This is a genomic window from Clostridium puniceum (assembly GCF_002006345.1).
Taxonomy (GTDB): domain Bacteria; phylum Bacillota; class Clostridia; order Clostridiales; family Clostridiaceae; genus Clostridium; species Clostridium puniceum.
In genome coordinates, this window is sequence record NZ_LZZM01000201.1 from 1 (window position 1) to 57,671 (window position 57,671).

The following is a 57,671-nucleotide window of genomic DNA, read 5'->3' on the forward strand; positions in this document are numbered from 1 at the left end:
ACAACTATTTGGTACAAATAGTTAGTTTTGCACACACCTGTGCGGATAACGGGATAAGTTTAGATTCAGTTATTTCCAAATTAGGACTAGTAGCTTAAATTTTTCCTATTTAGTGCACAAGTCTAGTTATTTATATTAAATCTTTATATTCTTCAAATTCTCTTATTGGATCTAATTCTGCATCTTTTTTCATATATTCTAAAAATAAGTCATCTAATTTTATACTTTTCTCCAAATCTGCAATTGCTTTTAGATTTTCCTCTGCGTTTACATAGAAGCAAGCTCTATTATAATATAAAAATCCTTGTTCTTCATTTTCCTTTATTCCTTGGCTAATTACTTTAATAGCCTTTTCAAAGTCACCCTTTTCCCTATATATAACTGCTAAATTCAAAAAACTATATGGATATTTAGGATTTTCTATAATTGATTGATTGTAATATTCCTTGCTTTCCTCTAGTCTATTCAATTTATTTAATATTACCCCTTTATTAAAAAGTATCTTATAATGTTTAGGTGAAATTTCTAATGCTTTATCTATATACTTTAAAGCCTCCTCATTCTTATTTAATTCTTCTAAAATACAAGCTAAATTAGCATTTGCCCACAAATCCTTAGAATTTATTTCAATTACTATTTTATAGTTATAAATGGCTTCATCTTTGTTTCCTTGTTCATCGTATATATTAGCTAGAAAAAAATATGCTTTATCATAATTGGGATTTTTTTCTATAGCTTTTTTATAAAATTCCTTAGCTTTTTCTAACTCATCCTTTTGCTCATATAATATAGCTAACCCATAATAAGCTATTGCTTCTTCTTCATCTAATTTTAAAATTTCATCATATTTTTTCTCAGCTTCACTATATAATCCAATTTCATCGTATATTAAAGCCATATCGATCAAAAGGTCTATATCCTCTTTTCCTAGATTAAGTGAATATGCTTTTTTATAGAATTTAAGAGCTTTTAATAAATTATTTTCTGTTCTCGAATTTCTTGCCATATTTAGATAATTATTATATAAATAATTTTTATTTTCCATTTCATATTTTCATCCATTCATTTTATTTGTATGTTATTAAAATATATCTCTTAATTTAAATTTTAACTACTCAATATTATATATTATAAATCATATCCTTAAAATAAAAAACTTCACCAAAATATTTATTAGTGAAGTTTTAAGTTAATCATTAAGATTTAATATTGATTTATCTTAATTTTTTTAATATGATAATTTAAAAGTCATTTGAGTGTTGCATATCTAAAATTAGAAAATATTATCCTAGAAATACATCTATAATCATTTCAGTTTTGTAATGTCCATAATACCATGTTTTTAAACTTGAATTGACATCTTCTTCATCTAATAGCTTAGCCCATGAATATAAGATGTTTTTTCTTCCCCCCTTACTCCTTTGGCCCTAATTGCATTTTTTGATTAAACACCGGCAATATCCACAACATAACTATCATTTAACTTAACCACATAATTTTCTAAAGAAAAATATATTATAAAAATAGACCCTAAAGCATTATTCATTAAATTTAATACTAATGCTTATAAATAGCTTATTTTTATACCCGATGTTATTTATGTGCTCCTATATCTGTTCTACAATAAGCGCCTTCAAAAGTAACATGTTTAATATTTTCATATGCCTCTTCTCTAGCATCTTCTACAGTTTTTCCAACACCAATAACTGATAATACCCTACCACCATTTGTCTTTAAAACTCCATCTTCTGCTTTAGCTCCAGCTAAAAATACCTTATCTCTTACTTTTTTGTCTATTGTTATTTCATATCCTTTAGTAAAATCTCCTGGATATCCTCCTGAAGCTAAAACAACATTTATACAAACACCATCATTCCACTCAATAGTAGTCTTATTTAATTCTTCTCTTAATGAGGCTTCAATTACTTCAACTAAATCACTTTTCATTAAATAAAGAACTGATTGTGTTTCAGGATCTCCCATTCTAACATTGTATTCTAAAAGATATGTTCCTTTTTTAGTAATCATAATTCCAAAAAATATAATTCCTTTATAATCAAAACCTTCTTCACGAATACCGGTTAAAGTCTTATCCATAATATTATATTCAAAATCTTTCATTACTTCATCTGTTACATAAGGATTTGGAGCTAAAACTCCCATTCCACCTGTATTGGGCCCTTTACCACCATCAAATATCTGCTTATGATCTTTTCCTGATATAAATGGAATTATTGTCTTTCCATCTGTAATAGAAAGGATTGAAGCTTCAATACCTTCAAGGAATTCTTCAATTACTATTTTTTGCCCAGCTCCATTAAAAATATCGTCTACCATATATGATTTTACAGCCTCTTGTGCCTCTTCTTTAGTTTCACAAATAGCAACACCTTTTCCTGCTGCTAGTCCATCAGCCTTAACAACTGTTGGATATGGACAGTTTTCTAAATATTGAAGCGCTTCATCTACATTAGTAAAGGTTTCATATTCAGCAGTTTTAACTCCATATTTTTTCATAAATTCTTTAGAGAAGCTCTTACTGCCTTCAAGTTGTGCAGCGTTTTCAGCTGGTCCAAATATCTTTAGCCCCTCTTTTTTAAACTCATTAACAATTCCTTTTGTTAATGGATCTTCTGGTCCAACTACTGTTAAATCAATTATTTCTTTTTGTGCAAATTTAATTAATTCATCAATATCAGTTATATTAATATTTTCACATTTATTTTCAATTGCAGTTCCACCATTACCCGGTGCAACAAATATTTTTTCTACATTTGGACTTTTAGCCAATTTCCAAGCTAAAGCGTGTTCTCTACCACCTGAACCAATTAAAAGAAGTTTCATTATAATATACCTCCAAATCAAATTTCAATCGTTACTGCTAAATTTTCAATGCTCAATTATTAATTAAAATTATTACATTCTAGTAATTAAGTTTCAATGCTCAATTTTCAAATTTCAATTATGAATTTTATCCTTACAGTATTGATAGAATACATTTAAAAGTTCTGCAAGAATTAATTTCTTTATTGAAAATGACCATTGAGCATTAATTATCAATATTAGTGTTTAAAATGTCTATATCCTGTAAATATCATTGCAATTCCATGTTCATTACAAGCATCTATTGATTGTTGATCATTCATTGAACCACCTGGCTGTATTATTGCTTTAATACCATATTTAGCCGCTTCATCAACTATATCTCTGAATGGGAAAAATGCATCAGATGCAAGTATTGTAGCTCCTGTGCCTCTCTTTAAAGCATCTTCTGTTGGCCAGATTCTATTAACTTGACCACCACCAATGCCAAGAGCCATTCCATTATTAGCAACAACTATAGCATTTGATTTAACATATTTAACTACCTTCATACCAAATAATAAATCTTTCATTTCTTCGTCAGTTGGTTTAACTTCGGTTACAACTTTAATTGTTTGAATTAACTTGCTATCTTCATCTTGAACAAGCATTGCTCCATCAACTGTAACCATATATTTATCAGCTTTTGGAGTATTATTGAATTTAAGAACTCTTAAGTTCTTTTTAGCCTTTAATACTTCTAAAGCATCTTCATCATATTCTGGTGCTGCAATTACTTCTAAGAAAATTTTAACCATTTCTTCTGCCGTTTTCTTATCTACTTTTCTATTAAAACCAATAATTCCGCCAAATATTGAAGTTGGATCTACTTCATATGCTTTCATATAAGCTTCATAAGGATCTTTTCCAACTGCAACACCACATGGAGTATTATGTTTTAATGCACAACATGCGGGCTCGTCAAATTCATTAGCACATTTCCAAGCTATATCAACATCTTTAAAGTTATTATAAGATAATTCCTTACCATTTAAAACTTCAAAAGTATTCATTGCTCCATCAAGCATTGTCGAAGAATAAACTGCAGCACTTTGATGTGAATTTTCACCATATCTTAAACCTTGCATTTTCTTGTATGAAACTGAAAGATATTCTGGATACTCCCTCTCATCATCAGCTAACAAGAAGTTTGAAATAGCACCATCATAAGCACTCATAAGGTTAAATACTTTACCTGCTAATTTCTTCTTAGTTTTTAAAGAAGCTTCACCATTTGCCTCAACTTCTTCCACAACAACTTTATAGTCATTTTTATCAGAAATTACTACAACATCTTGAAAATTCTTAGCTGCTGCTCTAAGCATTGTCGGTCCGCCAATATCTATAAATTCAACTTTTTCTTCAAATTCTAAATCTTCTTTAACTTTTTCAAAAAATGGATAAAGGTTTACCACAACATAATCAATTGTATGAATATCTCTTCCTTTTAATGTGTTCATATGTTCTTCATTATCTCTTATTGCAAGTATTCCAGCATGAACTAATGGATGAAGTGTTTTAACTCTTCCATCTAACATTTCTGGAAAATTAGTAACTTCGTTAATCTCAATTATATCTAACCCATTTTCTTTTAAATATTTATAAGTTCCTCCTGTAGATACAATTTCAACATCTTTAGATACTAAAAATCTAGCAAAATCTAAAATTCCCTCTTTATCAAATACACTTATCAAAGCTCTTTTTTTCACGAAAAAACCCCCTGCTAATCAGTTAACAGTTAACAGCTGATAGTTGGCAGCTGAGACTAACCTTCTTTAATACCGTTTCCTTTAATCTATTCTCTAACTGATAACTAAACTGTTACTGGTACTGGTTTGTTTTTTATTTTTAAGAAATTTCTCAGAATTTCATTATTAACTATAACCGTCTGTTCCCTTTAGGATATTTAAAAGCATTATCCGTTAATAGTTTTGGCTTTAGTTTATTACCTTAGCCTTTCCATCTACAATAGTAACTCTCCCATCACTAATAAGCTTAATTGCTTCAGGCAATATAAAATGTTCTTTTTCTAATATTCTCCTTTGAAGCGTTTCCGCATCATCTTCAAAATAAACTGGAACAACTTCTTGAAGAAGGATTGCCCCTCCATCAACTTCTGAATTCACAAAATGCACTGTACATCCCGAAAATTTAACTCCGCTTTTAATTACAGCTTCATGAACCTTAAGTCCGTACATTCCAGATCCACAAAATGAAGGAATTAAAGATGGATGAATATTGATAATTTTATTATCAAATTCATTTAATATTTCTCCATCTAAAATTGCTAAAAATCCTGCAAGAACTATTAAATCAACCTTCCCCTTTGTTAATTCTAAGATCTTGTTTGAAGATTTTTCTCCATACTCTTTTCTACTTACAACAAAAGTATCTATATTATGTTTTTTCGCTCTCTCTAGAGCATAAATATTTTCTCTGCTGCCGATAACCATTTCTATTTTGACATCAATATATTTATTTTCTACTGCATCTATTACAGATTGAAGATCTGTTCCTCCACCTGAAACTAAGACTGCTATTTTAAACAAATACCCTCACCTCCAGATGTTACATATCCTATTTCATAAGCTTTTTCTCCCATTTCTACTAAAGCTTTTATAATAGGTGATACATCTGCTTCATTAACAGCAAGCACAAATCCTACTCCCATATTAAAGGTATTATACATATGGTCCTTATCTACACCTTTTTCAATAATTCTTTCAAATATAGCTGGCAATGGATATGAATCTTTATTAATTACTGCTGTGAAATCCCCACCATTAAACATTCTTGGAACATTTTCAATGAATCCGCCACCAGTAACGTGAGCCATTCCCTTGATTTCATAATTTTCCAGTAATTTAAGTACAGGTTTTACATAAATTTTAGTCGGAGTAATTAATGTCTTCCATACTTCTTCACCATTAAATTCTTCATTTAAATCTGGAAATATTTTTCTAATTAATGAATAACCATTAGAATGAATTCCCGAAGAAGCAATCCCTATTAATTTATCTCCTTCTTTAATGTTACTTCCATTTATGATCTTATCTTTATCAGCAATACCTACTGCAAATCCTGCCATATCATATTCTCCATCAGAATAAAATCCTGGCATTTCAGCAGTTTCTCCACCAATTAAAGCACAGTTAGAATCCACACATCCATCTGATATACCTTTAACTAAATCTGATGCAACTTCCGCTTCAAGTTTTCCACAAGCTATATAATCTAAGAAAAATAGTGGTTTTGCTCCATGACATAAAATATCATTTACACACATAGCTACACAGTCTATTCCAACCGTATCATACTTTTTATTCTTAAATGCAATTTCAAGCTTAGTTCCTACTCCATCAGTACCTGAAACCAAAACTGGTTTTTCATATCCTGCTGGTAATTCAACCATTCCTGCAAAACTTCCAAGTCCATTTAATACATATTGACTCATAGTTCTAGCTGCATATTCCTTTATTAATTTAACTGATCTATATCCTTCTTCTATATTAACTCCAGCTTCTTTGTAAGTAATCATCTATTAATCCTACCTTTCAAGATTTTCTACTGGTGCTGCTACTGGATAAACTCCATTAAAGCATCCCATACAAAATTCTTCTCTATTATCACAACTCTTATAAACTCCGTCTTCACTTAAGTATCCTAAGTAATCTGCACCAATCATATCTCTGATTTCTTCTACACTATTGTTAGCAGCAACAAGCTCACTTCTGTAAGGAGTATCTATACCAAAGTAACATGGATACTTAACTCCTGGTGATGCAATTAAGAAGTTAACTTCTTTTACTCCAGCACGTCTAAGTGATTCAATTAAATGCTTTGAAGTAGTTCCTCTTACTATTGAATCATCTATAAGTATAACTTTTTTACCTTCTAAGTTTACCTTTAATGGATTTAATTTTACTGCTACCGCTCTTTCCCTTATTTCTTGAGATGGTGAAATGAAAGTTCTTCCAACATATCTATTTTTAATAAATCCAGTATCATAAGGAATTCCAGATGCTTTGGCATATCCTATAGCTGCTGGTATTCCTGAGTCTGGAACTGCAATAACTAAATCCGCATCTAATGGATGTTCCTTATATAATTGTTCCCCTGCTTTTACTCTTGTTGTATGAACTTCAAGTCCATCAATTCTTGAATCTGGTCTAGCAAAATATATATATTCAAAAGCACAAGTTTGACATTTAGTGTTTTCAGAATATCTATATGAATGTATTCCTTCATCATCTATTATAACTATTTCCCCCGGCTCTATATCTCTTACAAGCTCAGCACCTATTGCATCTAAAGCACAACTTTCTGAAGTCAGTATATAACCTTCTTCAATTTTTCCAAGACAAAGTGGTCTAATTCCATGTGGATCTCTAGCCCCAATTAATTTATCCTTTGACATAATAGTCAATGCAAATGAACCTCTAACAGCTGACATAGCATCAACTACAGCCTTTGCAAGACCTTTTTTGGCACTTCTTGCTATAAGGCAAGCAATTACTTCCGAATCTGTTGTAGTATGAAAAATTTGTCCTCCATCTTCAAGCAACTCTTTTATGACATCCGCATTTACTAACGTTCCATTGTGAGCCATAGCTATTGGTCCCATTTTTGAAGTCGCTAATATAGGTTGGGCATTTTCAATCCCCTTTCCTCCAGCTGTTGAATATCTAACATGGCCTATAGCTATATGCCCTTTTAGTTTATTTAGATCCTCTTGCTTAAATGCTTCTGTAATAAGACCTAACCCTTTATGAATATCTATTTTTTCACCGTCTGCAACTGCTATTCCAGCACTTTCCTGTCCTCTATGTTGAAGAGCATAAAGTCCATAATAAGTCATTGATGCAACATCTATTGGATTATTAGCATAAACGCCAAAAACTCCACACTCATCCTTAAATTTATCATTACCTGGATCCATTATTAATTCAAAATTTGGATTACTCATTTACACAATCCTCTCATCATTTTTAATTCAAATTGAAAATTGACATTTAACAATTAAGGATAAGTATTATAACATCTTTCAACATTAAAAAAATACCCTTAATCGTCCAGTGTCAATTATACCTTGTAAATTATTTGGAGATTCTCTTTAAGATTTCAACGTAAGCATCTTTAACATTACCTAAATCTCTTCTAAATCTATCCTTATCTAATTTTTCTCCTGTAGTTGCATCCCAGAATCTGCAAGTATCTGGTGAAATTTCATCAGCCAACACTACAGTTCCATCAGGTAATCTACCAAATTCAATCTTAAAGTCAATTAAGTTAATATTTTGTTCTTTAAATACGGCTTTTAATACATCATTAATTTTTGCTGTCATTACATAAATTTCTTTTAGTTCTTCAAAAGTTGTTGCTCCTATTCCAACTGCATGATAATCATTTATTAATGGATCTCCTAATGAATCGTCTTTGTAGGATAATTCAAACACAGTAGTTTTAAGCGCAAATCCTTCTTCAAGACCTAATCTCTTAGCCATGCTACCTGCTGCAACATTCCTTACGATTACTTCTAGTGGTACTATTTCAACCTTCTTACATAATTGCTCTCTGTCATTTAATTTTTCTATAAAGTGAGTTCTAACTCCTTCTTTTTCTAATAATTCAAATATAAGTGAAGTTATAGCGTTGTTCATAACACCTTTATCTTCAATTTGACCTTTCTTTTCTCCATTAAATGCTGTTGCATCATCTTTGTAATATACAATTACTTCATCAGCCTTATCTGTTTCATAAATCTTCTTTGCTTTTCCTTCATATAACATTTCTAATTTTTCCATTATAGTTCTACCCCTTCCGCATTTTCCTCAATAAATTTTTTCTTCATATTTATTCTAAATTCTTTTAATTTATTTTTTAGTTCACTATTATTAACTGATAACATTTGAACTGCTAACATTCCTGCATTGTAGCTGTTATTAATTCCAACAGTTGCAACTGGAATTGATTTTGGCATTTGTACTATTGAATATAATGCATCAACACCTTCAAGTGCAGCCTTAACTGGAACTCCTATTACTGGAAGTATTGTCTTTGATGCTATAACTCCAGGTAAATGTGCTGCTAAACCTGCCCCTGCTATTATAACTTGGCATCCTTGTGCTTCAATTTCTTCTAACGTTTCTTCTAATTTTTCTGGTACTCTGTGAGCTGAAAGAACAAACGCCTTATATTCAATTCCAAATTCTTTTAAAGCATTTGCAGCCCCTCTCATTATCTCTGTATCAGATTTACTTCCAAAAAATATTGCTACTTGCATTTTAAGCCTCCTGTTTTTCACTATTTTTGCCAAACCCGTATTATTACTATAAATATTCATATATTTTAATGGTTTTATATTTTTCTATATACCTAGTTATCTATTTTTATAGATAACTAGATATATAGTTTTTTTATTTATATTTACATATTTTATTGATATATAGTTTTATATTTAAATATTTACTACTTAAAATATTTAACCCCTGCTTTAAAGATCTTTTGATCAAATTCTCCAGGAATATTTCTATATAAGTCTGTTCCAATTCTTTCACTATGAGCCATCTTACCTAATATTCTTCCATCAGGACTTGTTATACCTTCAACTCCATACATTGAACCATTTGGATTAAATGGCATATTTAATGATATATTTCCATCAAAGTCAACATATTGTGTTGCCACTTGACCATTATTAATTAATTCTTTAATTAAGCTTTCTGGAGCAACAAATCTTCCTTCTCCATGAGAAATTGCAACTGAATGTATATCGCCTAAATTAACTTCACTAAACCAAGGTGATTTATTTGAAACTACCTTTGTATTTATTATTGAAGACATATGTCTATTAATATTATTGTAAGTTAATGTTGCCATATCTTCTTTTACGTCTACTATTTCTCCATAGGGTACTAAGCCTAACTTTATTAACGCTTGGAAGCCGTTACAAATGCCAATAGCTAATCCATCTCTATTCTTAAGTAATTCCATTACAGCATTACTTATTTTTTTATTTCTAAGAGCATTAGCTATAAATTTACCTGAACCATCAGGTTCATCTCCTGCTGAGAAGCCTCCTGGAATCATAAGAATCTGAGCTTTGCTTATTTCACTTGCAAGTCTTTCTATAGAATCATTAAGTGCTTCCTTAGTAATATTTCTAAATATTACTTGAGTTACTTCTGCTCCTTCTTTTTCGAAAGCTCTAGCACAATCATATTCACAGTTGTTTCCTGGGAATACTGGAATTACAACTCTTGGTTTAGCGACTTTAGTCTTAGAAGATAGTACTGATTTATTATCATATAAAATTGTTTCTACTTTTTCTTCAACATCTTTAGTCTTAATCTTAAACACTGATTTTAATTTTTCTTCATATGTTTTTTCTAAAGCTTCTATATTTAAATCTAAATCATATTGTTTTGATAATATCGCTGAATTAACAATTGTTTTACCAACTATTTTATACATACAATCTTTTAATTCTTCTTCTACCTTAACATCTTTTTTAACTTCTAAGATTATAGTTCCATAATTAAATGCAAACAATTCATCTTTTGTTAAGTTTTCAATTTCAACACCAATTCTATTTCCAAGTGCCATCTTTGTAAGAGCTTCTGAAACTCCGCCAAACTTAATTGCTGATGCAGAAATCACCTTTCCATCTTGTATTAATGTATGAAGAACTTCTAAATTTTTCTTAAGTTTATCTATATTTATAGTTCCATCTTCTTTCTTTTCAGTTTGAAGTAAAACTAAATTTGATCCTGCTTCTTTAAATTCTGGTGATATTATATGTCTAGCCTTTTCAACACCTACTGCAAAAGATACAAGTGTTGGAGGTACATCTAAATCTCCAAAGCTTCCTGACATAGAATCCTTACCGCCTATTGCAGGAATTCCAAATGATATTTGAGCTTCATAAGCACCAAGTAATGCTGCAAATGGTTTTCCCCAGCGTGTAGCGTCTGTTCCTAATTTCTCAAAATATTCTTGGAAGGTTAATCTAGCTTTTCTATAATCTCCACCCATTGCTGCAAGCTTTGTAATACTTTCAATTACTGAATAGTATGCCATGTGATATGGACTCCAAGTGCCAAGCTCAGGATTAAATCCAAATGTCATTAAAGTGGCATCTGTACTTTCTCCATCAAGTACTGGAATTTTAGCTGCCATACCTTCTGCTGGCGTCTTTGCATACTTACCTCCAAACGGCATAAGAACAGTTCCATGACCAATAGTTGCATCAAATCTTTCAGATAAACCTTGTTTAGAAGATACATTTAATTTTTTTAAATTATTTATCCATTCTTCTTTAACATCAATATCTGCTACTAAATATTGATAGTCACTAGGTGCTTTAACTATAACATTAGCCTTTTGAGTAGCTCCATTTGTATCTAAGAAAGTTCTCTTTAAATCAACAATATTCTTACCTCTCCAGAATAATCTTAATCTATCTGTATCTGTAACATTTGCAACTAATGTAGCTTCTAAATTTTCTGCATTTGAAAGTTTAATAAATTCTTCTGCATTTTCTTTAGTTACAACAACTGCCATTCTTTCTTGAGATTCTGAAACTGCAAGTTCTGTTCCATCTAAACCTTCATATTTCTTTGTAACCTTATCTAAATCTATATCCAACCCTCTGCAAAGTTCTCCAATTGCAACTGAAACTCCACCAGCACCAAAATCATTACATCTCTTAATCATTTTTGCTACTTTTGAATTTCTAAACAATCTTTGAAGCTTTCTTTCAGTAGGCGCATTTCCTTTTTGAACTTCTGCTCCACATTCATTTATTGAATCTACAGTATGTTCCTTAGATGAACCTGTAGCTCCACCAACACCATCTCTACCTGTTCTTCCACCAAGTAATACTATTACATCACCAAGCTTAGGCTCTTCTCTTACTACATTTTCTTTTGGTGCCGCTGCAATAACTGCTCCTATTTCCATTCTCTTAGCTGCATAATTAGGATGATATATTTCTTCAACTTGACCTGTTGCAAGACCAATTTGATTTCCATATGAGCTGTATCCATGAGCTGCGCCTAAAACAATCTTTCTCTGAGGAAGCTTACCTTCTAAAGTATCTTCAACTGATACTGTTGGATCCGCTGCTCCTGTAACTCTCATTGCTTGATATACATAAGTTCTTCCCGATAAAGGATCTCTTATTGCTCCACCAAGACAAGTTGCTGCTCCACCAAAAGGTTCGATTTCTGTTGGATGATTATGTGTTTCATTTTTAAACATTACTAAATAATCTTCCATACCCTTTTCAGTTTCAATTTTTACATTAATTGAACATGCATTAATTTCTTCTGAAATATCTAAATCTTCAAGTTCACCTCTTTTTCTAAGCTCTTTCATCGCAATTACTGCCATATCCATAAGAGTTTTACTCTTTTCTTTTTCTCCATAAACATATTCTCTTGACTTTATGTATCCTTCATAACTTGCTTTTATAGGAGTTGTATATTTATTATCTTCAATTTGTACATCTTCTAATATTGTTGAGAATGTTGTGTGTCTACAGTGATCCGACCAATAAGTATCTATAACTTTGATTTCAGCTATACTTGGATCTCTTTCTTCTTCTTTAAAATATCCTTGAATCATAGCAAGATCATCAATGCTCATAGCTAACCCTTGCTCACTATGGAATTCTTTTAATTCCTCTAAACTTTTATTGGTAAATCCATTTAAGATTTTAACATCTTTAGGAATGCTTGAAAGTGATGATAAATCTTTGCTATTTATATCTACTTCTCTTGAATCGACTGGATTAATATAATATTTCTTAATTTTTTCAACATCGCTTTGTGAAAGTCTTCCACTTAATATGACTATTTTGAAACATTTAATTTCTGCCTTATCTTCTGCTGTTAGAAGAGCCAAACACTCAGAAGCTGAATCTGCTCTCTGATCATATTGTCCTGGTAAAAATTCTACGCCAAATGCTACTTCCTCTTCATTCATTGGTAATTCTGTTTCATAAACTACGTCTACTGTTGCTTCTGAAAAAATTGTATGTAAAGCCTTTTTATAATATTCTTCTGAAATATCTGCAATAACATATTTATTAATAAGTCTTACATCTTCTAAATTTGTTATTCCCAAGTTATCTCTAAAGTCATTTAATAAACTTTGAGCTTCTACATTAAACCCTTTTTTCTTTTCAACGAATACGCTTCTAATATCTAACATCTTAATTCCTCCAAAAAATATTATAAGATTTAGCTTCAGCACATTCAAAACATAACAAATCAGTATGCTAATCTATTTCACATCATACTTCGTCGGTAAGTTTACCTAATAAGCCCGTTATTAGGTAAATACACCTCTTTGTCTGATGGAAAATATAATCACATCTTTGACTTGTTATTTTCTTTCAGGTGCCTAATCACTGCTTCTTTGCAATGGCGAATGTTTTTTAATAACATTCTATTAACTTTCGTATCGATATTTTAAGATTATCATTTAACACGTACGATGTCAACTTATATTGTGTTATTTTTTCTTTAAATTTGCTTTTTGCCGAATTATAATAAGTTTTTCCTTTTTTATAGTTCGTATTTTTAAATTGTAAAAAATTAAGATATCTAGTATAAGCAAATTTGAACTTATATAGATATCTTAGTTTTTATTTATTAAAGAAATAATATATCTAATCCTAATATATTACTTAAAGCTTCTAGTACTTCTTTCTTCGTTACTGCTTTATGAAAAACAATTCTAGAAAAGAGGATTATTATAGCAAAATTTACATAATAGTTGGATAATCTAACTTATAATTTTTTTAGTTCTATTTCTCCCTTATATAAAACATAATCTATTGTAAATAAAAAAGACCAGCTAAGCAAAGTCAAGTGAAATATTAAAAAATATTTTTATATATGTTCTAAAAAATTTTGTTCATTAAGATTTAATTTCTATATTAGAGTGATTGGATAAGACAACCAACTAAATTATGAACTTTCTTAATTAGAACTTATATATTAAAAATTTGCATAGCAAACAAATCGTACTGGTAAGCATTTATTTGAACTAAATAAAACTGCGTAAATGCAATTTAAAAAAAGCCTTTTAACAAGGCTTAGTTAAGTGCGTCTATTTTTAGAAATTTTACAGCTAACGAAATATTACATTCAGAAAATATTTCATATAAGCTAAAAAAGGAGCTATCGTCAACGGATTTTAATCCGCTAATGCGACAGCTCCTTGTAGTTTACTATCTGTCAAAGTTTCTGTTGTTTCTTTGTTGTTTTCTAGCTCTTCTACAATCTGGACATCTAACTGGATCGTTATCAAATCCTTTTTCTTTGTAGAATTCTTGTTCTCCAACTGTGAAAATAAATTCCTTTCCACAATCTTTGCATACTAAAGTTCTATCTTCCATTATATAATCCTCCCTTTTTTCCCAAAGATATAATCTGATACTTGACTCTATCTCTGAGACAGAGGTGAAAGTGTACAGTATTGATTAAATCTTGAATTATGTTACTTTTTTAGAATATCATATTTTCATTTACAATTCAACACAATTTATTACAATTAAGTAACATAGCTTGCAATTTTCCAAATATTAAATATAGTCAAAAATCTCTTAATTAAAATTAATTCTCAAAAATTAACCCATCTTGAAGTTTCCCTTTGTTCATAGAAACTATTCTATCTGATACACCTTTAGCAAAATCCATATCATGCGTTATAATCATCATACTCATGCCTTTTGAACTTAAGCTCTTTATTAAATTTGCAACTTCTCCAGTAAGCCCTGGATCTAAAGCCGAAGTTGGTTCATCAAAGCACATAATTTTAGGTTCTAACACTAATGCTCTTCCAATAGCAACTCTTTGCTTTTGTCCACCTGATAATTCAAAAGGGTAATTATCTTTTTTTTCTAATAAATTTAAGAAACCAAGAGTCTCTTCCGCTTTTTTTATTGATTTCTCTTTACTCCATCCTAATACTCTTTGAGGTGATTCAATTAAATTTTCTAAAACGGACATATGTGGGAACAAGTTAAAATTTTGAAATACTAATCCTATGTCTTTTCTTATTTCCTTAAGTTCTTTCTTATCTGCATACTTTCCATCTTTGCACAGAGTTTTTCCGTTTATTTCTATATTGCCTTCATCACAATGTTCTAATGCATTTACACATCTTAGTAATGTAGTTTTTCCGCCGCCTGAGTGCCCTACGACAACTAGTATTTCACCTTCTGCTATTTCAAGATTAACACCTTTTAAAACTTCTGTATTTCCAAATTTCTTTTTTATATTAGTAATTTTAAGCATATAAGTTCCTCCATATTACTTATAATAGTCATATTTTTCTTCAATTTTCTTTAACACTTTACTGAAGATTGCTATTACAATTAAATACACAACTCCAACTATTAGAAGTGGCACTAAAGAAACTTGCCTATTAGTAGCCATTTGCCCTATTTTTAACAGTTCATCTATTCCTACTACATAAACTAAGGAAGTATCCTTTACTAGTGTTGTTACTTCATTTGCAACCGGTGGGATAACTGTTTTTAATGCTTGTGGAAGTATAATTCTAAAAAATATGTCTTTTGAACTTAAGCCTAAAACTTGAGCTCCTTCAACTTGTCCATTATCTATAGACATTATTCCAGCTCTAAATATTTCTCCAAAATAAGCTCCATAATTTAAAGTAAATGCCAAAATTGCAGCTGGAAATCTATCAAAGGTTACTCCAACTATAGGAAGCCCAAAAAATATTACTATGATTTGTAATAATAAAGGTGTCCCTCTCATTATAAAAACATATACTCCGCTTATTTCTCTCAATATTAGAGATTTAGATGTTCTCATTACAGCAACTATTATTCCAAGCGGAATTGATAATATTAATGTTAGTGTAAATATTTCTAATGTGACTTTAAGCCCCTCTAATACTTGAGGCATCATTTGTATATAACCCAAGACCATATCCTCCTCTTTGTTGCTCATAATTAAATTCTATTATTTAAGGACTATATCCTCTTGGAACCATTTCTTAGATATTTCTGCTGCTGCCTTATCAGCTACCACTTCATCCAAAGCTTTATTAAAAGCTTCAACGAATTTAGTATCACCTTTTCTAATTCCAACACCATATTGTTCACTACCAAAATCTTCTGATAAAATTTTATACTTTTCTTGTCCTCTAGCCTTCATATAGTATCTAGCTAAAATTTCATCTACTACAATTGCATCTAATCTTTTTGCTTCTAAATCCATCAATGCAGCATTGTTATCTTTAAATGTAACAAGCTTACCACCATCAAAGCTCTTTAAGAGCTTTGCATCTGCTTCTACAGCTTCTACTGCTGTAGATTGATCTTGAGCTCCAACTTTTTTCCCTGCTAAATCAGCTTTAGCATTTATCTTAGAATCTGCAAGTGTTACTATAACTTGTTTATTATTTAAATATGGCTTTGAAAATTCAACCTTTTCTTTTCTTTCATCACTAATTGAATATCCATTCCAAATCAAATCTATATTCCCATTCTTAAGTTCTGTTTCTTTCATTGTCCAGTCAATTGACTGAAATTTTACTTTTTTATTGAGTTTTTTAGCTACTAATTCTGCAAGTTCTATATCAAATCCAACAACTTTTCCACTTTCATCTTTAAATCCCATTGGAACAAAAGTGTCATCAAAACCTACTACTAATTCCTCTTTATCTAATGTGCTCGCTGATACTTTAGATTCTTCTTTTTTGCTTTCACTATTTCCAGAACAAGCAACTAAACCTGTCCCTAATATAGCTATAATGGTTAATATAGTTAATTTTTTTATTAAAACATTTATCTTCATAAAATTTCTCCTCCTAGATTAGTTTCCTTATTCATCACTTTATCATACTAAAGTAAAATATTCAAGTGTTTTTTATTTTTAATTATTTACGCTTAAAATTCAATTTTTTACTTTTTTTATAAGCCCCTTTAATCACTTATAACATAATGTATGTTGTAAAAATAATATTCACTAATAATATACAACCGCAACTAATAAGTTTCACTAAATAATTAAAATTGCAACATATATACTTTTTTTAAATTTACTCTTTTTATTACAAGTCTGAGTAGTTAAAAAATGCTAGTCCAACTGTTAGTCATATTAAATTAATAAAACATTCTAATTTAATATATGGTAACATTGGGCTAGCGTTCTAAATTTTATCTAGTTGAAGATACCCTATCCAAGGCTCTTTGTAAATTATCCATATGAGTTGTAAATTCATCAACTGTATCTGTAACTTGTACCTTATCAATTGGATTTTCGTAAGTGTCAACTCTATCTTTAGCATCCTTGACGTTATCTTTTATCTCATCTAATTTATCTGATATATCATCTAATTTTTCCTTAACATCTTCACTTTTACCTTGAAAATCAGCATTATTTAAAGCATCTGTTAATTCATTAGCCTTTTCATTTAATTCTCTCATAGTTCTTTGTGTGTCGCTATCAACCTCATCAATTTTATCTGAAAGCTCTTTTGGTGTAGTTCTTAATTTATCCATTACTTCTGTCATTTTTTCTGAATCAAATACTTCATTTACTTTATCTCCTGATGGTTTTTCATCAGTATTTTCTTTTGTCTCAATTCTATAATCATCTTTTAAATTACATCCGATCAAAGAAAAAGCGAGAATTATGCATAGCATTAAACTCAATATTTTTTTCTTTTTCATTTTTTCACCCCGATTTATATTTTTATACTGCTTAGTATATATTAATATTTTTTTATGATTATTTCAACTATTAACTCATAAAATATATAATCGGTGAATAATATGAAAATGATGCTTTATAATTTGTATAGCATTCTTTTTTTATACTTTATTGTTGCAACTTCACTTATATCTCTTATTATAATATAATTTGATATACCACCATATATGCCTATTATAGGCATTCCTTGAATAACTTTAGTTAACATCATGCTTTCTGATAAATTCTTTGATGTTTCCTTTATCAAATAATTTACGTCTACTTCATTCTTAAAACCATTATCAATATTATATCCAATTCTATCAATTTCATTAGAATATATAATCTTTTTTTGTGTTTTATTTACACTTGCACAAATTATATTCAAAACAAAAGCTTTTTCTTCTTCTGAATCATATTTAAATCCATAGTTTAAGCAAATTTCATATACGGTCTTTAAAATTATCCCTATAAAAACTGGAATATCAGGAAGTCCTATTCCCAAAACTCCTAAAGCTGTTCCTTCTGTTGTTGTAATTCCCTTATTTATCCAAATACCCTTTTTAGCGATTTTATCAATTCTGTTTAAATTTTTATTATTTATTTGTTTAGATAAAATGTATTCATTTATATCAGCTTCATTTCTTAGTTTTTCTAAATTATAACTCTTTTCTATTATTTTAGTTCCCTTTTCAAATACATAGTAAAACCCCTTTTCAAAAGCTTTTTCAAATGCTTCTATCATTTTATCAGGAACCTTTTCTTCTAACTTTTCTCTTATTGGTGTAAGCTTATTCTTTATATATTCATTTTCTTTTTTATAAAAAAACTTTTCTTCTCTCTTTAATAACTTTTCTTTTTGATTTTTTATAATCTTTTTTTCTCTAATAGCTTTATAATCTATGTTCATTAATATCCTGCCTCCATTCCTTAGAATTTAAATATGACTATACTACTTAATCTTTTAATCATTGTATCTCACTATATATATTAATTCCAAAGAATGAATATTTCAAACATTACTTTCTAAACACTTTGAACTAAGATTTACCTCTAATAAAACTTTCAAACAAAACTTTTACCAAAGAAACAACTAAAAATATATTAAAAAATGAGGTTATCATTAGCGAAGTTTTAAAATTTGATGAGTTTAGATTAAAGAGAACAGAATAAATATTAATATAACTTGTAATACTAAATCCTATAGCTAATATGAAAAATCTTCTATCCTTTAAATATATAAATGCTAAAATAGATAATGCTACAGCAGGAAATAAATATCTCTCATGCATTCCAACTGAAAAAGTAAATACTCCTGCAATTTGAAGTAATGCTATAGCTGAGACAAAATTTCTATTATTATTTTTGATATAAACAGCCCATGATATTAATGTTGTAACTACAATGAAAATCATTCCCCAAGTATGATAATTAAATACAACTAAAATATCTGTATTCTTTGTATAATTCGCCCCTATTAAACCAAAAAAGTTAAATGCATTAACAGAAGCATATGGATATTCTGATATAGTATTTGAATACAGTTTAAAAATCCATAATGGACTTTGTCCATTTAAAGAAAATGGAAGTATAATAATCACTGCCGTAAAAAGTGCTGAAACCGCTGCTTTTATAAAAATTTTCAGATCTCTTTTCCTTACCAACTCAAAGAAAAGTATAGGAAGAAATATAATTCCCTGTGGTTTCATAAGTATTGATGCTGCAAACACGGCAGATGAAATAACAATTTTCTTTTCAGATAATAGAAATGCTGCGATAACAATCATTAATGTAAATATTGAATCTACTTGTCCCCAAAAAGTAGAATCTATAAAAATAGCTGGATTGAAAATATAAAAAGCAGATAATAAAATGCCTATCTCTGAACTAAAATATTTTTTTCCCAGTTTATATATGAAATAAGCTGTAACCACATCAGCTATTATTGATGGTATTTTAAGCATTAATACAAAATATGTTTTAAAATATGATATACTTGCAATCTTGCCAATTAAAGCTAAAACATATATATATAATGGTGGATAATCTGCCGATCTAGCATTTGAATAAAATTGTAAGGGTCCATTTGCTGCTGTTTCAGCCCAATTCTTAAATAAATTAACATCATTATGCCCATCCATAAGTGTTGATACTGCTATTCTTAAAAGAAGTCCTATTGCTAATAATGTAAAAATCACTATTTTTTCATCTGAAATATTAATCTTTATATTTTTGCGTCTAAATACATAATATATCCCAATACATAAAATTAAAAATATTACTGAATATATAGTGAGCGCAGAAGCATATTTATTATTTGAGTTTTCTCTTTTCATATTTCTATTTTGTCCTAATGGTTTGTTTTTATTTGAATGAGGCTGTCTATTTACATTTGTTTCATCCATACTTCCATTTTTATTCGATTGGATATTTTCATTTGGTTTATTAGTTCCATTAAAAGCTGCACTGCTTTCATTACCACCTGTTTGTTCTTTATTTGAAGATGGCATATTTTCAGGTTTATTCTGACCACTTTGCATATTGTTTAGATCATTATTAAACTTATTCCCTTCTATCGTAAATTTATTGTTTTGTATGGTAGTATTATTACCCTTATAATTTGTTACTGCATAAATACATAAAAATATTGATATCAACAATATAAAAATTAAACTTATTCTCAATTTATATTTTTTCAAATAAACTTTTCCCATATCTTAATCTCCTTTATCCAAGTTCAACATATTAATATACTGTAATTTTAAGAAAATAGGTAAAATATTATATTGAATAAATCAAATATAATATTTTACCTATTTAATATAATTATTTTAAAGTACTAGCTACATCTTTTAAATCATATAACTGTTCAGAATTATTTCCATCTCTAAATCCACCAGAATTTTGATTTTGACTATTATTTTTGTTTTGATTTTGTGTATTTCTTGCATCTTCTTCACCATTATTGGGATTAGAAATATTTTTATCATTGTTTATTGATTGATTATTTTCTTCATTATTAGATGTAGTATTTTTATATTCACTTTCTGGAACTGCAGTACCATTTTCAGCAATCCAATTCATAATTTCATTATTTCCTTCTGGACCTCTGCCACCTGATAACACATACCTAACTTCTCCATTTTTAACTAGTTCCTTAAATTTATCTAGAGTAATTATCTTGTCAGAACCTGAAAATCCTCCTAGAGCCATAACAGCTTCACCTGTTTGTATTATTATATTATCAGCACTTTGTGAAGAAAAAACTACAAGTAAATATTTTTCATTTGTTTTATTACTCTTTAAGAAATTAATTAACTTTGAACTCTCTAAATTATTTTCTCTTCCAAAAGACATTCCAACAGGAGTTTTTGTTTCATTTGAAAGAAGTTCTAATCCAGCACAAGGTATAGTACTATTTACACTACGAGTTATTGCTGCACTTGCACCAATAAATGGTGTTACTAAAATCCCTACTGTAGCAATTCCAACCAATACTTTCTTGAAATTCATATTTTTATTGTTGTTTATGTCACTATTATTTTTTTCTTTAATTAAAGTTAACAAATTTAATATTGCTAATATAGCTGAAGCTACAAAACACAGTATTAATGATAATAAAATTATATTTCTAATTACAGTTGGTAGATTGCTTGTGAAATATGATAGCATCATCATATGAGTTAACCCTGTTACAACGAAAGCTATTGGTAAAAGCCATCCTTTCCATCTGCCTTCCTTATATAATTCCCACATTGTTGTAATCCCAATTCCAGCTAAAGCTGCAGCTGGAGGTGCCATCATTGTTAAGTAGTATGGATGGAATAATCCTGTTGTAAAACTAAAGTATATAAATTCAGGAACTAACCAAGTAATCCATAATACTAGTGATATTTTTCTCTTATTATCTAATTTAAACCTTAATTTTTCTTTTATTGCAACTGCTATAACTCCTAACAATGCAAGTGGTAAAAACCAAACTATTTGATCTGATAAACTACTTTTAGCAAATAATCTTGTAATACCTGCTTTTACTTCAGCTCCAAAAGAACCTTGAACACCACCTTTACCTCCTGATCCACCACTTGCTGGTTGCATATTTCGATCTCCTTGGCTATTTCCATTGGGTAATTGCATATTTCCGCCATCTTGGTTGTTTCCATCTGGTGGAGTTCCCGGCATACCTTGATTATTTTCTGCTTGCATATTTCCTTGCATTCCTTGACTGTGTCCATTTCCCTGACTATTGCCACTCGGTATCATTTCTGGTGCTTCCTGTCCATTGGCATTTGATGCTCCATCTGGCATTCCATCTTGATTATTTTCGCTTTGACTGTCATTAGGTACTTGCTGATTATTATTTAGCTTTTCTTCTCCATTCCTTTTAGAATTCTGAGATTGCATATTTCCATCTTCTCTGTTTGGACCTCCTCCAAAACCTCCATTTGAGTCATTACTAAGACCAAGCCTCTTTAACCCATTATGACCAATTATAAGTTCTATTTCACTATTATTTGTACTGCTGCCCACATAAGGTCTATTTTTGGCTGGTACTAAATCTACTATTACAGCCCATGACAAAGATACTGAAAAAAGAACAATTGTACCAATAACAAGCTGGCCTATTTTCTTCTTAAATGATATATTGTGTGCCAAAAGATATGTTATATATAAAGCAGGTCCAATCATATATGCTTCTAACATTTTTATATTAAACCCAATACCTACAAATAATAAACTTATATAAAGGTACTTAGCTTTTCCTTTTTCAGCTGCTTTAGTAAGAGTTACACAAGCAAAAAGTAATGTTGCAACAAGTAAATTATCTATAGTATTATTTCTGCTTGCAGCTACAAAAACTGGAGTTACTGAAAGACATAATGCTGATATAAAACCAGCTACAGTTCCAAAGGATTTTTTAACAAGATAGTATAGAAGATAAACAGAAATCACTCCTGCTATTGCTTGTGGCAGAAGAATACTCCATCCACTAAAACCAAATATTTTAGCAAATATAGCCTGTATCCAAAACCCCATTGGTGGTTTATCAACAGTTACAAATCCTGCAGAATCAAATGATACAAAAAAGAAATTTTTAAGATTCATTGTCATGCTTTTTACACCTGCAGCATAATATCCATTTCCATATCCATTTATACCTATATTTGAAAAATTTAGCATTGATGATAATATTAAAATCAGCGATAATCCTAAGGTCTCTTTTGTAAATTTAAGTTTTTTCATTTTTGCCTCCCAATAGAAAGTTATTTTATCAATTTAATATGGCTAACCAATTCATCTTTTTTATCAGCCATATTATAATTCGTTGTGCTCGCAATTATATATATAGGTCTTCCTTTAATTTCATCACAAATTCTTCCTATATATTCACCCATTATGCCGATACAACCTAAAGTTATACCAAACATAATCAAATTAATTGATATAATGGTTTCTAAATTTATTAATTGAGCTTTATTAAGAATATATTTTACAATATCAAAACTTATTAAAATCATCCCTATAAAAAATGATATACCTCCAAGATATTCAGCAATAACAAGCGGTTTATATGAAAAAGAGGTTATTCCATCAAAAGCTAGCCTTATCATCTTTTTCAAAGAATATTTAGTTTCTCCAGCAAGCCTCTCCTGTCTTTCGAATTCTACATAAGTTTGTTTATAACCAACCCAACTTACAAGGCCCCTTACATATCTATTTCTTTCAGGGAGTGCAATCATCGCATCACATACCTTTCGATCTATAAGTCTAAAATCTCCAGTATCTACAGGAATATCAATAATGGTTATACTTTTTAATATTCTATAAAACATCTTTGCTGTAAATTTTTTAAAGAAAGTCTCTCCTTCTCTCTTTATCCTTTTTCCGTAAACAACTTCATAGCCTTCCTTCCATTTTTCAATCATCTTTAAAATTATTTCTGGAGGATCTTGAAGATCAGCATCTATTACAACCACTGCCCCACCAAGTGCTAAATCCATTCCTGCTGTTATAGCCGCTTGATGACCAAAATTTCTTGAAAAGTTAATAAGCTTTATATTTTTATCCTTTTTACATATTAATTCAACTTTATCTCTTGTTTTATCTTTACTTCCATCATTTACAAATATAATTTCATAATTTTCTTTAGTATAGTCCATAACTTTTTTTAACCTTCTATAGCTTTCATCTATAACAAGTTCTTCATTATATAAAGGTACTACTATAGAATAATTTACTTTATCAAACATTCACTTCACCTCAACTTTTATATATTTTTTTAATTCCAAATTATTTTAGTCCACTCATTTGAATATATATTTTTATTTTAACTATGAATTATCACAGTTTTATCACAATATAATCACAATTTATTTACATTTAAATTGAAATTATTTTCTCACTTTGATTTAAATTGCATTTAGTTTATAATTAATAAGATATATTTTAAATTTAAAGCAAAGATTCAATTATTGTTTAATTGTACTTTGATAAGTGAAACATATATTAAACAAGAATAAAGATATATATTAAAAAAATATTTATCTTAATTTTTTAATCAAAAGCATATTAGGGAGTGATTACATGGATTTTATTAAAGTTGCAGCAGCTTGTCCTAAAACTAAAGTTGCTGATATAAACTATAATGTTGAAAATATTTTAGTATGTATAAATGATGCTGCTAAAAAAGGAAATAAGTTTATAGTTTTTCCTGAACTTTGCGTTACATCTTATACTTGTGGCGATTTATTTTTACATGAATATTTAATTAATAAATCTTTAGATGGAATTAGTGAAATACTAAATTCTACCAAAGATAACGATATTTTAATTGCAGTTGGTGCTCCACTTCTTTCTGGCAGTGTTTTATATAATTGTGCTTATCTCTTATTTAAAGGAAGTATACTTGGAATAGTTCCAAAATCATATCTTCCAAATTATAGTGAATTTTATGAAAAGAGATGGTTTAGTGAAGGACTTTCTATAGAAAATGAAAAAATAGATTTACCATTCCAAAAGGATGTACCATTTGGCACCAACTTAATTTTTTCATCTAACCTTGGAAATTTTGGAATTGAACTTTGTGAAGACTTATGGGTAACAATTCCACCAAGTTCTTATTTAGCTCTTATGGGTGCTCATTTAATTGGAAATCTTTCTGCTTCAAATGAGCTTGTAAGTAAAATGGATTATAGAAAAAGTCTTATTTCAAATCAAAGTGCTAGAACAATGTGCAGTTATATATATTCATCTGCTGGTGTTCATGAATCTACAACAGATGTCTTATTTAGTGGTCATCTTTTAATAAGCGAAAATGGTTCACTATTAAAAGAGAATGACAGATTTCAAAGAGATAACGAAGTGATTTCTTCTATTGTTGATGTATTCAAACTTAAAGCTGAAAGAATGAAAAATCTTAGTTTTAGAGATTCAGCTAAATTTATAAATAAGAAACCTGTTATAATAAATTTCGAATTTACTAATACTTCTATTGAATGTTTTGACAGATTTGTGGATAAACATCCCTTTGTTCCTTCATTTGAAAAGGAAAGAGAAATAAGATGTAAAGAAATATTTAATATACAATCCGCCAGCTTAGCTAAGAGATTGGAACATACTAACTCTCAAAAAGCTGTAATTGGAATTTCTGGCGGTTTGGATTCAACTCTTGCGTTACTTGTGATAGTTAAAACCTTCGAATTACTTGGTTTAGATAAAAAGAATATTATTACTATAACTATGCCTGGCTTCGGTACAACAGATAGAACGTATAACAATGCAATTGACTTATGCAGAGAACTCGGCACAGACCTTAGAGAGATAAATATAGTTAAAGCCTCTCTTCAACATTTTGAAGATATTGGGCACGATAAAAATATTCATGATGTTACTTATGAAAATGTTCAAGCAAGGGAAAGAACTCAAATATTAATGGATATTGCAAATAAAGAAGGAGGGCTTTTAATAGGAACTGGTGACTTATCAGAGCTTGCCCTTGGCTGGTGTACATATAATGGTGATCATATGTCTATGTATTCTGTAAATCCTTCTATTCCAAAAACTCTTGTTAGATATTTAGTAAAATATGTAGCTCAAAATGAATCTACAGAAATTGTATGCAATACTCTTATGGACATATTAGATACCCCTGTTAGTCCTGAGTTATTACCTAAAGATGAAAATGGTGAAATAACTCAAAAAACAGAAGATATAGTAGGTCCTTATGAGCTTCACGATTTCTTCTTATATAATTTTATAAAGCATGGCTCTACAAAGGAAAGAATATTTTTCTTAGCTAAAACTGCTTTCAAAGATGATTATTCTTCAGAAGAAATAGAAAAATGGCTAGATAAATTTATGTTTAGATTCTTTACTCAGCAATTTAAAAGAAGTGCTCTTCCTGATGGTCCTAAGGTTGGAAGTATTTCCTTAAGCCCTAGAGGTGACTGGCGTATGCCATCAGATGCTCAGCCTTGGAAATAAAAAATAAAGCTGAATTGTGGAATTTTCTTTCAAGTAGTGCTACAATAAGTGTTATTAAATAAACAATGGCAATAGGCATAATAAACAAGCCAAAGCCTATATAGATATGGAGGAATAGAAAATGGGGAAAAAAGCTGATATCGACTGGAGTAAATTAGGATTTGATTATATAAAAACGGATCTTCGTTATATTTCAGTTTGGAAAGATGGAAAATGGGATGAAGGAAAGCTTACTAAAGATAATATGATTTCTATAAGTGAAGCTTCTACTGTTATTCATTATGGTCAAAGTTGTTTTGAAGGGCTAAAAGCATATACAACAAAAGAAGGTAAAATTCAATTATTTAGACCTGATTTAAATGCTATACGTATGAATGAAAGTTGTGACAAACTTCTTATGCCACATGTTCCTGTAGAAAAATTTATTGATGCAGTTAAACAAGTTGTAAAAGCAAATGAAAAGTATGTTCCACCATATGGAAGTGGTGCAACTTTATATATTAGACCATATTTAATGGGTGTTGGACACAATATTGGTGTTAAACCAGCTCCAGAATATATTTTTGGTGTATTCTGTATACCAGTTGGTCCTTATTTCAAGGATGGAGTATCTCCTTGTAATTACATAGTTTTAGATGAATATGATAGAGCAGCTCCTCATGGTACTGGTGGTAACAAAGTTGGTGGAAATTATGCAGCTTCTCTTGAAGCCCATGCTGTAGCTGTCAAAAAAGGATTTGCTGATTGTATCTACTTAGATCCAGCAACTCATACCAAAATTGAAGAAATAGGCGCTGCAAACTTCTTTGGAATAACTAAGAATGATGAGTTTATTACACCTGCATCTCCATCTATTTTACCAAGTATAACTAAGCGTTCTCTTCTTTATATCGCAGAACATTATTTAAAAATGCCTGTTTATGAAAGAGAAGTACCTATTGATGAAATGGATCAATTTAAGGAAGCTGGTGCTTGTGGCACAGCTGCAGTAATTACTCCTATTGGAGGAATTCAATACAAAGATAAATTACATGTGTTCCATAGTGAAACTGAAGTAGGTCCTATAACTCAAAGATTATATGATTTACTTTTAGGAATTCAACTTGGTGATGTTGAAGCTCCTGAAGGCTGGATATATGAAATAGAATAATAATAAATAATTAAAGGCAGTAAATTTATTTACTGCCTTTAATTGTTTATCCCCCTTTATATTACCTGCAAAATTCCATTTGTTTTATTAATGGTATTATTTTAAACACTGTATAAAAATCAAAATACCTTATCTAAATTTTCTTTTGCTTCAAATTCTGCACCGCTATGTTTTGCGTGTTCTAATTATCTTAACTTGTTTTTATTTTAAGAGATAAATATAGACTGCATAAGTCATTGATTTGTAAACACAGGTTTATTTAAAATTTTCTATTTATTAAGAGAATTGATAAATAAATACTATTTAAAAATCAAACAGCACACTGGTAATTATAGTGATTTTCTTATTTTCAATGTTTATTGGTGTTTTTTGGGATATTACCTACCAAAAAGCAGCAGAGATTGATCCGATTGAATTGCTTAGATATGAATAAAAGTAATTTATGGAAAATTAACATTATATTTTATGAATTTTTATAATAATTATACGAATATATAAATAACATATTAAATACAATAAATCATAAGCAGTTGCTTTTATAATAAAGGAGGAGTATGTATGTCTGATAATAGAATAATCTCTAGAAGTAAATATGTTGTAAATGGAGTAACTCGTATTACTGTTGAAAATAGTATAACTAAAAGACCTTATGCCAAAACGGATGTTTCTTCTGATAAAAGGCATAATAATTCTAATTCCTTTAATGACAATTTACATTCAAAAGCTAAAAAGAAAGATGATAATGATAATTCTCTCAGTTTTTCAAATGAATTAGACAATATGTTAAGATTAAAAAGTGAAGAAAATTCTAGATTAGTCCAAGCAAGATTTAATCACAACATTTTAATTGAACCTAAGCCTATTAATAATCCTATAGAAACAGAATTACACAATAAGCTAGGTCAAGCTATGGGAGAAGGTAAAATAGATACAGCTACTTTAACAAAAAAAATTGAACTACTTAATGCTTTAAGAAATGAATCTAAATAATTAACATAAAGTTTTTCAGAAGTTAAATTTAAATAACAAGGGAACCTATAAGATAGACTCTCCCAATTTCAATCTTATAGGTTTCCTTTTAATTTTATAATATTTTTATACTGCTGCTAATTTATGTAGTCTGCTGTATTCGCCTTGTTTTCTCATTAATTCGTCATGTGTTCCCTGTTCTATTATTCCTGTATTTCCCAAAACTATAATTTCATCTGCATTTTTAATTGTAGATAACCTATGAGCTACTACTATTGTTGTCCTTCCTGCACATAGTTTTTCTAAAGACTCTTGAATTATACGTTCCGTTGCATTATCTAAAGCAGAAGTTGCCTCATCTAATATTAATATTGGTGGGTTTTTAATAAAAACTCTTGCAATAGAAATACGCTGCTTTTGTCCACCTGACAATTTTACTCCTCTTTCACCAATATAAGTATCATAACCTTCTGGTAACGTGTTTATGAATTCATGAATATTAGCCATTTTAGCCGCTCTTAATAACTCTTCTTCAGTTGCATCTACTTTTCCATACAATATATTATCTCTTATGGTTCCTGTAAATAAAAATACCTCTTGCTGTACTATTCCAATATTTTCTCTAAGTGAATCTAATTTAACATTATAAATACTTTTATTATCAATTAAAATATCCCCACTTTCTGGTTCATAAAATCTCGGAATAAGGTTACAAAAAGTAGTTTTCCCACCACCCGAGGCTCCAACTAAAGCTAACATTTTACCCTTATTAATTTTCACTGAAACATTCTTTAAAACTTTTTTACCTTCATAACTAAAATCAATATTGTTAAATTGAATTTCACCTTCTACATTTTCAAGTTCAATTGCATCTTTCTTATCCTTTTCTCTATCTTCATCCATGATTTCCATATATCTTTGAAAACCTGTAATTCCATTTTGAAATTGTTCCATAAAATTAATAAGCTTTTTTATTGGTTCTGTAAATAACTTTATAAATAACATATATGCCATAAAATCCCCTACAGTTATAAATCCAACTAGTGTAAATATTCCTCCACCTATTAATCCTACGTAATTTAATAGGTCTATTCCGAAACTAGAACCTGAAGAATATTCCGCCATTACCTTATAAGCTTTTTCTCTCGCCTTAATAAATTTCTTATTACCTTTTTCAAATTTTTCTTCTTCAGATTTATGACTTACAAAAGCCTTTGATATTTTTATTCCTGAAATACTATTTTCAAGGCTTGCATTAACTGCACCTGTTTCTACTTTAGTTTCAAGAAATGCTTTATTCATCTTCTTCCTTTGATGCAAAGTAAACCACACTATAAATGGTATAAATGCAAATATTAATATAGTAAGAGGCACATTAATTGTACATAATAATATAAATGAACCTATCAGCATAACAATTGATATAAATAAATCTTCTGGCCCATGATGAGCAAGTTCAGAAATATCCATTAAATCATTAATTATCCTAGACATTATATCCCCTGTCTTATTGTTATCAAAGAAGCTATTCGGTAATTTTTGCAGATGCCTGAATATATGTCTTCGCATATCACCCTGCATTCTTACCCCTACAACATGTCCCCAATACTGCATAAAATAACCACAAGCAGCTTTAATTATAAAAATTATAAATAATATTATTGCAAATATAATAATTAATCTTAAATCTCTATTAGGAATTGAATCATTAACAAGTTGTCTTGTCATCATTGGATATACTAAATCACATAAAGATGCTATAAATGCTACTACTAAATCTAAGGTAAATAATAATTTGTACGGCTTATAAAACGAAATGAATTTCTTTATCATTCAAATATCGCCTCTCTTTCTTTTTTTTATATTTAAAAATGATATTTTCATTTGATTATGGAATAAAAATTATATAGCTTGTATATAATTAAATTAAGATACATAATTTTACAATTGTTTGGTGGTGAATAAATTTGTTAAAAAAAACTTTTGTTATGATTAATTTTAGCTTAGGAATCCTTTTACCTCTATTTTCTTTAAATATAATAATAAATAAATCGGATCCTAACATCTTTTTCCCATTAATTTTTGTTTGTTTAGGCTTTTGTGATACTTTACTTGGAATTAATTTACTAAATGCTAATAAAAAAATCTTAAGTATATCCAGCTTCATACTTGCAATTTTTCTATTTATTTTAGTTGGAAGTAAAATTTTTATATATAACTAAAAATTAAAACTTAATTATATTTCATTTAAAATTTCATTTTTACATTTTTCTAAATCTTTATTAAATATTCCTTTTACTTCAACTGGTTTATTACTAAATACTAATATATTTCCTTGGAAATATATTGATTCCTCTAAGTCATGAGTAACCAAAATAACCATTCTTTTTTCTTTATTTAATAAATTCTTAAATTCATCTATTATAGTATATTTTAATTTGTAATCTAAAGATTTAAAAGGCTCATCCATTAAGATAACTTTTGATGGTTTACCAAAAGCTCTTGCAATGTTTACCCTTTGTTTCATTCCTCCACTTAAAGAACTGGGATATTTATTTTTTATATCAGAAATTCCAACTAATTCTAATAGTTCATCTATTTTTTCATCTATAATAGAACTATGATAATATTTCTTTAATACAAGACCTAAATTTTCTTTGACTGTAAGCCATTCTATTAATCTATCTTCTTGAAATATGTAACTTATATCCTTTAATGAAATTCCTTGAATTTCTCCACTTTGTACTTCTATAAGCCCGGCTATAATATTTAAAAGTGTACTTTTTCCACAGCCTGATTTTCCTATTATACAATTTACCTTATCATCATACAAATCTAGATTAAAATTCTTAAATATTTCTTCATTTCCATAAGATTTATTTAAATTTCTAATACTTATCTTCATCTATTCCACCTATATATTTTTTTCTTCAATGCACAATTTACTATCTCTAAAAATATTGATATAAAAACAATAATCACAATCCATGCAAAAATTCCAGATACGTTAAAATTCACTTTTTCTAATTGTATCTGAGACCCTATTCCAAATTTAGGCTGCCCATATACTTCACCTGTAATTACAACTTTAAAAGTAAGTGAAAAAGTTGATACAAAAATGCTCATAAAATAAAACTTCATAACTGGAACATAAATCTTTTTTATCTTATCTTTTAAACTAACTTCATATATCTTTGTCATATCAATTATCTTTTTATCTATTTGCATGAGACTATTTTTTACACCTTCATAAAGCACTGGAAATATTATAGCAAATCCAATTGCAAACGGAGTTATATCCTTATCAAACCATACTAGTAAAAGAACAACAAGAACCATAGTTGGAATTGTCTTTGCAAAAGAATTTACAGGCTGCATTAAATATTGGAAAAAGGGATACACAGCTCCGAGTACCCCTAAAATCATAGAAAAAATTAAAGCTACTACATAGCTGAGTATAGTTCTATAAAAACTACTAAAAATAACCTTCCAAAAACTTTGTTCCAAAAATATAAGCTTAATAGCTTCAGTTACCTGTTGTATCTTTGGAATATATATATCGTTATTTGTTATTATTGCAATTGCCTGCCATAGTCCTATGAAAAATAAACATGATATTAAAGTATATAATTTACTTTTCCATGAATATTTCATCATTTGGTATGGTTCCTCCTATTGTTTTGGGATCAAATTGGTTTAATTTTTCGAAATAAGTTTTATATTCCTTATAAGAATCCTTAATGTCTACATACTTTATATTTGACTTATCCATAGATTTCATTATTATTGGTTTCTTCGCTGAAATACCTATTTCTTCGCAATAAGTTCCTAAAGTTTCCCTATCACTATATGCCCATTTAGTTCCTCCCTTAACCTTTGATAAAAATTCTTTTACAAATTCTTTATTATTTTCATATAGTTCCTTTTTTACTATAATTGTTGCTTGTGGATATCCATATTCTGAATTATTTATCTTTTTCCACTCTTCATTTAAATCTAGTATTACCTTAAACTTTTCATTTTTACTTTGAACTGTAGATAATGCAGGTTCTGGTATTACCGCGTATTGTGTCTTTCCCGATAATATTATTGGTGCAAGTTCATTTACTCCATCAACATAACTAAAATTAATATCTTTGTCTACATCAACACCTTTATCTTTAAGTACTGTCCTTGCAATTATATCCGGAGTTAATCCCTTACCTATGTTATAAACTTCTTTCCCTTTTAAATCATCAATAGTTTGTTTTTCATTAGTTGAACCTATGTAAAAAGATCCAAAGCCAACAGTCCCTGCTATCTTATATTCTTTATTCTTATTAAATGCAATTGCTGCTAGATTTGAAGGTACTATTGCTATATCTGGCTCACCTTTCATAACACTTGTGCTTAAACTTTCAGAATTTTTTTCAACTGTATAATTAATATTATAACCTGCTTTAACTTCAGGTTTTTCCTTTATAAGCTTTGCCACAGCTATGGCTGGGAGTCCATCTGGTGCTACAAATTTAATTTCTGCAGCCTGTTTTTTGATTTCATTTTGAGCTACATTATTATTTCCACATCCTATCAATGTTAACATTGATAATATCATAACAAAAAATAATGATAATTTCTTTTTCATTTTTTTATTCCCCTTTCAAGAATTTCAAGTGCTATCGAGTTCAACTAAGATTTAGGTTGGGGTTAATACCCATCTGAATCTTAGTTGAACTTATCTAGGGTTGTGTCACTGTTATTCCCCATTTAAAGAAATGAGAGTTTTACAGTAGCTAGATATCAAGTAAAAAATAACAAATTAATTTACCATTATAGTACTATTAATTAATATTTACTCTTAATTATAATATCATAATAACATAAAAATACCAAATTTAGCTTTAATCTATTTGATAAAGTAAACGTCAGCAAACACTTATATTTACACAAAGCTTATAATCTTTCAATTCTTGGAATTACTAAAGGATATTAGATTAATTATGCTCTTATTTAAATTTCCTTGCCGCAATGTGGACAATATTTAAAATCTGAATTTACTTTCCTGCCACAAGTTGCACATATCTTTAGACTATAGTTATTATTATATATATTAATATAATAATCCCCATATATTTCTTGCAAATCCCAGTAAGTAATTTGTACATCTTCTCCTAGTTCAATAGCTTTACCTTTATCTTTTGGAACACTATATAAGCATTTACATTTATCACACAAGACATAATATTTTTCATTCCATTTAAAAAGTGGAATGAAAAAGAAATGAAAAAAATCAAAGTTTTTAATTAATATTCCTGTAACTTTATTTTCGCATTTCTTACAAGTTAAATTATTTAAAATTTTTATTTCTTTATCTTTATTTTCAATACCAAATATTCCTATAAAAAACATCTTATTTTTAACCTCTTCATCATAGAATTTTAAACTTAATACTTTTATATGTATATTGCAGTTTTTATTGTTCAACCTAAATTAAGCCATAATAATTAACTTTAATTACAATTACTTTTTGCAGCATATATAATCAAAAAATAAGTATGTATAAAAATCACTTCATTGTTTATAAAAAGCCAAGGCAATAACCTCAGCTTTTTATAAATTTAATCTTAATGTATATTGGATATGTTTTATAATAATTTTAAAACATATCTTATAGTTATTTTTTCATTTCGTAGTTACCTATATATATCAACAATCATTCCTTGTATTTCATCTATTGTTGCAGCAATATTTATATTACCTTTTTCATCTGATAATAATGCTTGCGTTAATTCTTCAAGCTTAAGATCAACAGTATCAACGGTTATGAAATATTGAGTCTGCCAAAAACTTATATCTTTTTTTGTTTCATACATAAATTTTAATATTGACTCCAAGTACTCTTTTATCATCTTCTTATACATAATTACATCAACATAAGTTTTAGTTGTTATAAGCTTGGTTCCTCTTTTTTTTATATCCTCTATCATTTTATTAAGCTGTTCTTCTGATTTTTTATGTCTTTCTTGACTAAAACTTTGAGAAAAGTCTTTTTTTTCAGAAACTACTTTTCTTTCAGCTGTTACTGTTCCTCTCCTCACTCTTCCTATTTCCATATATACTCAATCCTTTCTTACCTCAAGGCATCTATTTTAACAGTTAACTATTAAGATTAAAAACACTAATACCCCTTAAATATCATATTCGAAAACATACGATAATCCTTAATTAATTATATCAAAGTTCTGCACTCTTCTCTACTCATATTTTTAACATAGATAAAATCTATATTTCATTTTTCCCACATATATAATTTTGAAAATTTTCTAATATATACACGTATATATTTTTCGAATTTTTCTAATATATATATGTATATATTATTTTTTGAATGGAGTGATTTTATCTATGTGGTATGATATAACTTCACAAAATGTTTTAGAAAAATTAAATGTTAATTTAAATACAGGTCTTTCTGAATTAGAAGCGAAGAAAAGACTTCTAGAACATGGTGAAAACAAACTTAATTCCCAAAACAAAAAAAGCATATGGCAGCTTTTCTTATCTCAAATAAATGATGTTATGATTTATATACTTTTAGGTGCAGCTGCTATTTCTGCCTTTATGGAGGAATATAGTGACGCTGTTATTATATTAATTGTAATTTTCATAAATGCACTAATAGGGGTTATTCAAGAATCAAAGGCTGAAAAATCACTTGAAGCCTTGAAAAAGTTATCTACACCCAAAGCAATAGTCAAGAGAGATGGAAATATAAAAGAAATTCCGTCTGAGGAAGTTGTTATAGGTGATATAATTGTTTTAGATGCAGGAAGATATCTTCCTGCTGATTTAAGATTAGTTGAAAGTGCCAATTTAAAGATTGATGAATCAGCTTTTACTGGTGAATCAGTTCCATCAGAAAAAAATAGTAACGTTATGACTTCAGCTGAAAAAGTTCCCTTAGGCGATCAAGTCAACATGGCTTTCATGTCTACTTTAGTCACTTATGGACGTGGAACTGGTGTAGTTGTAAACACTGGAATGAATACTGAAATTGGTAAAATAGCAGATTTGTTAAATAAAGAAGAAGATAATACTACTCCTCTCCAAAGACGATTAGCTTCTCTTGGAAAAACATTAGGTTTTGGAGCTGTTGGAATTTGTATATTAATATTTATCATCTCTATGTTTCAAGGAAGAGATTGGCTTGAAATGCTCTTAACAGCTATAAGCTTAGCTGTTGCTGCTATCCCTGAAGGACTTCCTGCTATAGTTGCCATAGTATTAGCTATGGGTGTTCAAAGGATGATTAAACAAAATTCAATAATAAAGAAACTTCCAGCTGTAGAAACTCTGGGATCTGTAAATATAATATGTTCTGATAAAACAGGAACCTTAACCTTAAATGTAATGACTATAAAGAAATGTTTTATAAATAATAAAATTATTTCCATAGATGATTGTGATTTAAACAATAATGAAACTAAATTACTATTTGAAGGTATGATTTTATGTAATGATGCTACTTCAAAAAATGGTTCTAAAACAGGTGATCCAACAGAAATAGCTCTTTTAGATGCTGGTGTTAAATACAATCTATATAAAGAAGAGTTAAATTTTCTTCATGGAAGAATTGATGAAGTCCCCTTCGATTCTGATAGGAAATTAATGACTACAGTAAATAAATATGAATCTGAGTATAAGATCTTTACTAAAGGTGCTATTGATAATTTACTTAAGCTTTCAAATAAAATATTGGTAAATGGAGAAATTATTAATTTCACCCAAGATAAAAAAGATGAAATAGTGAAGTTTTCTAATTTAATGTCTGATGAAGCTTTAAGAGTTCTTGGTTTAAGTTACAAAAATATACCTAATGAAAATATTACCTTAAATTCATTAGAAAAAGATTTAATATTTGTTGGATTAATGGGAATGATAGATCCACCTAGGCAAGAAGTAAAACCTTCCATTGCTTTATGCAAACAAGCCGGTATAACTCCTATTATGATAACTGGAGATCATAAAAATACCGCTTTTGCAATTGCTAAGGAACTTGGTATAGTAGAAAATTTAAACCAATGTATTATTGGAAGTGAAATTGATGATTATGATAATGAAGCTTTTAATAAAGTGGTTAATGATTATAAAGTCTTTGCTAGAGTTTCCCCTGAAAATAAAGTTAAAATTGTAAAAGCTTTTAAATCTCATGGAAATATTGTCTCTATGACTGGTGATGGTGTTAATGATGCCCCTTCCTTAAAAGCTGCTGACATAGGTGTTGCCATGGGTATCACTGGTACTGACGTGGCTAAAGGTGCTGCTGATATGATCTTAACTGATGATAACTTCACTACAATAGTAAATGCAGTTGAAGAAGGTAGAAATATTTATAATAATATAAGAAAGTCTATAATGTTTCTTTTATCTTGTAACTTAGGCGAAATAGTTGCACTATTTATTGCAATTTTATTTAACTTCAATCCTCCATTATTACCAATTCATATTTTATGGGTAAATTTAATAACTGATAGCTTTCCGGCACTTTCCCTTGGCGTAGACCCAAAAGATTCAGAAGTTATGACGCATCTGCCAAGAGATCCAAAAGAATCTCTCTTTTCAGGTAATATGGGAATGTTTTTAGCTTTAAATGGAACATTAATTGGTGCTGCAACTTTAACTGCATTTAAAATTGGCGAAAGCTTATACATGAATTCCTTAGTTCACGCACAAACTTTAGCCTTTGTTGTTTTAAGCTTTTCTCAATTATTTTTCTCACTTTCTATGAGAAGTAGGGAAAAATCAATTTTTAAGCTTGGCTTATTTACAAACAAATACTTGATGAGTTCAATTCTGCTTGGCATAATAATTCAGATTTTAATTATTATAATACCTTTCTTCTCACAAGTATTTAATTTATTTATGTTAAACCTTAGAGATTGGATTATAGTTCTTTGTATATCGTTAGTACCTTTTATAATTAATGAATTGTTTAAGCTAATAAAATTCCACAAATAAAACCTTTTCATTCCCTTGTTATGACATTTTACTATTTTAATTCTAGTTTTTTATGAATATTGACAAAGTTTTTTTTATTGTTAAATCATAGTTGAAACAAAGAAATATCTATAATAAAATTTATCTTATAAAAGGGATTTAGGAGGTAACAAATATGATAATAAGATGCGTAGATAATAACCTTTGTTCAACATTAACTTTAAGTAAGGAATATATAGTTATAGAAGAAGCTGCTGAATATTATGTAATTCTTGATGATAAGAATGAAGAAACAACTTGCAGAAAAACAAGATTTGAAATTGTTGAAGACGGTGGTTTAACTAAAAAAACCAAAGCTACTATTACAGAATTAACTTATCAATTAGAAAATAACTTTAAAGACATTAAACACTTTTCAATTAGAAAAAATTCTAAAGGTGAAATCAAAGAAATATCTGTAAAATTCAAATATAATTAAAAAAAGTTCTGCTTAATTGCAGAACTTTTTCATTTGCATTTTTAGAAATCCAAGTTAACTGCTACAAAATGAATAAAGGTTTTATAAAACAAAATCGTCTTAACCTCATTAATGAGATTACATTTATGCTTTACATTGATTAAACTTATAAATCTAATTTTGCAACAATTCTATCATTCATAACTTTAAAATAATATATTAATATTATATTGTTTTAGCCATATATTTATTTGAATTAAATAAGCAATTAATTGTGGACCTGTCATCAATTGCCCATACCATGGTGTTTTATACGATTCACCCTTAGTCTCTATAATTTCTCGAATTGCATTATCATCAATAATCTCATGAATTGGTGATGATTTATCATTTAATATTTTTGTCATCATATTACATACTATGTCTGTATATACAGGGTTATGAGTCTTTGGATATGGGCTCTTTTTTCTATATATAATCTCTTTAGGAAGTATTCCTTCAAGAGCTGCTCGAAGCAATCCCTTTTCCCTTCCTTTATATAATTTTATCTCTGCTGGAAGATTAAAAGCATATTCCACCAGTCTAATATCTGCAAATGGTACTCTTACTTCTAAGCTATTATACATACTAGCTCTATCTTTTCTGTTAAGAAGATTTACCATAAACCATTTTAGGTTTAAATAAGATATTTCTTTCATTCTATAATCTCGTTTAGTTTCATTATCAAGATGTGGAACCTTGCTTAATGATTTTTCATATTGAAATCTAACTAGTTCTTCTATTTTCATATTCTTTAAATTATCATTAACTATAACTTTTCTGTTATTAACAAATCTTGCCCAAGGAAAGGTATCTAAATAAAACATTTCATCTCTAGTAAACCAAGGATATCCTCCAAAAATCTCATCTGCACATTCGCCTGACAATCCTACTACGAAATCTTTTCTAATTTCCTTGCAAAATAAAAGTAATGATGAATCAATATCTGCCATTCCTGGTAAGTCTCTGGCAATTACTGCATCATTTAAAGCTAATGCTAGGTTTGAATGGTTCAAAACAACTTTTCTATGATTGCTGTCAATAAATTTAGCCATTACATCAGCAAAATATTCATCAGAGGTAGGTTGAAACAAAGATGATTTAAAATATTTATCATTATCTTCATATTCTATAGAATAGGTTGTAAGCTTTTTCCCCTTATCTTTAAATGATTTAGCTGCTATAGCTGAAATGGCTGATGAATCTAAACCTCCAGATAAAAATGTACATACTGGTACATCTCCTACTAATTGTCTGTTTATAGCGTCTATTAGCAGCTCCTTAGTATGGACTATTGCTTCATCTTCTGTTTCTTTGAATTCTTTGGCCTCTAAACTCCAATACTCCCAAGTTTTAATAGTGTTATCACTTGAAATTAAAAGGCAATTTGCAGGAGCAATTTCTTTTATATTCTTAAATATAGCACTACCAGGGGTTATAGCTGGTCCAAGCCCCAAAAGTTCTGTTAATCCATCTCTATTAATTTCTCTTTTAATTTTAGGATTTGCTAATATAGTTTTTATTTCGGAACCAAATACAAGAGTATTATCTTTCATAGTATAAAATAATGGTTTAACACCCATTTGATCTCTAGCTAAAAAAACTTCCTTTTTATCCTCATCAAAAATACCAAAAGCAAAAATACCAATTAACTTATTAATGCATTCTTTACCAAAACAAATATAAGATGTAAGTAATACCTCAGTATCAGAGTAAGAATCAAAAGTAAATCCTTCTTGTATTAGTTCTTTTCTTAAATCTTCAGTATTGTATAATTCACCATTATAGACTAATGTGTATTTCTTTCCCTCAAATATTTTAGTCATTGGTTGTATTCCACCTTTAGGATCCACTACAATTAACCTTCTATGTCCGAGCAAAACATTTGAAGAAATATAGTAGCCCTTTGCATCTGGACCTCTCTTCTCCAATGTTTTTACCATTCTTTCTAAAATGTTTTTATCTTGTACTATATTATCTTTAAAATTCACTAATCCAGTAATACCGCACATTCATTTCACCTTCTAATAGTAATTACACTATTAAAATATGCACCTATAAAAAAAGTGCGACAGCATAACTAAGATCTTTTTCACTTCTAAAAAAAGTGCAAAACTCTTGATTAATTTTCATACAATTGAGTATATTCCAAAAAAATAAATTATGAATACAATTATGTATATATCACATACTACTTATATAATATTTTGTAAAGAGAGAAGGTAAGATAATTTGAATGTTACATCCAATTACCAAGAAAACCTTAATTTAATTCATTCCAATTTAGCCATTGATAAAACTTTTGATATTGTTGAAAGACCCTTTATAGTAGGTGGACGAAATTCTGTTTTATATTTTTTAAATGGATTTATTAAAGATAACATTATGGAAGATATATTAAAGTCTTTTTTCAAAATTTCTCCTGAAACTATGAACTTATATAAAACAATAGATGATTTTATAAAGAATGAAGTTCACCATGTATCTGTTAAAGGTGAAACTGATTTGGACAAAATTATATTAGCCTTATTAACTGGTCAAACAATAATGTTTATTGAGGGGTACCCTTCATTTATAATACTTGATTTACGTACCTATCCTGGAGCAGATTCATCAAAACCTGAAAAAGAAAAAACTTTAAGAGGTGGAAGAGATGGATTTATTGAAAAATTAGTATTTAATTCTGCTTTTATTAGGAGAAGGATTAGAGATCCTAGATTAGTTTTCGAAATACATCAAATTGGTGATGTTTCAAAGTCAGATGTATGTCTTGCATATATAGATGGAGTTGCAGATAAAAAAATACATGATTTAATAGTTGATAGCTTATCGAAGGTAGATATAAAAGCTTTAACTCTTTGTGATCAAAGTTTAGTCGATGTTATGTGCAAAAAAAATTGGCTTAATCCATTTCCAAAGGTAAGATATACTGAAAGACCTGATGTAGCTGCCGCACATATAGTTGAAGGAAAAATAATTGTTATTGTGGATAATTCGCCTAACATTATGATCCTTCCAACCGGAATCTTTGATTTTTTACAAGATGTAAATGATTATTATTTCCCACTATTTACAGGAAATTATCTAAGAATTGTTAGAAATTTAATAATGTTCTCAACTGTTATGTTAACTCCACTTTATTTACTTTTGGTAAACGGTAATATATTTCTTCCCCCTTTTTTTGATTTTTTGAAACCACAAGAACAATTTGCTATTCCTATGTTATATCAATTCATACTATTAGAATTTGCTGTAGATGTATTGAAATTAGCTGGATTAAATACTCCAAGTCCACTTGGAAGTGCAATGTCTTTAATTGGAGGTTTAATACTTGGTGAGTATGCAATAAAAACAGGCTGGTTTACTCCTCAAGCTATATTATATATGGCTATAGTAACAATTGGAGACTTTACTCAACCTAGTATAGAAATGAATTTTGCTTTGAAATTCGTGAGAATGATTTTATTAGTACTTTGTGGTTTTTGTGGTTTTTGGGGATTTGTCGGCGGTATTATAATTATGCTTATAGTTATGGGAACTACCAAGACAATAGCAGGAGACAAATACTTTTACCCACTAATACCATTTAATTGGAAGAGCCTTAAAAACTTGCTATTTAGAACAAGAATATCAAAGGATGTTCAATAATACTCTAAATAATTTACAATTAAAAATAAACAATTAACAATTGAGACTCAAATCGCATTTTGATGTGAAAATGTATTTCATATAAATCTCCTTAAAGAGATTTCTTCATTCATTGCTTAAAGTGTACAATAAAAGAGCTCAATTGTAGATTGTTTATTTATTTATTTATTTATTTATTTATTTATTTATTTATAAAAGCCTAGTTCCTTCTTTATCTTGTGTTATTAACTTTTGCTTCATTAATCCACCAAGAGTCATTTTAAAGTAATTCTTACTTGTGTTAAATTCTTTCTTTATGTCCTCTGATGAAGATTTATCATTAAATGGCATAAATCCTCCATTTTCTTTTAAATACTTAAGTATTTTTTCTGTTAGTACTTCTCTTTCATCTAATCTTTTTTTCCTTGTTGTTACTCCAAGAGTACCATCTTCATAAATTCTCTTGACTCTAGCTTGTATTTCTTGACCTGGATATATATAATCAAAATGTTCATTTGCCAATATTAATCCTCTATATTTACCATCAATCATTACATTTAAAGTACCATTTTCACATGTATCATAAACTATTGCACTAACTTCATCTGATGTTTTGTACATACCTTCTTCTGACATATGTAAATATGAATCTATTCTTGCTGTACCTGCTAATCTATCTGTTTTATCTACATACATATAAAATAAGTATTTCTTACCTTCTTTAAGTTTAAAGCTTTGTTCTCTTAATGGAACAAATAAATCTCTTTCAAGTCCTATATTTACAAAAGCTCCAATATTATTTTGGCTTATAACTTCTAAATAAGCAATTTGACCTACTGTTATCAGTGGTTTCTTTAAAGTTGAAATCAACCTATCCTTAGAATCTCTATAAATAAATACTTCTAATTTATCTCCTTCTTTTATTTCATTACCCTTTGCTGCACTATTAGGAAGTAAAACTTCATCTCCAAAATTATCTTCAAGATAATATCCAAAATCCACCTTTTTACTTACTTTTAATTCATTATATTCTCCAATTAATATCATACTATTTTTTCCTCCATTAACTACTTAATTTTATATCTTAAGTATTTCTTTATTCTTTAATTTTTTTGCTCAGTTCTATATACCCTAAACAAGATTTTTTGTTATTCTTAATTTCTTCTTCTGTTAAATTTCTCACTACCTTTGCTGGATTTCCAAGGATTAAAACTCCATCTTCAAATTTCTTATTCTGAGTTACTAAACTCCCTGCACCTACAATAGTATTATTACCTATTTGGGCTCCATTTAATATTATAGCGCCCATTCCAATTAAAGTATTATTTCCAATTTTACAACCATGAATTATAGCTCCATGTCCAATCGTGCATCCTTCTCCAACTTCAACGTGTTCATTTTCATCTACATGTATTATAGCATTTTCTTGAACATTTGTATTTTCACCTATAATTATGCTAGCTACATCACCTCTAAGAACAGCACCAAACCATACATTAGTATTTCTTTTTAATGTGACATCTCCGATAATTACTGACGTACCTGAAATATAGACATCTTCTTGCACCGTAGGTTTTTTATCCATAAAATTTATTATCATAATTTATCACCTCATCCAATACTAAAGTTATTTTAACATTACATTGAGTTATTGTCATTATTTTACCCATCTTTATAATAATATATATTATAAGTAATTTTTAGAGGTATAACTTTGGGTAGAAAAAAGTCAGATAATTCTAACTTAAATATAGATAATTTAAAATTTTATTATGGCATTCCTCACTCTCATTGCAGTTTTTCTACTGGATGTGGAACTCCTGTTGAAGCTTTTGATTATGCAAGACATGCTGGTCTTGATTTTCTAATTTTAACAGACCATAATAATTATCTAACTAAAAATATACAATTTAAAAACTCTGAATTGAGTAGATGGAACACAGCTCAATATTTAGCTGCACGCTATAATAAAAAACATGAAAACTTTTTAGCTGTAATAGGTTTTGAAAGTAAGACTAACCCATTTGGAGATATTAATATAATAAATTCTAATAGATTTTTCACTGGTACTGTAAATAATTTTCAATTGTTAGTTATTTGGATGCTTAATAATCCAAATGCATTCATTTCAATTAATCATCCTCACAAAATAATAAAACAGTTAGAATATAATTCTATATTAAATAAAGTAATAACTTCTATCGAAGTTGGTAATGGATGCTTTCCTAATAATTACGTAAGATATGAAAAATATTATTACTACTTATTAGATATAGGCTGGAAGCTAGGTGCTATAAATAGTCAGGACAATCATAAATTGAATTTCGGTGATACGGAAAATTTAACATGTATAATTGCCACTGAACTTACAACAAGTTCTTTAGTTAATGCATTTAGAAATAGGCATACCTATTCAACAGAGTCTAGATCTTTAATTATGTACTTTACAGTAAACGATAATTTTATGGGTGATATAATTTTCTTAGATAATAATGAATTACAATTTTCAATTTTTGCTCATGATCCAGTCAATAAAATATTAGAAATTGATGTTATTTCTAATGGGGGAACAGTAATAAAAAAAATATCTGATTTAAATTTGCATAAAATAAAATATTTATATAATCATGAACCACTTGAAAATGAACTTTGGTATATAATAAAAGTTACTTTGGATAATAGTAGAATTGCCATAAGCTCTCCTATCTTCAGAAGTTTAAACATATAAACAAATAGAATGTATAATTACACAACTTTCTAGTCATATAAATTATACATTCTATTTAATCCTTAATCTTTCTTTACTCTGTTCGGCTTAGCCTTTGGCTTAATTACTATTTGCTTTTCCTTCTTTTTAGGACCACCTGTTTGTATAATATCCATAAACCATAAAAAGAATATTACGGCAAATATTGATATTCCAATTGTAAGGTACTGATTTATAGCCCCTAAAAATATTTGGACTGCAAATAATACTACTGCTATTGATAACGGTATCCACTTATTTATACGTACTTTACTAAATACATACTTTTTACATAATACATAGGCTCCCATTATAACAACAAACATTGCTATAAATGAAAGAATTGTCATAAAAAAGCTACTCATTGGTCATATACCCTCCTACAAAAAGTCTATACATTTAATAATAATTTATATATAAATTATTATCAAGCATTCCTCTAACTTTATTTAATATTTTTGTAGTTTGCCCTTAACATTGTAAAGTTATAATATTATCAAAATATCAATATTCTAAAATTTATTTTCCCAATCTTATAGTTTTCTCTTTAATTTTACCTATATATTTGATAAAATAAAAAAAGTATATTATATGAATAATACGAGGTGATATTATGAATTTAAACGTGAATAATAATTTAGATGAATTAGATTTACAAATACTTGATTTATTAATAAAAGATTGTAGAACTCCCTATTTAGAAATAGCAAGAATATGTCATGTTAGTGGTGGCACTATTCATGTTAGAATGAAAAAAATGGAAGATATGGGCATAATAAAAGGTTCTAGAATAATATTAAATCTTCCTAAATTAGGATATGATGTATGCTGTTTTGTTGGAATATATGTTGATAAAACTTCTTCCTTCAATGCTGTATTTGATGAAATGTCCACAATAAAAGAAGTTACAGAATTACATTTAACTACTGGTAACTATTCTATGTTCGCTAAAATAGTTTGTACTAATATTTTAGATTTACAAGATGTATTACTTAATAAAATAAATAATATCGATGGAATCCAACGAACTGATACATTTGTTTCATTATCCCAACCTATAGATAGAAATATATCTTTATAAACTATTTTGTAAATAATAAGAAATTTTTAATGTTAAATTAATATTATTTCATGTTTTTTTGATATATAATAAAAATTGTGAACAATGAATAAGTTAATTTGAGGAGGAAGTATATATTTGCGTACAATATTAAATTTTAATTATTATAATTTAATATATTTCTTTGCAATTTATTCTTTTTGTGGTTGGTGCATTGAAGTTTTATATTATTTTAAAAATGAACGTAGATTTGTTAATAGAGGATTTTTGTATGGTCCATTTTGTCCAATCTATGGCTTTGGGGCAGTATCTCTTGTAGTATTTCTGGATAGCTACAAGAATAATATATTTATATTATTTTTCTTAGCAGTTTTATTAACTTCAATTTTAGAATATTTTACAGGTTTTATATTAGAAAAAACTTTTAAAACTAAATGGTGGGATTATACCAAAGATCCATTTAACATACATGGTAGAGTTTGTTTACTATATTCTTTAATGTGGGGTGTTGGTGAAGTTATTATAATAAGAATAATACATCCTATTCTTAATAATTTAGTTATGAATATCCCTGGAATCTTAGGAGACATATTACTTTCTATAATTATTGTTTATTTTATTATTGATTTGTGTTTCACTTTAATTTCATTAATGGAATATGATAAACTATCATATTCATTTCAATTTGTATCAGTTAATTTCTTATTTGAAAAACCTAGTAATTTATTAACTTCTACAAGAGAAAAAGCTATTGATAAAATTAAATTTTTTGAATTCTTAAAGTTTAAATTCAAATTTAATTTAAACTTTAAGAATTCAAAATACAATTTTTCATATAACCCATTAAATCATATATTTAAATCTTTAAAAGATAAATTAAAAAGGGATTAAGGTAAATTATAAAATTACCTTAATCCCTTTTTTGATTTACTTTTTATTTCATTTTCTTTATTTCATTAAATAATTCTATTGCTGCATTTCTTGGTCCTTCTTTTTCTTGTCCCTCTACTCCTAGACAAGTTCTAATTTGACCAATTTTAACTTGTCCTTTTTCAAACATAACCTTAAAGTATTTATCAATAAGAATATTGGTTTCATCTTGCTTTTGGGCTGGACCAAAAGGATTGGCAAAGAAAGATTCTACTAACCCTTTTTCAGTAGTTGTTCCTTTTGCCATTCTAGCTCCCGATCTAAATACTTTGATTGCCTCATTTGAATTCGCAAAATAATTTAAATATTTCCCACCATCTCCCACACCTTCATAATTGTTAGCATAAAAGAAGAAATCTATTGGATGTCCCTTTGATATTTCTTTATATGAAGCTACTGGTACAACTAATCTTGCATTAATTTTATCTGGATTCATAAATATACTTCTATCCATTTCTTTAAATGCATATCCCTGATCTAGATCATCTAATCTAACAAATGCACCAATTTCAGTTCCATAACCTTTAATAACATCATCTTCTATTTTAAAGGTTCCCATATCATCAAAGATGATTGTCATATCAGAAATATAATCTTCACTTAAACTTCTAAATGCTTCTAAGCTTTCAGACTTACCTGCTCCACTGTCTCCCATAATAACAACATTGGCTTCATCTCCACTTTTAAGAACAATATTTACCATTGATCCATGTATTGGTAAGAAACCTCTTTTAATCATAATCAAATTATAGAGAGTTAATGTCATCTTCTTTAAATATCCAAAATAATCAATTTTCTCAGAATGACTCACATATCCAAGCATTATATCATTTTGAGCATCATCATAAAACACAGTCTTTAATTTTTCTCCGTCATCCTTAACTCCATACACATAAATTATATCTGGCTTTCTCCCTCTTGTTTCTTCACTCCTTGCCATTTCAAATAAGTTGCACAAACTTATTCCATGCTCCATAAAATCGCGATGAAAATAAATAAATGTAAGTAATCCACCTATTTTGGCTGGGTAGCAAAACCAATGTTCCTTATTTATTTGAGCATATTTTAATGGGTTATAATCTATCTCTGTAAACATTCCATCTCTTGTGTTTTTCTTTGGATAAGTAATAAATGGTGTTTCTAAAAGAATATGATCTATAAATGGAACTTCTTCTAATACTTCATAGCCATTTGGTCTTACCCATTCCATTTCATGAATCATTATGCAAGCATTTCCTCCTGCTGGTATTTGCCTATAAACTTTTGGTTTAAATCCTGCTACATGCTGTTCAATTTTTCTATATAAAGTTAAAATTAAAGTCGAAAAATTAGCATTTGCTTCTGTAAAACTAACTGCTGCAAGACCTTCTTGAACTTTATATCTATGAACTATAGTGTATCTTTCAAGTCTTCTCCAAAATAAATATAAATCCTCTGTAAATGCTATAAACTTATCTCTATCTTCCAACAATTTTGAATAAGCTGTGCTAACTTCTATAACTTCTTGGGCATTCATAACTGTTAAATATTTTATTACTATAGTTAAATTTCTTCTAATATCTAGTAAACTATCTGTACCTAAAGCTTCATTTAAGTATCTATATGATATGGAATTTCTCTTTTTGGCTTTTTTCAAATAGACCTCTAAAATTCGTCTAAATCCATCACTTTCTAATATAGATTCAAAGTTATTACAGTACTTTGCAGTAAAATTTATCATTACTTTGTCGTTACTAATGGAAAATTCTTTTTTCATTTTCAGACCCCCTACATGAAATTTTATTAGTTCTAATATTGCATTTTTTCTTCAATTTCCACGCATTAAATTAATTATATCATATTTTTTGCAATATTCAACCTTAGTTTTTTGCATTTTCTGTATATTTAATAAGTAATTACAGATAAAAATGAACTACAAATTCAATTCTATTTCCATGTAAAAATAAACATATCTATTTTAATCCTAATTATACTAATATATTTATTTAAAAAGAATTATATGAATATTATATTTTTTTAATATGTATTTGTTCGTATTTTCCTCTTCTAATATTCATATATTTTCATAAACATAGTATTATATTTTATTTATAAAAAACTGTTTATAATGTTACAATTAATATGAAAAATTAGGAGGAAAATATTAATTTTATGAATAATAATTATTTTAGAAAAAAATATTTATTTATAATTTTATTTGTTATATTAGCTTCAACTTTAACACTAGGTTGTAATTTCTCAAAAAATACTTCTAGTAAAAATAATCAACTTGAAGCTGATAAAATGATAGTTCATTATATAGATGTAGGTCAAGGTGACTCTATTCTTATCCAAGTAAATAATAAAAATCTTTTAATAGATGCTGGTCCTAAGTCAGATAAAAAAAAGCTTCTTAATTATTTGTCCGATTTAAACTTAGAGAAAATAGATTATGTAATTTCTACTCATCCACACGAAGACCATATTGGAAATATGTCTAAAGTAATAGATGATTATAAAATCTTAAATTTTTATGCACCCAAAGTTCAATCAACAACAAAGACCTTTGAGCAAATGATCGAATCCTTAAAATCTAAAAACTTAAAAATAAATGTTCTAAAAAGAGGTACTGCTTCTATTAACTTAGGTGAAAATACTAAGGTTACAGTCTTTTCACCAACTAAAGATTCATATGAAGATTTAAATAATTACTCACCAGTTATAAAGATTGAATATGGGAAAACTTCTTTTTTATTTACGGGAGATGCAGAGCAGGAGGTTGAAAAAGAAATATTAGCTTCCAATGAAGATATTAGCGCTAATGTTCTTAAAGTTGGTCATCATGGTTCCTCGACTTCTACTACAAAGGATTTCCTTAATAAAGTCCACCCCTTAATAAGTGTAATTTCTGTTGGGCAAGATAATACCTATAATCACCCAAATAATGATACACTTAAGCGTTTAAGTGAAAATAAGATAACTATCTACAGAACAGATAAAGATGGGACAATAGTATTATCTTCTGACGGTTCTAATATAACAAAGAAGTAATATCTAATCAGAATTACTCGGCAAATTTATATTAATAGAATTTGATAAATATTTTGTGTAAATTAGGCTCAACAAATTTAAGCGTCAAAAATTTAATATTTTCAATATTTCTCATATATAAAGAAAGCATCTCAAAACAATTAAAATTTATTTTGAGATGCTTTCTTTATTATCATTCTGTATACTTTCATCATCTTCTTCGAAATTAATTTCTTCAATAATTTCATCAAAAATATATTTTTTCCAATTTACATATATATAATATAAATTAATAACATCCTGTTCATTATAAAGAAGGATTTTTTCTATTTTTTCTTCTGGCATTCTCTTAAAATAACTTTTATCCTTCATAACTTTATGAAAGGTTTTTGCCAAATTAGACCCACTAATAACTTCTCCTTCTCTTATAATATCAAAAATCTTCTCTAAGTTTTTTAATCCTATAGAAACCTTCTTATCTTTTTCATATTCCTTTTGAATATCTATAGAATCAAACTCTTCATCAAAATTATAACTTATACCATTCTCTTTAAAAAGATAATTAATAACTGTAAAATCATTATTACCTGAAAATGTGATTATTACTTTTTTTCCATTTTTCTTCATTTTCATAAAATAATTTTTTGCAAGATACAATATATTAGTTGCTTCATCTCTATCTTCAATCATATACTGTGTAACTATGATATTTCTTGTTTTTTTATCATATTCACATGCCCCAAACACACCAATACACTTTGGTTTTTTATAAACATAATGTTCGAGATCAAAAAATATGATTTCTTCTGGATTATACTCTTTATTTTCAGACTTCATAATAAATTCATCACTATATTCTTCTATCTTCACTTTATTTTCACGAATAATCACAGTACCACTCTTTCCTATAAGAATTGTATATCTTCAATATCTAAATTATATATTACATCCTTTCTTTCAACTACAACATTAACCTTTTTTATTAATTCTCTATCTTTTAAAACTTTTTGCAAAAGTTCTTTTGTTGGATTCATGCAATATGGATGTTTTACATTTTTAAACATTGTATAATCCCCTGCTGTGTCTCCATAGGCATAACTTTTATCTAAATCTATATCATATTTATTTACAAAATCATTTATTGCCTTAGCTTTACTTTTACTATCCCACATTGGAATTACATTTCCTGTATATACTTCATCATCATCTGTAATATATTTTGCGCCTATGTAATCTGTAAATCCATATTTCTTAGCCATTTCACTAACAAGCTCTGAAGGTGATCCTGATATTATGACTAATTTATGATTATTAACTTGATGCCATTTTATTCTATCCCTTGTAAAAGTATATACTCTATCTCCCTTTTGTTCTACAACTTTTTGAGCTATATACTCCATTTGCTGTCGTTTCAAACCTTTAATAGATTCAATATATATATCAATCATCTTCAAGAGATAATTATCATAATCTCCTTGCCTTTTATCCCATTTCATAAAATATGGCCTTACATCATTATACCATCTTTCTGAACCTATAATTTCATATTTGACCATTTTTTTAAATACTTCTGTTATCAATCCTTCTCTATATAAAGTTCCATCTAAATCAAAAAATGCACCTATATCTGACATTCTATCACGTCCTTTACTTATGTATGTTAATAAAATAAAAAACAAAGTTCTCATATATTTATTGGCTATGTTATTTTATTTACAATAATCTATTCTATAAAAGTTGAAATTTCATCTATACTCTTTCTTATTTTTTTTCTTAAATCATTATTTTCTGGATATCCTATAGCTACTACTAATCTAATTCTTTTTAATTTACTAATATTTAAAAGGTTTTTAAGCTCCTTTTCCTTAAACCAACCCAAAATACATGTTCCTAAATCTTGCTGAGTTGCAGCTAAGCATAAATGTTCTGTTGCAATCCCAAGATCAACTGATCTATAATCCTGTTGTTTCATTAAAGCACCTGCACGTGACGTAAGATTTCCACTTTCTTCAACAACAATTATAAATGATTGACATTCACTAGCAAACTTATTCATAACTTTATCTTGAGTATACATAGCTACTTTTGCTGCTAATTCTTTATTATTAACAACAATAAAATGCCATGGCTGACTATTACATGCAGATGGTGCTATTCTTGCTGCTTCAATACACTTTATTAATTTTTCTTTTTCAACCGGCTTATCTAAATATTTCCTGCAACTTTGACGGCTTCTTATTAACTCAAAAAAATTCTCCATAAAATTTATCTCCTATTTTCTTAAATTTCAATTTTATTAAATTCTTTACTTACCACCAATTAAGTACTTGGTTATTTTTATTTTTTTAAATATTTCATAAACGCCAAAAGTTATGATAAATGAGCTTCCTAATATTATTAAAATGGATACATATATAGGTAATTTGTAATACTTAAGCAAGTAATATGAAATAACTACTATTATAGGTTGATGTAATATATATATAGGGAAACAAGCTTTGTTTAAATACATCAACAATTTGCCTCCATTAGTTAAATATTTTTGTCCATACCCAATAATAGCCACAATCGTTGTTATCATAACACAATTTCTCATTAATGATAATAAAATTTTCAATCCTTTATTTTCTCCATCTTGTTCTAAATTATAGTGATGTATAATCAAAAACACATATAATACAAATAAAATTGCTGTTATAATTAAACTTTTCATCTTTTTTCTATCTATATATTTTAAGTAATCTTCATCACCATAAGCAATATATCCCATCAAAAACACTATTAAAAATATTAATATATTCTTTTCGGCAATCGCAAGTGGAGTCATATCTGCAATAAATAACACTAATACAGAAAAAATCAAAGAATATTTGCCCGTCAATTTATCCTTAAGCTTTAATAAAAATTTTTTCATGCTTTCTTTTTCTAAATTTCTGATAATAAATAAACTAATTGTTGAAATAATAAATAAATATAAAATAAACCATAAATGAGCCGGTCCTAGTCCTCCATCATAAGGTATGTTGGAAATAGTGGTCCAAAAATATTTATATTGTTCAAAATAAGTCCCTACAGACTTTCCTCTGCTTATACGTGCAAAATATCCTTGAGGAGGAACTAAAATCATCATCCCCAGTATAAAAGGTACAAGAAGCCTTTCTACTCTTTCCAATACATATCTCTTTTCACTCCTACTGTCTAAAGAAAATCTTGTAGATGCTCCAGCTAAAAAGAATAATACTGGCATATGCCAAGGAATACAAAATATGAATATTATTGTAGCAGCCCAGCTTTTACTATAATACCAAATATACCAGGGCTCATAATATGTAAATATTGAAGCAGTATGGAATACAAACAATAATAACACACCAATATTTCTTATCCAATCAATTTCGTTCCTTCTCATTCTTACTCCACTTTCTAAAGTTTATTCTTCGATTAATTCACCAAGATTTTCTCTTTTAACTAAATTAGGATTAGTTTCCTTAAACCTCTTTAAAAATTTTTCATAATAAATATTTATGGTTGCCATTGTAGGTGATCCGAGCAGCATTCCCACAGGTCCCCAAAAACCGCCTCCAATAGTTACACCTAAAATAATTCCAAAAGGACTAACTCCTACTTTTTTTCCTATAAGCTTAGGATCAAGATACCATGCATCAAATAAATGTATAGAAAGTAAAAGTATAAATACTATTAAAGCCTTCATAGGCGAAACAAAAACTGCAACTATAACACCAACAATTTCACCAATAAGTGGTCCGAAATAAGGAATCATATTAGTTACACCACCAATTAATGCAATCAATGGTGCATAAGGTTCTCCAACAATTATTAAGCCAACAAGTGCTATCATTCCTATTATTGCAGAATCAATTGCTTTTATTCCAATATAAATTCCTATCATTCTATTATATGTTCTAATAAAATTTATTAATCTAGTTCCATTTTTTTCTCTAAGAATCATATATGTAATAGTTCTAGTACTCCTTACAAATTTCTCTTTGTCTGATAAAACATAAATTGAAATTAAAAATCCTAAAATCACATTAAGTAAATTTGATGTAAATGATAATAAATACATGGCTAAATTCTGAAGCAAATCTATTGTTACACTTCCTATTTGACTAGATATCTCTTGAAATTTACTTAAGAGTCCTGCTTGTATAATTAAACCTTTTAACCTTTCATTTTGAAGCAAAGTATTAATCCATTTTTGTACCTCTTCTACATACATTGGCATTTCTTTAGTTATATTTAGTATGCTGTCTATTATGCTTGGTATAGTGAAAAATAACACTATAAATATCAAAGCTATAATTATAGAATATGTAATTGCTATAGCTAATGCTTTCTTTATTTTTAAACTTTTTTCAAAAAAATTAACGATTGGATTTAATATATAAGCACAAATCATTGCATATATAAATGGAGACATAATTGATAAAATCTTTTTACCAATATCAAAGAAATAACTATAATTATCTATAAACTTATAACCAATTACCCCCAGCAGTGCAAAGATTAATATATCTCTATACTTAATATTTCTATTTATAAACAATTTATTTCAAATCCCTTCTCTCAAAAATTTTTAAATGAACAAATAATTGATCAGATAATAATTCAACTTTATATTGTCTTTTAATTACATTAAGTTAACATATTTAGATAATGAATATATACAGACAGTTAGTATGAATTAAAACATGAATAACATCACTCTTTATTATTATATGATTATAATTATATCATATATTTATTTCTTAATATTGACTCTTTTTTTATATTATAAAATTATCTCGTACTTAAAAGACATACGAAATTAAGTAAACTATGATTCAATGTATTACTAAATATTTGAGAATTAAGATTGAACACTAGTTGTTTTCCTTGATTTTATTTTTTAGAATAATTTCCTGTAAATAAAAAATAGAGGTTGCACTCTCTAGAGAGTTTTCCTCTATTTCTATTTATCCTATACTACTCTAATAGAATTTTTACATTTTTTCTACTACATCTATCCCAAGTAATTCTAAGCCATTTTTAATTACTTGTAAGCTTGCTTTTACCAAATTTAATCTAGTGGCTTTTAAATCTTCATCTTCTAAATTTAATACTGAATGTGCATTATAGAATTTATTAAAGCCTTTTGCTACTTCAATTACATATCTTGTTAATATTGATGGCTCTAATTTATCTAATGCTAATGTTATTGTATTATTAAAATTAGCTATACTCTTAACTAATTCAAATTCTTCCTTTGAAGATAATTTACTATACTCGGCGGTTCCTGTACAGTCTTTTCCTTTATTTAATATACTATTTCCTCTAGCATATGAATATTGTACATACGGACCTGTTTCCCCATCAAATGATAAAATTTCTTTCCAATCAAAGACAATATCTTTTTCTCTTGAATTTTTAAGATAAGTGAATACTACAGCTCCAACACCAATCTTCTTTGCAACTTCTTCCTTGTTTTCAAGTTCTGGATTCTTCTCATTTATAACTTCCATAGTTTTTTCAACTGCTTCACGAAGTAAATCATCAAGTAAAACAATTGAACCATTTCTAGTTGAAAGCTTTCTATCTGCAAATTTAACTAATCCAAAACCTACATGAACACAATCCTTTGACCATTCATGCCCGGCAAGTTCTAACACCTTAAATACTTGCTTAAAATGTAAAGCTTGTGGAGTTCCAACTACATAAATACATTTATGAAAATCATAAGTTTTCTTTCTATACATTGCCGCTGCTAAATCTCTTGTTGCATATATAGATGCACCATCAGCCTTAAGTACTATACATGGAGGCATATTATAATCTTCAAGCATTACAACTTGAGCTCCATTGCTTTCTACAAGAAGTTCTTTTTCTCTTAATTCATCAACAACTACATCCATCTTATCATTATAAAATGCTTCACCAGCTAAAGAATCAAATTTAACACCTAAAATATTATAAACTCTTTCAAATTCCTTTAAGCTTAATTCTCTAAATCTAGTCCATAAAGCTGTAGCCTTTTCATCACCAGTTTCTAACGCTTTAAAGTTAGCTCTTGCTTCATCTTCTAAGCTAGGATCTTTTTCTGCTTCCTCATGAAATTTAACATATATTCTAAGTAATTCATCAATAGGAGCTTTTTCTAGGGATTCTTCATCTACCCATCTATCATATGCTGATATAAGTTTGCCAAATTGAGTTCCCCAATCTCCTAAATGATTCAAACCAACAGTATTATAGCCTTCTTTTTGAAACATTTTATATAAGGCATTTCCTATAGCTGTAGTAAATAAATGTCCAACATGAAAAGGCTTTGCTATATTAGGTGAAGAATATTCAACACAAACTGTTTTCCCTTTGCCAACATTTGATGCTCCATAGTTATTTCCAGCTTCTAAAACCTTATTGATTGTATTTTCTGTAAATACACCCTTATCCACAAAAAAATTAACATATGGTCCAAGATTTTCAATTCTTTCAAATCCCTCTCTAGACATATTACTTTTTAATTCTTCTGCTATCATATTTGGTGCTTTTCTCATAACCTTTGATAATTGAAAACATGGAAATGCATAATCACCCATTTCTGGCTTTGGTGGTATTTCAATTAAATTTTCTATAACTTGAATATCCAATTCCACATGCGCTTTTATAAGTTCTGCAACTTTATTTTTATAATTCATAAATATCCTCCTCTTATTTTGTATACAAAATTTTATTAATATTAAATCTTATTGTAAAAAATAATTTCATTAAAAATAAAAAAATCCCCCTCCTATTAACAAAGAGACGAATTATCCGCGGTACCACTCTAATTGTATTTTATGTAAATAAAATACCCCTTAACTTTTAACGCAATTTTATTTGCGATCCTCCTTACTCAAAGCTGAAAAATAAATAATTCAACATATAGATATTGACTATTACTTCTTCTTAATTTCAGGTGATTTCTCCAAGGCTCTTTTCATTATAATTTATCCACAAGGCTTACACCATTTCCCCGCTCGCTTAAGGAATCAATTAAAATACTTTTCCTCTTCTTAGAATTTTCAATATTAATGATAATAAATTATACAAATTATATGAAATTTTGTCAACTTATTTTCGTCATATCCATTAAATTTATTACTTAAACAAGTTATAATTTTTACGTTTATATTTGAGCTAATTCAGTTAAATTTACATTAAGGAATGTTCTTGGTTCTAGTTATTATAAAATAATTGATGAAGCTAAGAGTTATATAAAATTGGTTCGAGATTTAATACATAATGATAAAATATCAGAAAATAAAATTAACGAAATATTACCTTATGATACAAATATAAGTTTTGAAATTAGACAGCCACTTAAAGTAAAAAAGAGATTTAAAGAAATATAGCATAGATAACTTAAAATAGAATAAATTTAAATATTAGCAAAAACATATTAAACGTATACCCAAATTTTCTTTGGATATACGCCTTATTTAAATTCCAAACACACTAAAATAAATTAACTACCTGAGATGCAAGAGTCATTAACCCTTTTAATATAAAACTAGCTGGTATTTGAATTATTCTTCCACCAACAAATATAAGTGCTAACATTATCAACATTTGATATTGATAGAATTTTTCTTCATATCTATGAAAAGTATTTGGCTTTAAATCTCTTAAAAGACTAAATCCATCAAGTCCTGGTATTGGTATTAAATTAAATAAACCTATATTTACATTTACAATAACAGCTAACTGTATCATTGAAAATAGTACCCCTGCTAGCGACTCTGGCAAAATCCTATATCCAAATCTAGCAAAAAGACCTAATATTACAGCCATAACTATAGCAACCAGAAAATTTGCAATTGGTCCTGCCAAACTTACCTTTAAATCATCTTTATAATAGTTTTTATATGCAGATGGATTAGTTTGTACTGGCTTTGCCCATCCAAACCTAAATATTAATACTGCTATAAAGCCTATAGGATCAATATGTGAAATTGGATTTAAAGTCAATCTTCCTTGAAATCTCGGTGTTTTATCTCCAAGCTTATCAGCTACATATGCATGTGCATATTCATGAAATGTGAATGCAAGAAGCATTCCTGGAATTATTAATATTATATTAAGTATTGTATCTCGTAATGAATCCATATTATCCTCCTCTTTGTTATGTATATGTCTTGTATTATAACATATTTCCTATATACTCATACAGAGTTTTATATAAATAAAGAGTATTCAACCAAATTTAAAGATTGAATACTCTTTATTAACTTTTATTTTTCTTTTAAGCTCTTATAACTTAATTTTCCTTCTGTATCCTTTACTGCAATAAAATCTTCTTTTATTTGAACTAGCTTACCTTCATATGCCAGTTCTTTACCTGTAGTTAAGTTTTTTACACTACCTTTAAGATTATCATTGATTAATATTTCACTTTCATTACTAAAGTATAAATCATCATTATTTACAACTGAATCAAGAGTTATCTTCTTCCATGTTGACGTATCTTCCTCTACCTTACCATAAGTTACACTTGTTATTTTATCTCCATTAAGTTCACCCATATATAAAACGTCATTTTTATCAATTCCAAGAAGCGTTAATTTCTTATTAGAGTTAAATCCAAGCTG

The 57,671-nt window shown here is 28.2% G+C and carries 48 protein-coding genes and 1 other annotated feature (1 of these 49 running past the window's edge); of the genes, 11 read left to right on the forward strand and 37 right to left on the reverse strand.

Going from position 1 to position 57,671, the window contains the following annotated elements:
• Positions 1-130: 130 nt before the first annotated feature.
• From CLPUN_RS19665 to CLPUN_RS19750, 18 genes are all read right to left on the reverse strand, one after another.
• On the reverse strand, positions 131-1,045 hold the full coding sequence (locus CLPUN_RS19665) for a tetratricopeptide repeat protein (RefSeq protein WP_077848937.1): 915 nt from the start codon (positions 1,043-1,045) through the stop codon (positions 131-133).
• 548 nt (positions 1,046-1,593) lie between these two features.
• Positions 1,594-2,844, reverse strand: coding sequence for a phosphoribosylamine--glycine ligase (gene purD, locus CLPUN_RS19670; RefSeq protein ID WP_077848938.1), 1,251 nt, complete (start codon positions 2,842-2,844; stop codon positions 1,594-1,596).
• A 218-nt stretch (positions 2,845-3,062) separates the two neighbouring features.
• Positions 3,063-4,571, reverse strand: coding sequence for a bifunctional phosphoribosylaminoimidazolecarboxamide formyltransferase/IMP cyclohydrolase (gene purH / locus CLPUN_RS19675; protein WP_077848939.1), 1,509 nt, complete (start codon positions 4,569-4,571; stop codon positions 3,063-3,065).
• Positions 4,572-4,799: 228 nt separating this feature from the next.
• Positions 4,800-5,411 (reverse strand): phosphoribosylglycinamide formyltransferase, encoded by a 612-nt coding sequence (gene purN, locus CLPUN_RS19680; protein ID WP_077848940.1) that lies wholly within the window; start codon positions 5,409-5,411, stop codon positions 4,800-4,802.
• Complete coding sequence (gene purM / locus CLPUN_RS19685) at positions 5,399-6,400, reverse strand: phosphoribosylformylglycinamidine cyclo-ligase (protein WP_077848941.1); 1,002 nt, start codon at positions 6,398-6,400, stop codon at positions 5,399-5,401. Before purM ends, purN begins: the two co-directional genes overlap by 13 nt.
• 9 nt (positions 6,401-6,409) lie before the next feature.
• A complete protein-coding gene (gene purF, locus CLPUN_RS19690; RefSeq protein ID WP_077848942.1) occupies positions 6,410-7,828 on the reverse strand; it encodes an amidophosphoribosyltransferase in 1,419 nt (472 codons plus the stop codon).
• 130 nt (positions 7,829-7,958) lie between these two features.
• On the reverse strand, positions 7,959-8,666 hold the full coding sequence (gene purC, locus CLPUN_RS19695; protein WP_077848943.1) for a phosphoribosylaminoimidazolesuccinocarboxamide synthase: 708 nt from the start codon (positions 8,664-8,666) through the stop codon (positions 7,959-7,961).
• Complete coding sequence (purE, locus tag CLPUN_RS19700; RefSeq protein WP_423237312.1) at positions 8,666-9,205, reverse strand: 5-(carboxyamino)imidazole ribonucleotide mutase; 540 nt, start codon at positions 9,203-9,205, stop codon at positions 8,666-8,668. Before purE ends, purC begins: the two co-directional genes overlap by 1 nt.
• Positions 9,206-9,330: 125 nt before the next feature.
• Complete coding sequence (locus CLPUN_RS19705; RefSeq protein WP_077848945.1) at positions 9,331-13,077, reverse strand: phosphoribosylformylglycinamidine synthase; 3,747 nt, start codon at positions 13,075-13,077, stop codon at positions 9,331-9,333.
• Between the two features lie 1,024 nt (positions 13,078-14,101).
• Complete coding sequence (locus tag CLPUN_RS19710) at positions 14,102-14,269, reverse strand: zinc-ribbon domain-containing protein (protein WP_022744580.1); 168 nt, start codon at positions 14,267-14,269, stop codon at positions 14,102-14,104.
• A 217-nt stretch (positions 14,270-14,486) separates the two neighbouring features.
• A complete protein-coding gene (locus CLPUN_RS19715) occupies positions 14,487-15,170 on the reverse strand; it encodes an amino acid ABC transporter ATP-binding protein (protein WP_077848946.1) in 684 nt (227 codons plus the stop codon).
• 15 nt (positions 15,171-15,185) lie between these two features.
• Entirely contained in the window at positions 15,186-15,809 is a 624-nt protein-coding gene (locus CLPUN_RS19720; RefSeq protein ID WP_423237314.1) for an amino acid ABC transporter permease, read from the reverse strand.
• A 54-nt stretch (positions 15,810-15,863) separates the two neighbouring features.
• Positions 15,864-16,700: an amino acid ABC transporter substrate-binding protein gene (locus tag CLPUN_RS19725; RefSeq protein WP_077848948.1), complete on the reverse strand. Its 837-nt coding sequence runs from the start codon at positions 16,698-16,700 to the stop codon at positions 15,864-15,866.
• A gap of 362 nt (positions 16,701-17,062) precedes the next feature.
• Positions 17,063-17,578 (reverse strand): DUF7553 family protein, encoded by a 516-nt coding sequence (locus CLPUN_RS19730; protein WP_077848949.1) that lies wholly within the window; start codon positions 17,576-17,578, stop codon positions 17,063-17,065.
• 116 nt (positions 17,579-17,694) lie between these two features.
• Entirely contained in the window at positions 17,695-18,507 is an 813-nt protein-coding gene (locus CLPUN_RS19735; protein WP_423237313.1) for an EcsC family protein, read from the reverse strand.
• 130 nt (positions 18,508-18,637) lie between these two features.
• Entirely contained in the window at positions 18,638-20,311 is a 1,674-nt protein-coding gene (locus tag CLPUN_RS19740) for a glycosyltransferase 87 family protein (protein WP_077848950.1), read from the reverse strand.
• A gap of 112 nt (positions 20,312-20,423) precedes the next feature.
• Complete coding sequence (locus CLPUN_RS19745) at positions 20,424-22,841, reverse strand: glycosyltransferase family 39 protein (RefSeq protein WP_077848951.1); 2,418 nt, start codon at positions 22,839-22,841, stop codon at positions 20,424-20,426.
• Between the two features lie 20 nt (positions 22,842-22,861).
• The gene (locus CLPUN_RS19750) at positions 22,862-23,848 is read right to left on the reverse strand and encodes a glycosyltransferase family 2 protein (protein ID WP_077848952.1); all 987 of its coding nucleotides are present in this window, start codon (positions 23,846-23,848) and stop codon (positions 22,862-22,864) included.
• Positions 23,849-24,182: 334 nt separating this feature from the next.
• On the opposite strand from CLPUN_RS19750, the gene CLPUN_RS19755 reads away from it, so the two are divergent.
• The 3 genes from CLPUN_RS19755 to CLPUN_RS19765 all read left to right on the forward strand — a co-directional run bounded on the left by CLPUN_RS19755 (position 24,183) and on the right by CLPUN_RS19765 (position 28,221).
• A complete protein-coding gene (locus CLPUN_RS19755; RefSeq protein WP_077848953.1) occupies positions 24,183-26,081 on the forward strand; it encodes an NAD(+) synthase in 1,899 nt (632 codons plus the stop codon).
• Positions 26,082-26,202: 121 nt separating this feature from the next.
• A complete protein-coding gene (locus CLPUN_RS19760) occupies positions 26,203-27,231 on the forward strand; it encodes a branched-chain amino acid aminotransferase (RefSeq protein ID WP_077848954.1) in 1,029 nt (342 codons plus the stop codon).
• A gap of 558 nt (positions 27,232-27,789) precedes the next feature.
• Complete coding sequence (locus CLPUN_RS19765; protein WP_077848955.1) at positions 27,790-28,221, forward strand: hypothetical protein; 432 nt, start codon at positions 27,790-27,792, stop codon at positions 28,219-28,221.
• A 105-nt stretch (positions 28,222-28,326) separates the two neighbouring features.
• Here the strand turns inward: CLPUN_RS19765 and CLPUN_RS19770 are convergent, their stop codons facing one another.
• The 6 genes from CLPUN_RS19770 to CLPUN_RS19800 all read right to left on the reverse strand — a co-directional run bounded on the left by CLPUN_RS19770 (position 28,327) and on the right by CLPUN_RS19800 (position 34,292).
• Complete coding sequence (locus CLPUN_RS19770; RefSeq protein ID WP_077848956.1) at positions 28,327-30,033, reverse strand: ABC transporter ATP-binding protein; 1,707 nt, start codon at positions 30,031-30,033, stop codon at positions 28,327-28,329.
• 403 nt (positions 30,034-30,436) lie between these two features.
• A complete protein-coding gene (locus CLPUN_RS19780) occupies positions 30,437-31,105 on the reverse strand; it encodes an ABC transporter ATP-binding protein (RefSeq protein ID WP_077848958.1) in 669 nt (222 codons plus the stop codon).
• Positions 31,102-31,857: an ABC transporter permease gene (locus tag CLPUN_RS19785; protein ID WP_077848959.1), complete on the reverse strand. Its 756-nt coding sequence runs from the start codon at positions 31,855-31,857 to the stop codon at positions 31,102-31,104. The genes CLPUN_RS19780 and CLPUN_RS19785 overlap by 4 nt, the downstream gene beginning before the upstream one ends.
• Positions 31,832-32,824, reverse strand: a complete 993-nt coding sequence (locus CLPUN_RS19790) for an ABC transporter substrate-binding protein (protein ID WP_077848960.1) — start codon at positions 32,822-32,824, stop codon at positions 31,832-31,834. The genes CLPUN_RS19785 and CLPUN_RS19790 overlap by 26 nt, the downstream gene beginning before the upstream one ends.
• 365 nt (positions 32,825-33,189) lie before the next feature.
• On the reverse strand, positions 33,190-33,588 hold the full coding sequence (locus CLPUN_RS19795; RefSeq protein ID WP_077848961.1) for a zinc-ribbon domain-containing protein: 399 nt from the start codon (positions 33,586-33,588) through the stop codon (positions 33,190-33,192).
• A 284-nt stretch (positions 33,589-33,872) separates the two neighbouring features.
• Complete coding sequence (locus tag CLPUN_RS19800; RefSeq protein WP_077848962.1) at positions 33,873-34,292, reverse strand: YaaR family protein; 420 nt, start codon at positions 34,290-34,292, stop codon at positions 33,873-33,875.
• A 292-nt stretch (positions 34,293-34,584) separates the two neighbouring features.
• Here CLPUN_RS19800 and CLPUN_RS19805 point away from each other — a divergent pair, with 292 nt between their 5' ends.
• Positions 34,585-37,197, forward strand: a complete 2,613-nt coding sequence (locus CLPUN_RS19805) for a calcium-translocating P-type ATPase, PMCA-type (RefSeq protein ID WP_077848963.1) — start codon at positions 34,585-34,587, stop codon at positions 37,195-37,197.
• Between the two features lie 154 nt (positions 37,198-37,351).
• Complete coding sequence (locus CLPUN_RS19810) at positions 37,352-37,654, forward strand: hypothetical protein (RefSeq protein ID WP_077848964.1); 303 nt, start codon at positions 37,352-37,354, stop codon at positions 37,652-37,654.
• Positions 37,655-37,839: 185 nt separating this feature from the next.
• On the opposite strand, the gene asnB is transcribed toward CLPUN_RS19810, so the two are convergent.
• Positions 37,840-39,684 (reverse strand): asparagine synthase (glutamine-hydrolyzing), encoded by a 1,845-nt coding sequence (asnB, locus tag CLPUN_RS19815; protein WP_077848965.1) that lies wholly within the window; start codon positions 39,682-39,684, stop codon positions 37,840-37,842.
• Positions 39,685-39,904: 220 nt separating this feature from the next.
• Here asnB and CLPUN_RS19820 point away from each other — a divergent pair, with 220 nt between their 5' ends.
• Positions 39,905-41,320 carry a spore germination protein gene (locus CLPUN_RS19820; protein ID WP_077848966.1) on the forward strand — a complete coding sequence of 472 codons (1,416 nt, stop codon included), beginning with the start codon at positions 39,905-39,907 and terminating at the stop codon, positions 41,318-41,320.
• Positions 41,321-41,509: 189 nt separating this feature from the next.
• Here CLPUN_RS19820 and CLPUN_RS19825 read toward each other — a convergent pair whose 3' ends face one another.
• Together CLPUN_RS19825 and CLPUN_RS19830 are read right to left on the reverse strand one after the other, a co-directional pair.
• Entirely contained in the window at positions 41,510-42,346 is an 837-nt protein-coding gene (locus CLPUN_RS19825; protein WP_077848967.1) for a CvfB family protein, read from the reverse strand.
• A 49-nt stretch (positions 42,347-42,395) separates the two neighbouring features.
• Entirely contained in the window at positions 42,396-42,899 is a 504-nt protein-coding gene (locus tag CLPUN_RS19830; RefSeq protein ID WP_077848968.1) for a gamma carbonic anhydrase family protein, read from the reverse strand.
• A 114-nt stretch (positions 42,900-43,013) separates the two neighbouring features.
• Between CLPUN_RS19830 and CLPUN_RS19835 the strand changes: the two genes are divergently transcribed.
• Positions 43,014-44,027 carry a CehA/McbA family metallohydrolase gene (locus tag CLPUN_RS19835; protein WP_077848969.1) on the forward strand — a complete coding sequence of 338 codons (1,014 nt, stop codon included), beginning with the start codon at positions 43,014-43,016 and terminating at the stop codon, positions 44,025-44,027.
• 62 nt (positions 44,028-44,089) lie between these two features.
• On the opposite strand, the gene CLPUN_RS19840 is transcribed toward CLPUN_RS19835, so the two are convergent.
• Positions 44,090-44,410: a hypothetical protein gene (locus CLPUN_RS19840; protein WP_077848970.1), complete on the reverse strand. Its 321-nt coding sequence runs from the start codon at positions 44,408-44,410 to the stop codon at positions 44,090-44,092.
• Between the two features lie 248 nt (positions 44,411-44,658).
• Between CLPUN_RS19840 and CLPUN_RS19845 the strand changes: the two genes are divergently transcribed.
• Both CLPUN_RS19845 and CLPUN_RS19850 read left to right on the forward strand, forming a co-directional pair.
• Positions 44,659-45,126 (forward strand): Lrp/AsnC ligand binding domain-containing protein, encoded by a 468-nt coding sequence (locus CLPUN_RS19845; protein WP_077848971.1) that lies wholly within the window; start codon positions 44,659-44,661, stop codon positions 45,124-45,126.
• A gap of 117 nt (positions 45,127-45,243) precedes the next feature.
• Positions 45,244-45,996, forward strand: coding sequence for a putative ABC transporter permease (locus tag CLPUN_RS19850; protein WP_077848972.1), 753 nt, complete (start codon positions 45,244-45,246; stop codon positions 45,994-45,996).
• A gap of 43 nt (positions 45,997-46,039) precedes the next feature.
• Here CLPUN_RS19850 and CLPUN_RS19855 read toward each other — a convergent pair whose 3' ends face one another.
• Positions 46,040-47,791 (reverse strand): phosphoenolpyruvate carboxykinase, encoded by a 1,752-nt coding sequence (locus tag CLPUN_RS19855; protein ID WP_077848973.1) that lies wholly within the window; start codon positions 47,789-47,791, stop codon positions 46,040-46,042.
• Between the two features lie 395 nt (positions 47,792-48,186).
• Here CLPUN_RS19855 and CLPUN_RS19860 point away from each other — a divergent pair, with 395 nt between their 5' ends.
• Complete coding sequence (locus CLPUN_RS19860; RefSeq protein ID WP_077848974.1) at positions 48,187-49,065, forward strand: ComEC/Rec2 family competence protein; 879 nt, start codon at positions 48,187-48,189, stop codon at positions 49,063-49,065.
• Positions 49,066-49,212: 147 nt separating this feature from the next.
• On the opposite strand, the gene CLPUN_RS19865 is transcribed toward CLPUN_RS19860, so the two are convergent.
• From CLPUN_RS19865 to argS, 6 genes are all read right to left on the reverse strand, one after another.
• Entirely contained in the window at positions 49,213-49,935 is a 723-nt protein-coding gene (locus CLPUN_RS19865) for a ribonuclease H-like domain-containing protein (RefSeq protein ID WP_077848975.1), read from the reverse strand.
• Positions 49,936-49,949: 14 nt separating this feature from the next.
• Complete coding sequence (locus CLPUN_RS19870) at positions 49,950-50,678, reverse strand: HAD-IB family hydrolase (protein WP_077848976.1); 729 nt, start codon at positions 50,676-50,678, stop codon at positions 49,950-49,952.
• 89 nt (positions 50,679-50,767) lie between these two features.
• On the reverse strand, positions 50,768-51,304 hold the full coding sequence (locus tag CLPUN_RS19875; RefSeq protein ID WP_077848977.1) for a nitroreductase family protein: 537 nt from the start codon (positions 51,302-51,304) through the stop codon (positions 50,768-50,770).
• A gap of 45 nt (positions 51,305-51,349) precedes the next feature.
• A complete protein-coding gene (locus CLPUN_RS19880; protein WP_077848978.1) occupies positions 51,350-52,453 on the reverse strand; it encodes an acyltransferase family protein in 1,104 nt (367 codons plus the stop codon).
• Between the two features lie 21 nt (positions 52,454-52,474).
• A complete protein-coding gene (locus tag CLPUN_RS19885; RefSeq protein ID WP_077848979.1) occupies positions 52,475-53,611 on the reverse strand; it encodes an AI-2E family transporter in 1,137 nt (378 codons plus the stop codon).
• 436 nt (positions 53,612-54,047) lie between these two features.
• Positions 54,048-55,739, reverse strand: a complete 1,692-nt coding sequence (gene argS / locus CLPUN_RS19890) for an arginine--tRNA ligase (RefSeq protein WP_077848980.1) — start codon at positions 55,737-55,739, stop codon at positions 54,048-54,050.
• A 99-nt stretch (positions 55,740-55,838) separates the two neighbouring features.
• Positions 55,839-56,107, reverse strand: a binding site (T-box leader).
• Between the two features lie 196 nt (positions 56,108-56,303).
• Here argS and CLPUN_RS29260 point away from each other — a divergent pair.
• Complete coding sequence (locus tag CLPUN_RS29260; RefSeq protein ID WP_278281669.1) at positions 56,304-56,435, forward strand: hypothetical protein; 132 nt, start codon at positions 56,304-56,306, stop codon at positions 56,433-56,435.
• Between the two features lie 103 nt (positions 56,436-56,538).
• Here CLPUN_RS29260 and CLPUN_RS19895 read toward each other — a convergent pair whose 3' ends face one another.
• Both CLPUN_RS19895 and CLPUN_RS19900 read right to left on the reverse strand, forming a co-directional pair.
• The gene (locus CLPUN_RS19895) at positions 56,539-57,189 is read right to left on the reverse strand and encodes a site-2 protease family protein (protein ID WP_077848981.1); all 651 of its coding nucleotides are present in this window, start codon (positions 57,187-57,189) and stop codon (positions 56,539-56,541) included.
• 125 nt (positions 57,190-57,314) lie between these two features.
• Positions 57,315-57,671, reverse strand: the end of a protein-coding gene (locus CLPUN_RS19900; RefSeq protein ID WP_077848982.1) for a dipeptidyl-peptidase IV. It continues 678 nt past the right edge of the window; the window shows 357 of its 1,035 coding nt (coding positions 679-1,035); its start codon lies beyond the right edge, outside the window; it ends in the stop codon at positions 57,315-57,317.

Excerpts from the sequence above, each read along its gene's own strand:
- CLPUN_RS19875 (WP_077848977.1), bottom strand. The coding sequence starts at position 51,304 with ATGGAGAATTTTTTTGAGTTAATAAGAAGCCGTCAAAGTTGCAGGAAA.
- CLPUN_RS19715 (WP_077848946.1), bottom strand. The coding sequence starts at position 15,170 with ATGCTTAAAATTACTAATATAAAAAAGAAATTTGGAAATACAGAAGTT.
- purM (WP_077848941.1), bottom strand. The coding sequence starts at position 6,400 with ATGATTACTTACAAAGAAGCTGGAGTTAATATAGAAGAAGGATATAGA.
- purC (WP_077848943.1), bottom strand. The coding sequence starts at position 8,666 with ATGGAAAAATTAGAAATGTTATATGAAGGAAAAGCAAAGAAGATTTAT.
- CLPUN_RS19750 (WP_077848952.1), bottom strand. The coding sequence starts at position 23,848 with ATGTTTGATAAAGTAAATTATTCTATAGTAGTACCTTTATATAATGAA.
- CLPUN_RS19790 (WP_077848960.1), bottom strand. The coding sequence starts at position 32,824 with ATGAAAAAGAAATTATCATTATTTTTTGTTATGATATTATCAATGTTA.
- purF (WP_077848942.1), bottom strand. The coding sequence starts at position 7,828 with ATGAGTAATCCAAATTTTGAATTAATAATGGATCCAGGTAATGATAAA.
- CLPUN_RS19810 (WP_077848964.1), top strand. The coding sequence starts at position 37,352 with ATGATAATAAGATGCGTAGATAATAACCTTTGTTCAACATTAACTTTA.
- CLPUN_RS19665 (WP_077848937.1), bottom strand. The coding sequence starts at position 1,045 with ATGGAAAATAAAAATTATTTATATAATAATTATCTAAATATGGCAAGA.
- CLPUN_RS19745 (WP_077848951.1), bottom strand. The coding sequence starts at position 22,841 with ATGAAAAAACTTAAATTTACAAAAGAGACCTTAGGATTATCGCTGATT.
- CLPUN_RS19825 (WP_077848967.1), bottom strand. The coding sequence starts at position 42,346 with ATGATATTAATTGGAGAATATAATGAATTAAAAGTAAGTAAAAAGGTG.
- CLPUN_RS19770 (WP_077848956.1), bottom strand. The coding sequence starts at position 30,033 with ATGATAAAGAAATTCATTTCGTTTTATAAGCCGTACAAATTATTATTT.
- CLPUN_RS19840 (WP_077848970.1), bottom strand. The coding sequence starts at position 44,410 with ATGAGTAGCTTTTTTATGACAATTCTTTCATTTATAGCAATGTTTGTT.
- purE (WP_423237312.1), bottom strand. The coding sequence starts at position 9,205 with ATGAATATTTATAGTAATAATACGGGTTTGGCAAAAATAGTGAAAAAC.
- CLPUN_RS19845 (WP_077848971.1), top strand. The coding sequence starts at position 44,659 with ATGAATTTAAACGTGAATAATAATTTAGATGAATTAGATTTACAAATA.
- CLPUN_RS19870 (WP_077848976.1), bottom strand. The coding sequence starts at position 50,678 with ATGTCAGATATAGGTGCATTTTTTGATTTAGATGGAACTTTATATAGA.
- CLPUN_RS19740 (WP_077848950.1), bottom strand. The coding sequence starts at position 20,311 with ATGGGAAAAGTTTATTTGAAAAAATATAAATTGAGAATAAGTTTAATT.
- CLPUN_RS19800 (WP_077848962.1), bottom strand. The coding sequence starts at position 34,292 with ATGGAAATAGGAAGAGTGAGGAGAGGAACAGTAACAGCTGAAAGAAAA.
- CLPUN_RS19895 (WP_077848981.1), bottom strand. The coding sequence starts at position 57,189 with ATGGATTCATTACGAGATACAATACTTAATATAATATTAATAATTCCA.
- CLPUN_RS19830 (WP_077848968.1), bottom strand. The coding sequence starts at position 42,899 with ATGATAATAAATTTTATGGATAAAAAACCTACGGTGCAAGAAGATGTC.
- CLPUN_RS19795 (WP_077848961.1), bottom strand. The coding sequence starts at position 33,588 with ATGTTTTTTATAGGAATATTTGGTATTGAAAATAAAGATAAAGAAATA.
- CLPUN_RS19765 (WP_077848955.1), top strand. The coding sequence starts at position 27,790 with ATGTCTGATAATAGAATAATCTCTAGAAGTAAATATGTTGTAAATGGA.
- CLPUN_RS19760 (WP_077848954.1), top strand. The coding sequence starts at position 26,203 with ATGGGGAAAAAAGCTGATATCGACTGGAGTAAATTAGGATTTGATTAT.
- CLPUN_RS19705 (WP_077848945.1), bottom strand. The coding sequence starts at position 13,077 with ATGTTAGATATTAGAAGCGTATTCGTTGAAAAGAAAAAAGGGTTTAAT.
- CLPUN_RS19785 (WP_077848959.1), bottom strand. The coding sequence starts at position 31,857 with ATGATGAAATATTCATGGAAAAGTAAATTATATACTTTAATATCATGT.
- CLPUN_RS19735 (WP_423237313.1), bottom strand. The coding sequence starts at position 18,507 with ATGAACATAGATTATAAAGCTATTAGAGAAAAAAAGATTATAAAAAAT.
- CLPUN_RS19805 (WP_077848963.1), top strand. The coding sequence starts at position 34,585 with ATGTGGTATGATATAACTTCACAAAATGTTTTAGAAAAATTAAATGTT.
- CLPUN_RS19730 (WP_077848949.1), bottom strand. The coding sequence starts at position 17,578 with ATGAAAAAGAAAAAAATATTGAGTTTAATGCTATGCATAATTCTCGCT.
- CLPUN_RS19780 (WP_077848958.1), bottom strand. The coding sequence starts at position 31,105 with ATGAAGATAAGTATTAGAAATTTAAATAAATCTTATGGAAATGAAGAA.
- CLPUN_RS19720 (WP_423237314.1), bottom strand. The coding sequence starts at position 15,809 with ATGATGCCTCAAGTATTAGAGGGGCTTAAAGTCACATTAGAAATATTT.
- asnB (WP_077848965.1), bottom strand. The coding sequence starts at position 39,684 with ATGTGCGGTATTACTGGATTAGTGAATTTTAAAGATAATATAGTACAA.
- CLPUN_RS19860 (WP_077848974.1), top strand. The coding sequence starts at position 48,187 with ATGAATAATAATTATTTTAGAAAAAAATATTTATTTATAATTTTATTT.
- CLPUN_RS19855 (WP_077848973.1), bottom strand. The coding sequence starts at position 47,791 with ATGAAAAAAGAATTTTCCATTAGTAACGACAAAGTAATGATAAATTTT.
- CLPUN_RS19880 (WP_077848978.1), bottom strand. The coding sequence starts at position 52,453 with ATGAGAAGGAACGAAATTGATTGGATAAGAAATATTGGTGTGTTATTA.
- CLPUN_RS19725 (WP_077848948.1), bottom strand. The coding sequence starts at position 16,700 with ATGAAGATAAATGTTTTAATAAAAAAATTAACTATATTAACCATTATA.
- CLPUN_RS19755 (WP_077848953.1), top strand. The coding sequence starts at position 24,183 with ATGGATTTTATTAAAGTTGCAGCAGCTTGTCCTAAAACTAAAGTTGCT.
- argS (WP_077848980.1), bottom strand. The coding sequence starts at position 55,739 with ATGAATTATAAAAATAAAGTTGCAGAACTTATAAAAGCGCATGTGGAA.
- CLPUN_RS19710 (WP_022744580.1), bottom strand. The coding sequence starts at position 14,269 with ATGGAAGATAGAACTTTAGTATGCAAAGATTGTGGAAAGGAATTTATT.
- purD (WP_077848938.1), bottom strand. The coding sequence starts at position 2,844 with ATGAAACTTCTTTTAATTGGTTCAGGTGGTAGAGAACACGCTTTAGCT.